54 protein-coding genes and 1 pseudogene (2 of these 55 cut by a window edge) are annotated in these 57422 nt (G+C 53.0%); 26 read left to right on the top strand and 29 right to left on the bottom strand.

What is annotated here, in order from left to right:
- From glyS to IB196_RS00835, 3 genes are all read right to left on the bottom strand, one after another.
- Positions 1–1290: the 5' portion of a glycine--tRNA ligase subunit beta gene (glyS, locus tag IB196_RS00845; protein ID WP_188231979.1), read on the bottom strand. It extends 840 nt beyond the left edge of the window; 1290 of the gene's 2130 nt are visible here — the first part of the coding sequence; it begins with the start codon at positions 1288–1290; the stop codon falls past the left edge of the window.
- Between the two features lie 9 nt (positions 1291–1299).
- On the bottom strand, positions 1300–2211 hold the full coding sequence (glyQ, locus tag IB196_RS00840; RefSeq protein WP_001168551.1) for a glycine--tRNA ligase subunit alpha: 912 nt from the start codon (positions 2209–2211) through the stop codon (positions 1300–1302).
- A gap of 95 nt (positions 2212–2306) precedes the next feature.
- Positions 2307–2615 (bottom strand): YsaB family lipoprotein, encoded by a 309-nt coding sequence (locus IB196_RS00835; protein WP_005133815.1) that lies wholly within the window; start codon positions 2613–2615, stop codon positions 2307–2309.
- 171 nt (positions 2616–2786) lie between these two features.
- On the opposite strand from IB196_RS00835, the gene IB196_RS00830 reads away from it, so the two are divergent.
- A complete protein-coding gene (locus tag IB196_RS00830; protein WP_040231778.1) occupies positions 2787–3782 on the top strand; it encodes an acyltransferase in 996 nt (331 codons plus the stop codon).
- Here the strand turns inward: IB196_RS00830 and yiaB are convergent.
- The 3 genes from yiaB to xylA all read right to left on the bottom strand — a co-directional run bounded on the left by yiaB (position 3779) and on the right by xylA (position 7149).
- Positions 3779–4132, bottom strand: a complete 354-nt coding sequence (yiaB, locus tag IB196_RS00825; protein ID WP_137378631.1) for an inner membrane protein YiaB — start codon at positions 4130–4132, stop codon at positions 3779–3781. The two genes, IB196_RS00830 and yiaB, sit on opposite strands and share 4 nt — an antisense overlap.
- Positions 4133–4299: 167 nt before the next feature.
- The gene (gene xylB / locus IB196_RS00820) at positions 4300–5754 is read right to left on the bottom strand and encodes a xylulokinase (protein ID WP_005120527.1); all 1455 of its coding nucleotides are present in this window, start codon (positions 5752–5754) and stop codon (positions 4300–4302) included.
- A gap of 72 nt (positions 5755–5826) precedes the next feature.
- Positions 5827–7149, bottom strand: coding sequence for a xylose isomerase (xylA, locus tag IB196_RS00815; RefSeq protein ID WP_005120526.1), 1323 nt, complete (start codon positions 7147–7149; stop codon positions 5827–5829).
- Positions 7150–7508: 359 nt separating this feature from the next.
- On the opposite strand from xylA, the gene xylR reads away from it, so the two are divergent.
- On the top strand, positions 7509–8687 hold the full coding sequence (xylR, locus tag IB196_RS00810) for a D-xylose utilization transcriptional activator XylR (protein ID WP_048213671.1): 1179 nt from the start codon (positions 7509–7511) through the stop codon (positions 8685–8687).
- A gap of 89 nt (positions 8688–8776) precedes the next feature.
- On the opposite strand, the gene IB196_RS00805 is transcribed toward xylR, so the two are convergent.
- On the bottom strand, positions 8777–9601 hold the full coding sequence (locus tag IB196_RS00805; protein WP_188231978.1) for a protein bax: 825 nt from the start codon (positions 9599–9601) through the stop codon (positions 8777–8779).
- A 316-nt stretch (positions 9602–9917) separates the two neighbouring features.
- On the opposite strand from IB196_RS00805, the gene malS reads away from it, so the two are divergent.
- Positions 9918–11948, top strand: a complete 2031-nt coding sequence (gene malS, locus IB196_RS00800; RefSeq protein WP_188231977.1) for an alpha-amylase — start codon at positions 9918–9920, stop codon at positions 11946–11948.
- A 176-nt stretch (positions 11949–12124) separates the two neighbouring features.
- Positions 12125–13375, top strand: coding sequence for a valine--pyruvate transaminase (avtA, locus tag IB196_RS00795; protein WP_005120517.1), 1251 nt, complete (start codon positions 12125–12127; stop codon positions 13373–13375).
- Positions 13376–13410: 35 nt separating this feature from the next.
- On the opposite strand, the gene IB196_RS00790 is transcribed toward avtA, so the two are convergent.
- Complete coding sequence (locus IB196_RS00790; protein ID WP_040231611.1) at positions 13411–13884, bottom strand: 4Fe-4S dicluster domain-containing protein; 474 nt, start codon at positions 13882–13884, stop codon at positions 13411–13413.
- 118 nt (positions 13885–14002) lie between these two features.
- Positions 14003–14818 (bottom strand): IclR family transcriptional regulator YiaJ, encoded by an 816-nt coding sequence (gene yiaJ, locus IB196_RS00785; protein ID WP_040231776.1) that lies wholly within the window; start codon positions 14816–14818, stop codon positions 14003–14005.
- A gap of 217 nt (positions 14819–15035) precedes the next feature.
- On the opposite strand from yiaJ, the gene yiaK reads away from it, so the two are divergent.
- The 8 genes from yiaK to araD all read left to right on the top strand — a co-directional run bounded on the left by yiaK (position 15036) and on the right by araD (position 22610).
- Positions 15036–16034: a 3-dehydro-L-gulonate 2-dehydrogenase gene (yiaK, locus tag IB196_RS00780; RefSeq protein ID WP_040231609.1), complete on the top strand. Its 999-nt coding sequence runs from the start codon at positions 15036–15038 to the stop codon at positions 16032–16034.
- An 11-nt stretch (positions 16035–16045) separates the two neighbouring features.
- Positions 16046–16510: a YhcH/YjgK/YiaL family protein gene (locus IB196_RS00775; protein WP_149691861.1), complete on the top strand. Its 465-nt coding sequence runs from the start codon at positions 16046–16048 to the stop codon at positions 16508–16510.
- Positions 16511–16522: 12 nt separating this feature from the next.
- Positions 16523–17455: a DUF4862 family protein gene (locus IB196_RS00770; RefSeq protein ID WP_149691862.1), complete on the top strand. Its 933-nt coding sequence runs from the start codon at positions 16523–16525 to the stop codon at positions 17453–17455.
- 31 nt (positions 17456–17486) lie between these two features.
- Positions 17487–18806, top strand: a complete 1320-nt coding sequence (locus IB196_RS00765) for an MFS transporter (RefSeq protein ID WP_188231976.1) — start codon at positions 17487–17489, stop codon at positions 18804–18806.
- 97 nt (positions 18807–18903) lie between these two features.
- Positions 18904–20406 (top strand): FGGY-family carbohydrate kinase, encoded by a 1503-nt coding sequence (locus tag IB196_RS00760; protein WP_188231975.1) that lies wholly within the window; start codon positions 18904–18906, stop codon positions 20404–20406.
- A complete protein-coding gene (ulaD, locus tag IB196_RS00755) occupies positions 20406–21068 on the top strand; it encodes a 3-keto-L-gulonate-6-phosphate decarboxylase UlaD (protein ID WP_149691913.1) in 663 nt (220 codons plus the stop codon). The genes IB196_RS00760 and ulaD overlap by 1 nt, the downstream gene beginning before the upstream one ends.
- Positions 21061–21921, top strand: a complete 861-nt coding sequence (locus IB196_RS00750; protein ID WP_040231605.1) for an L-ribulose-5-phosphate 3-epimerase — start codon at positions 21061–21063, stop codon at positions 21919–21921. Before ulaD ends, IB196_RS00750 begins: the two co-directional genes overlap by 8 nt.
- A complete protein-coding gene (gene araD, locus IB196_RS00745; protein ID WP_005120504.1) occupies positions 21915–22610 on the top strand; it encodes an L-ribulose-5-phosphate 4-epimerase in 696 nt (231 codons plus the stop codon). Before IB196_RS00750 ends, araD begins: the two co-directional genes overlap by 7 nt.
- A 4-nt stretch (positions 22611–22614) precedes the next feature.
- Here the strand turns inward: araD and IB196_RS00740 are convergent.
- Both IB196_RS00740 and IB196_RS00735 read right to left on the bottom strand, forming a co-directional pair.
- Positions 22615–22860 (bottom strand): annotated as a pseudogene (locus IB196_RS00740) (helix-turn-helix domain-containing protein); the annotation flags it as partial.
- A 214-nt stretch (positions 22861–23074) separates the two neighbouring features.
- Positions 23075–23815 (bottom strand): MipA/OmpV family protein, encoded by a 741-nt coding sequence (locus tag IB196_RS00735; protein WP_188231974.1) that lies wholly within the window; start codon positions 23813–23815, stop codon positions 23075–23077.
- A gap of 121 nt (positions 23816–23936) precedes the next feature.
- Here IB196_RS00735 and IB196_RS00730 point away from each other — a divergent pair, with 121 nt between their 5' ends.
- Entirely contained in the window at positions 23937–24890 is a 954-nt protein-coding gene (locus IB196_RS00730; RefSeq protein WP_005120500.1) for a LysR family transcriptional regulator, read from the top strand.
- A gap of 17 nt (positions 24891–24907) precedes the next feature.
- On the opposite strand, the gene IB196_RS00725 is transcribed toward IB196_RS00730, so the two are convergent.
- The 9 genes from IB196_RS00725 to IB196_RS00685 form a co-directional block, all read right to left on the bottom strand.
- Positions 24908–26044 carry an HlyD family secretion protein gene (locus IB196_RS00725; protein WP_005120499.1) on the bottom strand — a complete coding sequence of 379 codons (1137 nt, stop codon included), beginning with the start codon at positions 26042–26044 and terminating at the stop codon, positions 24908–24910.
- A gap of 5 nt (positions 26045–26049) precedes the next feature.
- Positions 26050–26373: a DUF3302 domain-containing protein gene (locus IB196_RS00720; protein ID WP_005120498.1), complete on the bottom strand. Its 324-nt coding sequence runs from the start codon at positions 26371–26373 to the stop codon at positions 26050–26052.
- A gap of 184 nt (positions 26374–26557) precedes the next feature.
- On the bottom strand, positions 26558–28096 hold the full coding sequence (aldB, locus tag IB196_RS00715) for an aldehyde dehydrogenase AldB (protein ID WP_003837670.1): 1539 nt from the start codon (positions 28094–28096) through the stop codon (positions 26558–26560).
- Between the two features lie 92 nt (positions 28097–28188).
- Positions 28189–29340 carry an L-threonine dehydrogenase gene (gene yiaY, locus IB196_RS00710; RefSeq protein ID WP_005120495.1) on the bottom strand — a complete coding sequence of 384 codons (1152 nt, stop codon included), beginning with the start codon at positions 29338–29340 and terminating at the stop codon, positions 28189–28191.
- A gap of 188 nt (positions 29341–29528) precedes the next feature.
- On the bottom strand, positions 29529–31373 hold the full coding sequence (selB, locus tag IB196_RS00705; protein ID WP_040231599.1) for a selenocysteine-specific translation elongation factor: 1845 nt from the start codon (positions 31371–31373) through the stop codon (positions 29529–29531).
- On the bottom strand, positions 31370–32761 hold the full coding sequence (selA, locus tag IB196_RS00700; RefSeq protein ID WP_188231973.1) for an L-seryl-tRNA(Sec) selenium transferase: 1392 nt from the start codon (positions 32759–32761) through the stop codon (positions 31370–31372). Before selA ends, selB begins: the two co-directional genes overlap by 4 nt.
- Positions 32762–32860: 99 nt before the next feature.
- Positions 32861–33469 carry a glutathione S-transferase gene (locus IB196_RS00695; RefSeq protein WP_188231972.1) on the bottom strand — a complete coding sequence of 203 codons (609 nt, stop codon included), beginning with the start codon at positions 33467–33469 and terminating at the stop codon, positions 32861–32863.
- A gap of 70 nt (positions 33470–33539) precedes the next feature.
- Entirely contained in the window at positions 33540–34676 is a 1137-nt protein-coding gene (locus IB196_RS00690; RefSeq protein ID WP_155021711.1) for an HlyD family secretion protein, read from the bottom strand.
- A 2-nt stretch (positions 34677–34678) separates the two neighbouring features.
- Positions 34679–35041, bottom strand: a complete 363-nt coding sequence (locus IB196_RS00685) for a DUF3302 domain-containing protein (RefSeq protein WP_040231593.1) — start codon at positions 35039–35041, stop codon at positions 34679–34681.
- A 533-nt stretch (positions 35042–35574) separates the two neighbouring features.
- Between IB196_RS00685 and mtlA the strand changes: the two genes are divergently transcribed.
- The 3 genes from mtlA (at position 35575) to mtlR (ending at position 39353) form a co-directional block, all read left to right on the top strand.
- Positions 35575–37488 carry a PTS mannitol transporter subunit IICBA gene (gene mtlA / locus IB196_RS00680; RefSeq protein ID WP_188231971.1) on the top strand — a complete coding sequence of 638 codons (1914 nt, stop codon included), beginning with the start codon at positions 35575–35577 and terminating at the stop codon, positions 37486–37488.
- Between the two features lie 129 nt (positions 37489–37617).
- Complete coding sequence (gene mtlD / locus IB196_RS00675; RefSeq protein ID WP_188231970.1) at positions 37618–38766, top strand: mannitol-1-phosphate 5-dehydrogenase; 1149 nt, start codon at positions 37618–37620, stop codon at positions 38764–38766.
- Entirely contained in the window at positions 38763–39353 is a 591-nt protein-coding gene (mtlR, locus tag IB196_RS00670; protein WP_005120486.1) for a mannitol operon repressor MtlR, read from the top strand. The genes mtlD and mtlR overlap by 4 nt, the downstream gene beginning before the upstream one ends.
- A gap of 12 nt (positions 39354–39365) precedes the next feature.
- Here the strand turns inward: mtlR and IB196_RS00665 are convergent, their stop codons facing one another.
- Positions 39366–39572 carry a hypothetical protein gene (locus IB196_RS00665; protein ID WP_005120484.1) on the bottom strand — a complete coding sequence of 69 codons (207 nt, stop codon included), beginning with the start codon at positions 39570–39572 and terminating at the stop codon, positions 39366–39368.
- 292 nt (positions 39573–39864) lie between these two features.
- Between IB196_RS00665 and IB196_RS00660 the strand changes: the two genes are divergently transcribed.
- The 6 genes from IB196_RS00660 to trmL all read left to right on the top strand — a co-directional run bounded on the left by IB196_RS00660 (position 39865) and on the right by trmL (position 46287).
- Complete coding sequence (locus IB196_RS00660; RefSeq protein ID WP_048213700.1) at positions 39865–40227, top strand: YibL family ribosome-associated protein; 363 nt, start codon at positions 39865–39867, stop codon at positions 40225–40227.
- A gap of 262 nt (positions 40228–40489) precedes the next feature.
- The gene (gene lldP, locus IB196_RS00655; protein WP_149691867.1) at positions 40490–42145 is read left to right on the top strand and encodes an L-lactate permease; all 1656 of its coding nucleotides are present in this window, start codon (positions 40490–40492) and stop codon (positions 42143–42145) included.
- Complete coding sequence (gene lldR, locus IB196_RS00650; protein ID WP_005120480.1) at positions 42142–42918, top strand: transcriptional regulator LldR; 777 nt, start codon at positions 42142–42144, stop codon at positions 42916–42918. The genes lldP and lldR overlap by 4 nt, the downstream gene beginning before the upstream one ends.
- On the top strand, positions 42915–44105 hold the full coding sequence (gene lldD / locus IB196_RS00645) for an FMN-dependent L-lactate dehydrogenase LldD (RefSeq protein ID WP_149691868.1): 1191 nt from the start codon (positions 42915–42917) through the stop codon (positions 44103–44105). The genes lldR and lldD overlap by 4 nt, the downstream gene beginning before the upstream one ends.
- Before the next feature lie 321 nt (positions 44106–44426).
- Positions 44427–45767, top strand: a complete 1341-nt coding sequence (locus IB196_RS00640) for an aromatic acid/H+ symport family MFS transporter (protein ID WP_188231969.1) — start codon at positions 44427–44429, stop codon at positions 45765–45767.
- A 46-nt stretch (positions 45768–45813) separates the two neighbouring features.
- A complete protein-coding gene (trmL, locus tag IB196_RS00635) occupies positions 45814–46287 on the top strand; it encodes a tRNA (uridine(34)/cytosine(34)/5-carboxymethylaminomethyluridine(34)-2'-O)-methyltransferase TrmL (RefSeq protein WP_149691870.1) in 474 nt (157 codons plus the stop codon).
- Between the two features lie 86 nt (positions 46288–46373).
- Here the strand turns inward: trmL and cysE are convergent, their stop codons facing one another.
- From cysE to IB196_RS00610, 5 genes are all read right to left on the bottom strand, one after another.
- Positions 46374–47195, bottom strand: coding sequence for a serine O-acetyltransferase (gene cysE / locus IB196_RS00630; RefSeq protein WP_003024160.1), 822 nt, complete (start codon positions 47193–47195; stop codon positions 46374–46376).
- 78 nt (positions 47196–47273) lie between these two features.
- Positions 47274–48293, bottom strand: a complete 1020-nt coding sequence (gene gpsA, locus IB196_RS00625; protein WP_003024157.1) for an NAD(P)H-dependent glycerol-3-phosphate dehydrogenase — start codon at positions 48291–48293, stop codon at positions 47274–47276.
- Positions 48293–48760, bottom strand: coding sequence for a protein-export chaperone SecB (secB, locus tag IB196_RS00620; RefSeq protein ID WP_003024155.1), 468 nt, complete (start codon positions 48758–48760; stop codon positions 48293–48295). The genes gpsA and secB overlap by 1 nt, the downstream gene beginning before the upstream one ends.
- A 47-nt stretch (positions 48761–48807) precedes the next feature.
- Positions 48808–49059 (bottom strand): glutaredoxin 3, encoded by a 252-nt coding sequence (gene grxC, locus IB196_RS00615; RefSeq protein ID WP_003024152.1) that lies wholly within the window; start codon positions 49057–49059, stop codon positions 48808–48810.
- 51 nt (positions 49060–49110) lie between these two features.
- Entirely contained in the window at positions 49111–49542 is a 432-nt protein-coding gene (locus tag IB196_RS00610) for a rhodanese-like domain-containing protein (protein ID WP_005120473.1), read from the bottom strand.
- A 250-nt stretch (positions 49543–49792) separates the two neighbouring features.
- Between IB196_RS00610 and gpmM the strand changes: the two genes are divergently transcribed.
- From gpmM to IB196_RS00595, 3 genes are read left to right on the top strand one after another with little or no spacing between them, the layout of a single operon-like run.
- Positions 49793–51337 carry a 2,3-bisphosphoglycerate-independent phosphoglycerate mutase gene (gene gpmM, locus IB196_RS00605; RefSeq protein ID WP_040231588.1) on the top strand — a complete coding sequence of 515 codons (1545 nt, stop codon included), beginning with the start codon at positions 49793–49795 and terminating at the stop codon, positions 51335–51337.
- Between the two features lie 33 nt (positions 51338–51370).
- A complete protein-coding gene (gene envC, locus IB196_RS00600) occupies positions 51371–52630 on the top strand; it encodes a murein hydrolase activator EnvC (protein WP_246803261.1) in 1260 nt (419 codons plus the stop codon).
- 3 nt (positions 52631–52633) lie between these two features.
- The gene (locus IB196_RS00595; protein WP_155021715.1) at positions 52634–53605 is read left to right on the top strand and encodes a divergent polysaccharide deacetylase family protein; all 972 of its coding nucleotides are present in this window, start codon (positions 52634–52636) and stop codon (positions 53603–53605) included.
- Here IB196_RS00595 and IB196_RS00590 read toward each other — a convergent pair.
- A complete protein-coding gene (locus IB196_RS00590) occupies positions 53592–54626 on the bottom strand; it encodes a glycosyltransferase (RefSeq protein ID WP_040231585.1) in 1035 nt (344 codons plus the stop codon). The two genes, IB196_RS00595 and IB196_RS00590, sit on opposite strands and share 14 nt — an antisense overlap.
- 247 nt (positions 54627–54873) lie before the next feature.
- Between IB196_RS00590 and rfaY the strand changes: the two genes are divergently transcribed.
- Entirely contained in the window at positions 54874–55560 is a 687-nt protein-coding gene (rfaY, locus tag IB196_RS00585; protein ID WP_005120465.1) for a lipopolysaccharide core heptose(II) kinase RfaY, read from the top strand.
- Between the two features lie 67 nt (positions 55561–55627).
- Here the strand turns inward: rfaY and tdh are convergent, their stop codons facing one another.
- Complete coding sequence (gene tdh, locus IB196_RS00580) at positions 55628–56653, bottom strand: L-threonine 3-dehydrogenase (RefSeq protein ID WP_005120462.1); 1026 nt, start codon at positions 56651–56653, stop codon at positions 55628–55630.
- Positions 56654–56662: 9 nt separating this feature from the next.
- On the bottom strand, positions 56663–57422 hold the 3' portion of the coding sequence (gene kbl, locus IB196_RS00575) for a glycine C-acetyltransferase (protein ID WP_005120460.1). It continues 437 nt past the right edge of the window; 760 of the gene's 1197 nt are visible here — the last part of the coding sequence; its start codon lies off the right edge, out of view; it ends in the stop codon at positions 56663–56665.

Genomic DNA, 57422 nt, shown 5'->3' with positions numbered 1-57422 from the left:
GCCCTGAGTGTCGGTGAACTCGAAGACCATGTTGGTCATCAGGTCGCACTTGGACAGCAGGCCAGCACGCGTTGCGTGGTTAACGTCAGCGCCAATTTGACCAGCAATCCAGCCCGCCAGCGCCTGGATACGGTCAGTCTTGTCGCGCAGCGTACCTAGTTGCTGTTGGAACAGCACGGTTTGCAGACGCGGCAGATTGTCTTCCAGACGTTTTTTACGGTCGGTATTGAAGAAGAATTCGGCATCCGCCAGACGCGGACGAACCACCTTCTCGTTACCGGAGATAATCTGGGTCGGATCTTTCGATTCGATGTTGGCAACGAAGATAAAGTTAGGCAGCAGTTTGCCGTCGTTTGCGTAAACCGGGAAGTACTTCTGGTCACCTTTCATGGTGTGTACCAGCGCTTCAGACGGAACCGCAAGGAATTTCTCTTCGAACTTCGCGGTCAGCACGACCGGCCATTCAACCAGCGAGGTGACCTCTTCCAGCAGGCTTTCGCTCAGATCGGCGTTGCCGCCAATTTTGCGTGCCGCCTCTTCAGCATCGGCTTTGATTTTCGCTTTACGCTCAGCGTAATCGGCAATCACTTTGCCGCGCTCACGCAGAATTTCCGGATACTGATCGGCAGAATCGATGGTGAATTCCGGTTCGCCCATAAAGCGATGGCCGCGGATCACGCGATCGGACTGGATACCCAGAATCGTTGCCGGAATGACTTTGTCGCCCAGCAGCAGGGTCACGGTGTGAACCGGACGCACGAAGTGAACGTCAGACGCGCCCCAGCGCATCAGTTTCGGGATCGGCAAATTTTTGAGAGCTTTTTCTACTATTGCAGGAAGTAACTCGCTAGCTTTCTTAGGCTCATTTTGGATTAGCGCATTAAGCTTTTCATCTTTTCCATCATAGGCTTTTGAAATGATTAAGCCATATTGGTCATTGATATCATCAATAGTAAACTTTTTATCAGAATCAATAAGTTGGGAGGTGAGCTTACCAACAAATGCTAGACCAGCTTTAGTTAAAAATCCCTCAGGTGAAAGCGCAATACGCGACGGCGGCCCCCAAAGCAAGTTTTCATCATTTAGCTGTTCTTCAGCTAATCCAGTAAATTTGCACGCTAAACGTCTCGGAGAGGCAAACCAAGCACAGTTATCAGGATCGTGAATAACAATTTTTTCTGCAATCAAGCCGGAAACTATATTAGTAAAGAATTCTTCTCCAAGTTTGCACAGTGCTTTTGGTGGCAGCTCTTCAGTGCCGATTTCCACCAGAAAAGTTTTCTCAGACATGGCCGCCTCTTATTTGTCTTTGTTGCACATTGGGAAGCCAAGGGCTTCACGGGAAGCGTAGTAAGCTTCTGCCACTGCTTTGGTCAGGGTGCGAATGCGCAGGATATAGCGCTGGCGCTCGGTGACGGAGATGGCTTTACGCGCATCCAGCAGGTTGAAGCTATGGGCGGCTTTCAGAATACGTTCATACGCAGGCAGCGGCAGCGGGTTTTCCAGCGCCAGCAGCTGCTGGGCTTCTTTTTCGTACTGCTCGAAGCAGGTGAACAGGAAGTCCACGTCGGCGTATTCGAAGTTGTAAGTGGATTGCTCCACTTCGTTCTGATGGAACACGTCGCCGTATGTGGTTTTACCCAGCGGGCCGTCGCTCCAGACCAGGTCGTAAACGCTGTCTACGCCCTGAATGTACATGGCCAGACGTTCCAGACCGTAGGTGATTTCCCCGGTTACTGGTTTACATTCCAGACCACCAACCTGCTGGAAGTAGGTGAACTGCGTCACTTCCATGCCGTTCAGCCACACTTCCCAACCCAGACCCCAGGCGCCCAGCGTCGGGTTTTCCCAGTTATCTTCCACGAAACGAATATCGTGAATGGTCGGGTCCATACCCAGCTCTTTCAGAGAACCCAGGTACAGCTCCTGAATGTTGTCCGGTGACGGCTTAATCACTACCTGGAACTGATAGTAGTGCTGTAAGCGGTTCGGGTTTTCGCCATAGCGGCCATCGGTCGGACGACGGGAAGGCTGCACATAAGCAGTCGCCATCGGTTCCGGCCCCAGCGCACGCAGGCAGGTCATTGGGTGAGATGTCCCCGCGCCGACTTCCATGTCCAATGGTTGAACAATGGTGCAGCCCTGGCGAGCCCAGTAATCCTGTAAGGTCAGGATCAAGCCCTGGAAGGTCCTGGTATCAAACTTTTGCATATTATTTCGTGCTGGATACGTGTGGATTTAAAGGAAGCGGTCAGTATACCCGCTGGCTGCAAGATATACAGTACGAAACGGGAAAAAGGGGGAACTTAGCGCATGGAAAGGTGCAAAAACTGCCCGTCTGCGTCAAATGAGCAGACAAAACTCTCTTTGCGGAAGGTAGAACCGCGCATCTCATAGCTACCCTGAAATTGCTCAAGACCGGTGATAGCAATTTTCTGGACGCCCGTATTATAAAGCTCCGATGCTTCACTTTTGCACAATGACTCCATATCCAGCGAACGCGTGGCAGTAATTTTGCCCTTTTGCGCTTTCTGCACGGGTGTTGACGATTGTGGATCGGCGCACCCCACCAGCAGCAGCGTGAGGATTGCTGGAAAGAAATACTTCATCATCATTTTATTACCGCCTGGTTTGCTGGTCAGTCTTATTATTAGTGTCTGGGAACGGATCCTATTGTGAGAATCTCCCCAGGCCATCACAAGCTTTAGCGTAATAACTCGGATTAATCCAGTGAGCGATGTCCGCAAATACTGGTCAGACTTTTTTTAATGAAAACAGAGGAACTGATGCAGCCCAAAATTTACTGGATTGATAATCTGCGCGGGATCGCCTGTTTAATGGTCGTGATGATCCACACCACGACCTGGTATATCACCAATGCGCAAAGCGTCAGCCCGGTAAATTGGGATCTGGCCAACGTGCTCAATTCCGCCTCTCGCGTCAGCGTCCCGCTGTTTTTTATGATCTCGGGTTATCTCTTTTTCGGCGAACGCAGCGCCAAACCGCGCCATTTCACGCGCATCGCGCTCTGCATTCTGTTTTACAGTAGCGTGGCGCTGGCCTACATCCTGCTGTTTACCTCGATCAACGCTGAGCTGTCGCTGAAGAACCTGCTGCAAAAGCCGGTGTTCTACCACCTATGGTTTTTCTTCGCTATTGCCGTTATCTACCTGGTATCCCCGCTTATTCAGGTGAAAAATGTCAGCGGAAAAATGCTGCTGGCATTGATGGTGGTGATAGGCGTGATTGCCAATCCCAATACCGTCTCGCAAAAAATTGGCGGCTTTGAGTGGCTTCCCATCAACCTGTACATCAGTGGCGATACGTTCTACTACATTCTGTACGGCATGCTGGGCCGGGCGATTGGTATGATGGACACGCAAAAGCGCTCACTCACCTGGCTCTGCGCAGCGTTGTGTCTCGTCGCCGTGTTTGTTATTTCCCGCGGGACGCTACATGAGCTCCAGTGGCGAGGCAATTTTGCCGATACCTGGTATCTCTACTGCGGACCAGCGGTGTTTATTTGTGCCGCCTCACTTCTGACGCTGATCAAAAACACGCTCAGCACGCGCACACTGCCGGTACTGGGCCTTATTTCCCGCCACTCATTAGGAATTTATGGCTTTCATGCGCTGATCATTCACGCGCTGCGCACCAACGGCATTGAGCTCAAAAACTGGCCACCGCTGGATATACTGTGGATTTTTAGCGCCACGCTGGCAGGAAGTTTACTGTTGTCCATATTGTTGCAGCGCATCGATACGCGCAGGCTGGTAAGTTAATCCCCCGTATTTTGCAGGCGCAACAATAAAATTTGCCCCCATAAACAAACAAAGAACGCCGCCGGGTAAAGCCCCTTTTCGAGGGGCGCTAATGGAGCGTTCCACACCCCCACCAGCAGCAATCCTACCGTGATAAGAGCCACCATCTGACATACAGAGACGAAGCGTTCGTCGTCCTGATCGAGATTTTCAGCACGCTGATAAACATATGTCACAAACATTCCCGTCATCAGCACGCCGAAAAAATAGCCTTTGCCACTCAGCAACGGGCATGCCCGCCATAAGCCAATAACATAAATCAGTGCGCCAGAAAGGAATAATATCCATAGCAACAGCCTTGTTGTCTTCATTGGGATCTCCTTATCCATCATGGATACAATATGAATAACCCGCTAAAGACAACACAGAAAAATGCCACTGCGCAGGACTTTCAGAATAAATTCATGTGCGTTAATTATTTATTGGATTGAAATATATATTTGATAAATCCCCTCTGTTTACCAGAGGGGATTTAGGGTCAGGACATCAGCGGTTGTAATTGCTGATAGATTCGGCGGAAGGTTTCTCGACGCTGTTGGTAAAGAGCATGACGCCCGGCGTCAGGATAATGCGCCTGCTCCAGCGTAAGCTGAGGCAACAGGTCAGATAATGGTCGTTGCGGATTGATGGCAATTTGCGCCAGGCGCGCCGCACCGAGTGCAGGGCCAACGTCACCGCCGGTACGGTAATCCAGCTGCAATCCGCTAATGTCAGACAGCATTTGACGCCAGTATTCACTGCGCGCCCCGCCGCCAATCAGCGTAATGCTGGCGGGCTGCACGCCACAGGCATGTACCACATCCATCCCATCAGCTAAGGCAAATCCCACACCTTCCAGTACCGCTCGCGCCAGTTCTGCCGGGCCATGCTGATGCGTCAGGCCAAAAAGGACGCCCTTCGCCTGCGGGTTATTGTGCGGCGTACGTTCACCTGAGAGATAGGGCAAGAACCAGACCGGTTCAGCCTGCTCATTTGCCTGCTGTGCGGCATCAATCAGCGCAGGTACGCTTGCCATCCCGGTTAATTTTGCCGCCCAGTCGAGACAGGATGCGGCGCTCAGCATCACTGACATCAGATGCCACCGTTCAGGCAGTGCGTGGCAGAAGCTGTGTACCGCACTTTCTGGTTTACTGAGAAAACCGTCGCTTACAGCAAAGTAGACACCGGACGTGCCCAATGACAGCATTGCCTGGCCTGCATTCATCATCCCTACGCCAACCGCACCCGCCGCGTTATCGCCACCACCCGCCACAACCGCAACCTCTGACATGCCCCAGGATTGCGCGACACCAGGCAACAGCGTTCCGGTAATCGCACTGCCCTCGTACAAGGTCGGCATATGTGCGCGAGTCAGTTGACACGCAGACAACATGACGTCACTCCAGTCACGTTTCGCGACATCCAGCCACATCGTACCTGCGGCATCCGACATATCGCTGGCAAACTCTCCGGTCATACGCAGACGCAGGTAATCCTTCGGCAGCAGGACTTTATCAACCTGGCCGAAAATGTCCGGTTCATGGCGCTGAACCCACAGCAATTTAGGGGCGGTAAAGCCAGGCATCATCAGATTGCCGGTAATCATACGAGATTGCGGCACCTGATTTTCCAGCATCACGCATTCTTCGGCGCAGCGACCGTCATTCCACAGGATTGCCGGACGCAAAACCTTCTGCTGCTTATCAAGCAGCGTCGCGCCGTGCATCTGCCCGGCAAGACCTAACGCCTTTACCTCGCAGAGTGAATGCTGCTGACCCAACGTTTTTACAGCACGATCCGTCGCCAGCCACCACTGTTCAGGATCCTGCTCCGACCATAATGGATGAGGCCGAGAGACGGTGAGTTTCTCCGTGTGCGAAGCGACCACATCGCCCTGCTCGTTGAGCAGGATGGCCTTTACGCCTGATGTACCAAGATCTATCCCGATATACATAGGGTATCGTTCCTTAAAGAAAGGCCCGGTAGCGAATCGCTATCCGGGCTTACGGACGTACTCAGCAGTCCATTATTTGTCGAACAAATAATGGTTTACCAGATTTTCCAACTGTTCCTGATGGCCGCTCTGATGCACCGGTGCCAGGTTATGTTGTTCAGCGTACTGCGCAATTTCCGTCAGCGTCATCTGACCTTTCAGAATTTGCTGGCCCAGCTCACCATTCCAACCGGCATAACGTTTTGCCACGCGCTGATCCAGGCCACCGTCTTCAATCATACGGGCCGCAATTTTCAGCGACAGCGCCATGGTATCCATCGCACCAATATGACCATAGAACAGATCGTATTTATCAGTACTCTGACGACGGACTTTGGCATCAAAGTTCAGGCCACCAGTGGTAAAACCGCCCGCTTTCAGGATTTCGTACATCACCAGCGCATTCTCTTCTACGCTGTTCGGGAATTGATCGGTATCCCAGCCCAGTTGTGCGTCGCCACGGTTCGCGTCGACGGAACCAAATAGCCCCAGAGCAATCGCCGTAGCGATTTCGTGGTGGAACGAATGGCCTGCCAGCGTGGCATGGTTGGCTTCAATATTCAGTTTGATCTCTTTTTCCAGACCGAACTGCTTCAGGAATCCGTAAACGGTCGCGGCATCGTAATCGTACTGGTGCTTGGTCGGTTCCTGCGGCTTCGGTTCGATCAGTAAGGTGCCCTGAAAACCTGTTTTGTGTTTATGCTCGACCACCAGTTGCATAAAGCGGCCAATCTGCTCACGTTCCTGACGCAGATCGGTATTCAGCAGTGTTTCATAACCTTCACGACCGCCCCACAGAACGTAGTTTTCGCCACCTAACTTATGCGTGGCATCCATAGCCGTAACCACCTGCGTGGCCGCCCAGCTGAAGACTTCCGGATCCGGGTTTGTTGCCGCACCCGCGCCGTAGCGTGGGTTGGTAAAGCAGTTTGCCGTTCCCCACAGCAGCTTCACGCCGCTCTGTTCCTGTTTTGCCGCCAGCACATCAACCATCTGCGCAAAGTTGTTTTTGTACTCTTTCAGTGACGCGCCTTCAGGCGAGACGTCAACATCATGGAAGCAGTAGTAAGGCACGTTCAGCTTGTGGAAGAACTCAAATGCCACATCCGCTTTGCGTTTCGCCAGCGCCAGTGCTTCACCCGGCTGCTGCCACGGACGATCGAAAGCGCCCATACCGAACATATCCGCGCCGTTCCAGCAGAAAGTGTGCCAGTAGCAGGCGGCAAAGCGCAGATGTTCTTCCATGCGCTTACCCAGCACAATTTCATCAGGGTTGTAATGGCGAAATGCGAGTGGGTTAGTGGATTTTGTACCTTCAAAACGAACGCGATCGAGTTGGTCAAAATAAGCCTGCATAATAAGCTCCATAATCAGGTAATACGGCAAGTAAACTGCGATACAGTCATACTGGAATTTCCTGATTTATTGCTCAATTACGTTATTTCACACCGCCATTAAGAGAATACCCAAATGTGCGCTGGCTCCCAAAAATGCACACTGAATAAGCAATTAAAAAAGCGATCGTGATCGGCTCTTCATCAATAAACAAAAAACCGTAATACACAGATAAGAAATGACAATTGTCTTCCTGGTCGGGGTGTGTGAATTTTGCGTAGCGTTACGCAAATAAGAAATTTGTCACGCTTCATCAAGTAGTCGCACCTGCGGTTTTGGTAGTATTGACAGGCCACGTTAACCTTTCAGGACAGGCTCTTATGTTTGATAAACGACACCGCATCACCCTATTATTTAATGCTAATAAAGCCTATGACCGTCAGGTGGTAGAGGGCGTAGGTGAATATTTACAGGCATCGCAATCCGAGTGGGATATATTCATTGAGGAAGATTTCCGTGCCCGTATTGATAATATCAAAGACTGGTTAGGCGACGGTGTTATTGCTGATTATGACGATGATGACATTGCGCAATTACTTGCCGATGTCGATGTTCCCATCATCGGCGTTGGGGGTTCCTACCATCTTGAAAGCGATTATCCACCCGTCCATTACATTGCGACCGATAACCATGCGCTGGTGGAAAGCGCTTTTTTGCATCTGAAAGAAAAAGGGGTCAACCGATTCGCATTTTATGGTCTGCCCTCTTCCAGCGGCAAGCGCTGGGCTGCCGAGCGTGAATATGCCTTTTGCCAGTTGGTCGCCAAAGAGAAGTACCGTGGCGTTGTCTATCAGGGGCTGGAAACCGCACCAGAAAACTGGCAACACGCGCAAAATCGACTGGCAGACTGGCTGCAAACTTTACCCCCGCAAACCGGTATTATCGCCGTGACTGATGCGCGTGCGCGGCATGTTCTGCAGGCCTGCGAGCATTTGCATATCCCGGTGCCGGAAAAACTGTGTGTTATTGGGATAGATAACGAAGAACTCACCCGCTACCTGTCCCGCGTCGCGCTGTCATCCGTTGCTCAGGGCGCACGACAGATGGGCTATCAGGCAGCAAAACTTCTGCACCGCTTACTGGCGAATGAAGAACTGCCGCTGCAACGCATTCTGGTGCCTCCGGTACGCGTCGTTAATCGTCGTTCAACCGACTATCGCTCACTGACCGATCCCGCTGTCATTCAGGCAATGCACTTTATCCGCAACCATGCCTGTAAAGGCATCAAAGTCGAGCAAGTGCTGGATGCTGTCGGGATTTCACGTTCGAATCTCGAGAAGCGCTTTAAAGACGAGGTCGGGGAGACCATCCACGCCGTGATTCATGCCGAAAAACTGGAAAAAGCGCGTAGCCTGTTGATCTCCACGACGCTCGCGATAAACGAAATATCACAAATGTGCGGCTACCCGTCGTTGCAGTATTTCTATTCCGTTTTCAAAAAAGAATACGACACGACGCCAAAAGAGTACCGTGACATGAACAGTGAGGTATTGCTGTAGGGGGAATTGGCCGGATGGCGGTTTCGCCTAATCCGGCCTACAGAGCGGCTCACAGGCCTGATAAGCGTCGCGCCATCAGGCCTGTGGAATTACATATGCGCGGCAATTAAACGCTGGTTATCCTGATACATGGCGAACAGATAGTTGTTGTAGCTCTGTCCTTTCGTGGAATAACCCTTCAACTTATGGATCATCGCGGTGGCGGTGACTTCCTGATCGGCCTTTCGCAGCTGCACGCGTGACTTACGGAAAGAAGAGTAAGCCGGATGCGTGTTCAGGTTAATGACATAGGCATTCACCGACTCTTTTACCGATTCAAACTGTGAGTAGCCTTTCACCTTACCGGGTGCATTGTTGCAGCGGCCTTTGACACATTTCATGCCAAACAGGTTGTTATTGCTACGCGCCAGTTTCGATGTGCCCCAACCGCTTTCAGCCGCAGCCATAGTCGCCACCATACTGGTAGGAATGATGTCTACGCGCTCAAGCAGCGTATTCCATGGAATTTTACGCGTGTTACCAGACCAGCTCACCTTGTAGCGTTTCGCGATATCTTTCATACGCGTACGCTCAGTTGGTGACCAGCGATTCTGGTACTGCTTTGAGAGCAGCCAGTTACGGTCCGCCGTAATGGCAGCATTTTGACTGGTAATATAAGGCATAACCGTCCGGAGAAACGCTTTTTTCCTTGGTGTTCCGGAAGGGTATTTTCGCAAATCAGGAAGTGAACTACTCTTTGCACTATTGCGAGAATACTCTTGTTTACTGCTTACCTGTGTATTACTTGCCTTGATTACCTGGGGCTTATGATTCGTTGTCGCCGTGTGTGTCTTTGCCAGCACCTCACCCGAAAATGCAACGGTGAGTAACATAAGAATCATTGCCCCATATCGTCGAATGGGAGTCAATATCATTAGGTCTCCTGGTCGGATTTAAACATTCCAACACCTTATATTTTTCACAAAAATGAGAGATGAATCTCAAATCATATCAAAAATAGCCGTCAAGAGCACCCAAAGGAATAGTCCAATTCTGAAACTATGTCACGTACAAACCGTTCCGGGTGCGGTTAATTCGAAGAAAATGTGGAGGTTATCGCAAAACCAGGTCGTTTTTTGCGCGCGATCGCTCACCCTCATCTCTCATCCGGGCAGAATCGACGCTAAGGATGAGTTTCCGCTCTGATTTCACTGGCAAACTGGCGTAAATCGCAGCATCAAGGACAGCATTATGAAACTTGCCGCCGTTGCGCTGGTATTACTGCCCGGCATTGCCATCGCCTCATCATGGACTTCTCAGGAATTTCCTACCTTCGAAGCGGAAGGTACGGGTAAATTCGTCAGCCATGCAGCGTTGACGAAGGGTACTCGCCCTTTGACCCTGAATTTTGACCAACAGTGCTGGCAGCCTACAAATGCCATTAAACTCAATCAGATGCTGTCGCTAAAACCCTGTGAAGGCACACCGCCACAGTGGCGTTTATTTAAAGACGGCGATTACACATTGGAAGTCGATACCCGCTCCGGTACACCGACGCTAATGCTGTCAGTAAAAAACGAGGCTGATCCCGTCACCGCCCAAATCCGCCAGTGCCCAAAATGGGATGGCTCGCCGCTGACGCTGGATGTGAGCCAGACATTCCCGGAAGGCGCCGTGGTACGCGATTACTATAGCCAGCAAACGGCAACGGTGAAAAACGGGTCGATTACCTTACAGCCCGCCGCAACCAGTAACGGGCTGTTGCTGCTGGAACGGGCAGAAACCGATGCCCCCGCCGCCTTCGACTGGCATAACGCCACGGTATATTTCGTCCTGACGGACCGCTTTGAAAACGGCGATCCGACTAATGATCACAGCTATGGACGTCGCAATGACGGTATGCAGGAAATTGGTACCTTTCACGGAGGAGATTTACGCGGGCTGACCAACAAACTCGACTACCTGCAACAATTGGGCGTCAACGCCTTGTGGATCAGCGCGCCGTTTGAACAAATCCACGGCTGGGTTGGCGGTGGTACTAAAGGCGATTTTCCCCACTACGCCTATCACGGTTACTACACCCAGGACTGGACCACGCTCGACGCCAATATGGGTAACGAGGCCGACCTGCGCGCGCTGGTTGATGGCGCACACCAGCGCGGCATCCGTGTCCTGTTTGATGTGGTGATGAACCATACCGGCTACGCCACGTTGGCAGATATGCAGGAGTATCAGTTTGGGGCGTTGTACTTATCGGGCGATGAGCTGAAAAAAACGCTCGGGGAACGCTGGACGGACTGGAAGCCCGCTGCCGGGCAGAGCTGGCACAGTTTTAATGATTACATCAACTTCAGCGATAAATCCGGCTGGGAAAAATGGTGGGGGAAAAACTGGATCCGCACCGATATTGGCGATTACGACAATCCTGGCTTTGATGACCTGACCATGTCGCTGGCGTTCCTGCCCGATCTGAAAACCGAATCCACCACACCTTCCGGGCTGCCAAACTTTTATCAGCACAAGCCGGATACGCACGCCAAAGCCATTGCCGGTTACACGCCCCGGGATTATCTGACGCACTGGCTCAGTCAGTGGGTCCGTGATTACGGGATTGACGGTTTTCGGGTCGATACCGCCAAACACGTCGAACTTGCTGCCTGGCAGCAGCTAAAAACACAGGCCAGCGCGGCGTTAGTCGAATGGAAGAAAGCCAACCCGGACAAAGCGCTGGATGATAAACCCTTCTGGATGACCGGCGAAGCCTGGGGTCACGGCGTAATGCAAAGCGATTATTACCGTCACGGCTTCGACGCGATGATCAATTTCGACTATCAGGAGCAGGCGGCAAGGGTCGTCGATTGTCTGGCAAATATGGATCTCACCTGGCAACAAATGGCGGAGAAACTGCAGGACTTCAACGTCCTGAGCTATCTCTCCTCGCACGATACGCGTTTGTTCCGCGAAGGTGGAGACAAAGCCGCCGAGTTGTTGTTGCTGGCACCTGGTGCGGTACAACTTTTTTACGGTGACGAGTCGGCACGACCTTTCGGCCCAACCGGTTCAGACCCGTTACAGGGTACACGCTCGCAGATGAACTGGCAGGATGTGACCGGGAAATCTGCCGCCAGTGTCACGCACTGGCAGCGTATTAGCCAGTTCAGGGCTCGTCATCCCGCAATCGGAGCGGGTAAACAAACCACGCTGTCATTAAAACAGGGATACGGATTTATCCGCGAACACGGCGACGATAAAGTCATGGTCGTGTGGGCCGGTCAACCCTGAACCCAACAGGCTTCTCATGCCCAACGGCGCGGGAAGCCAGATTCAATATAAAAAACTATCCAGAAAAAAATCTGCAGCACAAAACATCAATTCGGCTCTGTAGGCCTGATTTGCACCCCGCCATAGGTAGCGCTATGGTTAGCCACTTTAATACTGAGTTCGACAGACCACCTGCTATGACATTCTCACTTTTTGGCGACAAATTTACCCGCCATTCAGGCATCACACGCCTGATGGAGGACCTCAACGACGGTTTACGCACCCCAGGCGCCATCATGCTCGGCGGCGGTAATCCGGCACAAATTCCAGAGATGCAAAATTACTTTCAATCTCTGCTGGCAGATATGCTGGAAAACGGCAAAGCCACTGATGCGCTTTGTAATTATGACGGTCCACAAGGTAAAACCGAGCTACTGTCTGAGTTGGCGAAACTACTACGTGAGAAGTTGGGTTGGGATATAGAGCCACAAAATATTGCACTGACAAATGGTAGTCAAAGCGCGTTTTTCTACTTATTCAATCTGTTCGCCGGACGCCGCGCTGACGGAACAACACAAAAAGTGTTATTCCCATTAGCCCCGGAATACATTGGCTATGCCGATTCCGGACTGGAAGAAGATCTTTTCGTCTCCGCACGTCCGAACATCGAACTGTTACCGGAAGGTCAGTTTAAGTATCACGTTGATTTTGAACACCTGCACATCGGTGAAGAGACGGGCATGATCTGCGTGTCACGTCCGACCAACCCGACAGGCAACGTGATCACCGATGAAGAGCTGATGAAGCTGGACCGGCTGGCCAACCAGCATGGGATCCCGTTGGTGATTGATAATGCCTATGGCGTACCGTTCCCCGGCATCATCTTTAGCGAAGCACGCCCGTTGTGGAACCCTAACATTGTGCTGTGCATGAGCCTTTCGAAGCTGGGTCTGCCCGGTTCACGCTGCGGCATCATTATCGCCAATGAAAAAATCATCACCGCCATTACCAATATGAACGGCATCATCAGCCTTGCACCTGGCGGAATGGGCCCGGCAATCATGTGTGAAATGATTAAGCGTAACGACCTGCTACGTCTGTCCGAGACGGTGATCAAACCGTTTTATTACCAGCGCGTTCAGGAGACAATTGCGATCATTCGCCGCTATTTATCTGAAGATCGCTGCCTGATCCATAAACCAGAGGGCGCGATTTTCCTGTGGCTGTGGTTCAAAGATTTGCCCATCACGACTGAACTACTGTATCAGCGCCTGAAAGCGCGCGGCGTACTGATGGTTCCCGGTGACTACTTCTTCCCAGGGCTGGATAAACCCTGGCCGCATACCCATCAGTGCATGCGCATGAACTACGTGCCAGAGCCGGAGAAAATCGAAGCGGGAGTGAAGATTTTGGCTGAAGAGATCGAACGCGCCTGGCTGGAAGGCTGATGATAAACCCGACCCTACCACGGGTCGGGCTCATTTCACAGCGGCTGGGAACGTAGACGCTGTTTCTGGACGCTGACCGCATCTATACACTGCAACGCGCTGGTCGGGCAGGCTTCGACACACGCGGGTCCCGCCTCACGGTGCCAGCACAAATCACATTTTATCGCCTGCACCCGCGACGAGCGGGCGACGACATTCATTGCCCCAAACGGGCAAGCCAGCATACAGCTTTTACAGCCAATACAACGCGCCTGTTCAACGAAGATATGCCCATGTTCACGACGAATAGCATACGTTGGGCACACGTTAGCGCAGGGAGCATCTTCGCATTGATGACAAGCGACCGCCGTCGTAAAAGCGTCATCTTTGATCACGCGGATCCGCGGAGTAAACGCAGTGGAAGAGACCGATGCGCAGTCCTGGTTTTGCTGATGCGCGACGACACAGGCCACCTCGCAGGTGCGACACCCAATACATTTTGCCGCATCCGCCATAATAAACGCGTTCATTGCCCCCCTCCATCTGCGTGAAAACCACAGAGTGCCAGAGAGGTTGCCCCTGTCGCTTTGATCGGACAGGGGAAATGGTTAAATTTTGTCAGGTGACTGAACGACGCCAGGCATACGCCTAATCGCGAACGCTAAAGCCCAGCTCATTGGAAATGGCCTGCGCGGTTTCCCGCAGCGGCTTGAGTAAATTCTTTTCTCCGACCTGCTTCAGGCGCGAGGTAGAGAGTGAAATCGATACCGAGTACGGCACCCGCCCATGAATATCAAACACCGGCACGGCAATGCAGGAAACGCCCAGCTCGTTCTCTTCCCGATCCATTGCCATGCTGCTTTCGCGGATCTGCGCCAGCTCATCGTACATGGCCGGTAAACCAGTAATCGTATTGCGGGTCAGCGGCTGAATCAGATCCTGATGGCTCTGCCAGTAAGATTCCACATAGTCCGGATGACCAAATGCCATATAAATTTTGCCCATCGCCGAGCAATACAGCGGCATATGCTGACCGATATAAGCGCGGGTACGCAGCATGCCCGTCGTCGGCTCCAGCTTATAAATCAAAATCGCATGGTCGTCTTCACGACTGGAGAAGTTGATGGTTTCACCGGTGGCGATATTCAGCGCTTCAAGGTGCGGCGCAGCAACATGGATGATGTTCAGTGACGACAACGCCTTCTGACCCACGGCAATAAATTTGGTGGTCAGGCGATAACTCCCTGCCGCTGGCGCGGGGGTGACATACCCACAGGATTGCAGCCCTTGCAGCAGTCGATGCACGGTACTTTTGTTCAGCCCTGCCAGTTCAGACAAATGCGCCAACGGGCAACCATTCGGATAGTTGCTCAAAATCTCAATCAACATCAAACCACGGAACAGGCTCTGACTTCCGGCTGGCCTCTCTTTGTCTTGCGTCATCTCACTCTCTTTTGTGCCCATCATTTCCGCTCCCCTTTTCGTCGCGCTCTGATGGTAGCGCAAAGTGTGTTTCAGTTCACGATCTGAACCGAAAAAATACAACCATTTGATTTTAATGATTTTAAAAAACATGGCACCCCGTTGATCTGTCAAAATTTGATCGCTATATTTGAAATCAGATTTCGCATAGTGAAATTTAGAGATAAAAAAGCGATCAAATTTAAACAAGGAAACAGGAATGAAAGTCACTTTTGAGCAGTTGAAAGAAGCGTTCAATCGGGTTCTGCTGGCACGCGGTATCGCCGCTGAAACCGCCGATGCCTGTGCCGAAATGTTTGCCCGTACCACCGAGTCCGGTGTGTATTCGCACGGCGTCAACCGTTTTCCCCGTTTCATTCAGCAACTGGATAACGGTGACATCATTCCTGAGGCCAAACCGCAGCGCATTACCAGCCTGGGGGCAATTGAGCAGTGGGATGCCCAACGTTCGATCGGCAATTTGACGGCGAAAAAGATGATGGATCGTGCCATTGAACTGGCCTCCGATCACGGTATTGGCCTGGTCGCGCTGCGTAACGCCAACCACTGGATGCGCGGCGGCAGCTATGGCTGGCAAGCGGCGGAGAAAGGCTACATCGGTATCTGCTGGACCAACTCCATTGCCGTGATGCCTGCATGGGGTTCTAAAGAGTGCTGCATCGGCACTAACCCGCTGATTGTTGCCATCCCCTCCACGCCGATCACCATGGTCGATATGTCGATGTCGATGTTCTCCTACGGCATGCTGGAAGTTAACCGTCTGGCGGGCCGTGAACTGCCGGTGGACGGCGGGTTCGACGATAAAGGTAATCTCACCAGAGAACCTGGCGTTATCGAGAAAAATCGCCGTATCTTGCCAATGGGTTACTGGAAAGGTTCAGGTCTGTCGATTGTGCTGGATATGATCGCCACCCTGCTTTCAGACGGTTCTTCCGTGGCTGAGGTCACCCAGGACAACAGCGATGAATATGGCGTTTCACAGATTTTCATCGCCATTGAAGTAGACAAGCTGATCGACGGCGCCACCCGCGACGCCAAACTGCAGCGCATTATGGATTTCATCACCGCCGCTGAACGCGCAGATGAAAACACGCCTGTCCGCCTGCCGGGCCACGAGTTTACCAAGCTGCTGGAAGAAAACCGCCGCAACGGTATCACCGTTGATGACAGCGTCTGGGCCAAAATTCAGGCGTTGTAAGGAGTCAGAGTATGATCTTTGGACATATCGTTCAGCCTAACCCGTGTCGTTTACCCGCGGCGATTGAAAGGGCGCTCGACTTTCTGCGTAGCACAGACTTCCGCAAACTGGAACCGGGCGTGGTGGAAATTGACGGTAAAAATATCTTCGCGCAGATTATCGATTTAACCACGCGTGATGTTGCCGAAAATCGCCCGGAAGTGCATCGCCGCTACCTGGATATTCAGTTTCTGGCCTGGGGTGAAGAAAAAATCGGTATCGCGATTGATACCGGGAATAACCCAATCAGCGAATCGTTATTAGAACAGCGCGATATTATTTTTTATCACGCCAGCGAACATGAATCATTCATCGAAATGGTTCCGGGAAGCTACGCCATATTTTTCCCGCAGGATGTTCACCGCCCTGCATGTCATAAAACTGTCGCCACGGCGATCCGCAAAATAGTTGTGAAGGTTGCTATTTCAGTTTTATAAAAGGAGCACAACATGAGCGTTAATAATGCCGGTTATATTATCGGTGCGTACCCCTGTGCACCCTCATTTCACCAAAAGAGTGAAGAGGAAGAGAAGGAATTCTGGCGGCTGCTCGCCGATACCCCGGATATTCGCGGTCTGGAGCAGCCCTGCCTTGAACATCTTCACCCGTTAGGCGACGAATGGTTATTGCGTCATACGCCGGGCGACTGGCAAATCGTGGTCACCGCCATTATGGAAACCATGCGCCGTCGCGGCGCAAACAGCGCTTTTGGGCTGGCTTCCAGCGACGAAGAACAGCGTACAGCCTGCGTAGCGTATTACCGTCATCTGCAGCAGAAAATCAACCATATCAATGCAATCCACGCCGGAAAAGTGATTGCGCTGGAGTTGCATGCCGCACCCAATGCCAGCAATCCAAATGTTGCGCAGGCCACCGACGCGTTTGCCCGTTCGCTGAAAGAGATTACCTCCTGGGACTGGTCCTGCGATCTGTTGCTGGAACATTGCGATGCCATGACCGGCATTGCGCCACGCAAAGGCTTTCTGCCGTTAGACAATGTGCTGGAGGTCATTGCCGGGTATGACATCAGCGTGTGCATTAACTGGGCGCGATCGGCCATTGAAGGACAGAACCCCGCTCTGGCGCTGACCCACACACAGCAGGCCAAACGGGCTGGAAAACTGGGCGCGTTGATGTTCTCCGGCACCACAATAACGGGAGACTACGGCGAGTGGCAGGACTTACATGCCCCATTTGCCCCGTTCTGCCCACAAAGCCTGATGACCACCGACCATGCCCGCGAATTATTCGCCTGCGCAGAAGCCGAACCATTGCAATTTGCCGGTATAAAATTGCTGGAAATAAACGCCAATGCAGATGTGAACCATCGCGTAGCAATATTGCGCGACGGCATTGCGACATTAAATAAAACAAAATTATAAAAATAGCACATTACTCTACGAGAATATTAATATGAACATGACCTCTCGCCCTACACTCAAAGATATACCCCGTCAGCGCTGGCTGCGGATTATTCCACCTATTTTAATCGCCTGTATTATTTCTTATATGGACCGCGTCAATATCGCCTTCGCGATGCCGGGCGGTATGGATGCCGAATTAGGTATTTCCGCCACCATGGCAGGACTGGCGGGCGGTATTTTCTTTATCGGTTATCTGTTTTTACAGGTTCCCGGTGGAAAAATTGCCGTTCACGGCAGCGGCAAGAAATTTATCGGCTGGTCGCTGGTTGCCTGGGCGGTGATTTCCGTCCTCACGGGGTTAATCACTAATCAGTACCAACTGCTGGTTCTGCGCTTTTTACTCGGCGTTGCCGAAGGCGGCATGCTGCCGGTGGTGCTGACGATGATCAGTAACTGGTTCCCCGACGCCGAGCGTGGTCGCGCCAATGCGATCGTGATTATGTTTGTGCCGATTGCCGGGATCATTACCGCCCCGCTCTCAGGCTGGATAATCACCGTTCTCGACTGGCGCTGGCTGTTCATTATTGAAGGTTTGCTTTCCGTCGTTGTACTGGTGTTGTGGGCCTATACCGTTTACGACCGTCCACAGGAGGCGCGCTGGATCTCTGAGGCCGAGAAAAATTATCTGGTCGAAACGCTGGCCGCCGAACAAAAAGCCATTGCCGGAACCGAAGTCAAAAATGCCTCTCTGGGCGCGGTGCTTTCCGATAAAACCATGTGGCAGCTCATCACGCTGAACTTCTTCTATCAGACCGGGATTTACGGTTACACCCTGTGGCTGCCGACCATCCTCAAAGAGTTGACGCACAGCAGCATGGGACAGGTCGGTATGCTCGCCATTCTGCCGTACGTCGGGGCCATTGCCGGGATGTTCCTGTTCTCTTCTCTTTCTGACCGCACCGGCAAACGCAAGCTGTTCGTCTGCCTGCCATTGATTGGCTTTGCCCTGTGCATGTTCCTCTCCGTGGCGCTGAAAAATAACGTCTGGCTGGCTTATGCCGCGCTGGTCGGCTGCGGCTTCTTCCTGCAATCGGCAGCGGGCGTGTTCTGGACCATTCCGGCACGTTTATTCAGTGCGGAAATGGCCGGTGGCGCACGCGGGGTCATCAACGCGCTGGGTAACCTCGGTGGCTTCTGCGGTCCTTACGCGGTCGGCGTACTCATCACCCTGTATAGCAAAGATGCGGGAGTTTACTGCCTGGCTATCTCACTGGCTCTGGCCGCGCTGATGGCGCTGCTGCTGCCAGCCAAATGCGACGCCGGTGCCGCTCCGCTAAAGACACTGAATCCACATAAACGTACAGCGTAAAACAATGCCCGGTGGCGCTTCGCTTACCGGGCCCACAAGCTGCAACCGTCCCAGGCCGGATAAGCGCAGCGCCATCCGGCAAAAATGAGATAACAAGATGAGTGAGAAAGAGACCTTCTGGCTGGGCATTGATTGTGGTGGTACGTATCTGAAAGCCGGGTTGTATGACGCCAAAGGTCATGAGCATGGTATTAACCGGCAATCGTTGCAGACCGCATCGCCATTGCCCGGTTACGCCGAACGCGATATGCACCAGCTGTGGCAACAGTGTGTAGCCACGATCGCCGGGCTGTTAGCACGCACCGGCGTCTGCGGCGATCAAATCAAAGGTGTCGGTATTTCCGCTCAGGGCAAAGGCCTGTTCCTTCTCGATAAGCAGGATAAACCGCTGGGCAATGCCATCCTCTCTTCCGACCGCCGGGCGATGGAAATCGTCCAGCGCTGGCAGCAGGATGGAATTCCCGAGCAGCTCTACCCGGTCACCCGCCAGACGTTATGGACCGGGCACCCGGCATCATTGCTGCGCTGGGTGAAAGAGAATCAACCCCAACGTTACGCGCAAATTGGCTGCATCATGATGGGCCATGACTATCTGCGCTGGTGCTTAACCGGCGTCAAAGGCTGCGAAGAAAGCAATATCTCCGAGTCGAACCTCTACAACATGACTTCGGGTCAGTACGACTCGCGCCTGACCCAGTGGCTGGGCATCAGTGAGATCGACAATGCGCTGCCGCCGATTGTCGGCTCAGCAGAAATATGCGGGGAAATCACCGCTCAGACAGCCGCCATAACCGGTCTGGCGGCGGGCACGCCCGTCGTCGGCGGACTGTTTGATGTGGTTTCCACCGCACTCTGCGCCGGTATCGAAGATGAATACACCCTCAACGCGGTGATGGGTACCTGGGCCGTCACCAGCGGGATCGCTCACGGCCTGCGCGACCACGAGGCCCATCCCTATGTCTATGGGCGCTATGTCAACGACGGGCAGTACATTGTTCACGAAGCCAGTCCGACCTCTTCCGGCAATCTGGAATGGTTTACCGCCCAGTGGGGCGAACTCTCTTTTGCTGAGATCAATCAGGCCGTTGCCAGCTTACCGAAAGCCGGTAGCGAGCTTTTCTTCCTGCCCTTTTTGTACGGCAGCAACGCCGGGCTGGAGATGACCAGCGGCTTTTATGGCATGCAGGCGATACACACTCGCGCCCACTTATTGCAGGCCATCTACGAAGGCGTGGTTTTCAGCCACATGACCCACCTCAACCGCATGCGCGAACGCTTTACGAAGGCACATACCCTGCGCGTCACCGGCGGCCCGGCGCACTCCGACATCTGGATGCAGATGCTGGCAGACGTCAGCGGTTTACGTATCGAATTGCCGCAGATTGAAGAGACCGGTTGCTTTGGCGCTGCGCTCGCCGCCCGCGTCGGCACCGGCGTTTATTCCAACTTCAGCGACGCCCAGCGCAGCCTACAGCACCCGGTGCGCACGCTATTGCCGGACACCGCCGCGCAGGCGAGCTACCAGCGTAAATACCGCCAATATCTGGATTTAATTACCGCACTACAGGGCTACCACGCCCACATTAAGGAGCACGAATGATGAGTCGACCATTACTACAACTGGCGCTCGACCACACCAGCCTTGAAGCCGCACAACGCGACGTCGCTCTGCTACACGAAAGCGTCGATATCGTTGAGGCGGGGACGATTCTCTGCTTAACCGAAGGGCTGCGCGCCGTGAAAGCCCTGCGCGCTCAGTGCCCGAATAAAATCATCGTCGCCGACTGGAAAGTGGCCGATGCGGGCGAAACCCTCGCGCAGCAAGCCTTTGGCGCAGGTGCCAACTGGATGACCATCATCTGCGCTGCGCCGCTGGCAACGGTAGAGAAAGGTCATGGCATCGCGCAGTCCTGCGGCGGCGAAATTCAGATGGAGCTGTTCGGTAACTGGACGCTGGATGATGCCCGCGACTGGTATCGCGTTGGCGTTCGCCAGGCGATTTACCATCGCGGGCGCGATGCTCAGGCCAGCGGACAACAGTGGGGAGAAGCGGATCTGGCGCGCATGAAGGCGCTTTCCGATATCGGCCTGGAACTGTCGATTACCGGTGGGATCACCCCCGCCGATCTGCCGTTGTTCCGCGATATTAACGTGAAAGCCTTTATTGCCGGGCGTGCGCTGGCGGGAGCGCAAAACCCAGCGCAGGTTGCTGGCGAATTCCATGCGCAAATCGACGCTATCTGGGGAACACAGCATGCGTAATCATCCATTAGGTATCTATGAGAAAGCACTCGCCAAAGACCTCAGCTGGCCAGAACGGCTGGTGCTGGCAAAAAGCTGCGGTTTTGATTTTGTCGAAATGTCGGTGGATGAAACCGATGAGCGCCTGTCACGTCTCGACTGGAGCGCAACACAGCGCGCATCGTTAGTCAGCGCGATACTGGAAACAGGCGTGGCGATCCCGTCAATGTGCCTGTCAGCCCACCGTCGTTTTCCCTTTGGCAGCCGCGATGAAACCGTGCGTGAGCGGGCGCGAGAAATAATGAGCAAAGCCATTCGCCTGGCGCGTGATTTAGGTATTCGCACCATTCAACTCGCAGGTTACGACGTCTATTACGAAGAACATGACGCAGGCACGCAGCAGCGCTTTGCCGAAGGACTGGCATGGGCAGTGGAGCAGGCCGCCGCCGCGCAGGTGATGCTGGCGGTAGAAATCATGGATACCGCGTTTATGAACTCGATCAGCAAGTGGAAAAAGTGGGACCAGATGTTGTCCTCGCCGTGGTTCACCGTCTATCCGGACGTCGGTAACCTCAGCGCCTGGGGGAATGACGTCACGGCCGAATTGACGCTGGGTATTGACCGCATCGCTGCTATCCACCTGAAAGACACGTTGCCGGTAACCGAAACCCATCCGGGCCAGTTTCGCGATGTGCCGTTTGGCGAAGGGTGCGTGGACTTTGTTGGCATCTTCAAAACGCTGCATCAGCTGAACTATCGCGGGTCGTTTCTGATTGAAATGTGGACTGAAAAAGCGAAAGAGCCGGTACTGGAAATTATCCAGGCACGGCGCTGGATAGAAGCACGCATGCAGGAAGGAGGATTTCCATGTTAGAACAACTGAGAGCCGAGGTGCTGGCGGCCAACCTGGCGCTCCCGGCACATGGTTTAGTGACCTTTACCTGGGGCAACGTCAGCGCAGTGGATGAAACACGTAAACTGATGGTGATTAAGCCATCCGGCGTGGAATATGAGGTGATGACTGCCGACGATATGGTGGTGGTGGATATTGCCAGCGGCAACGTGGTGGAAGGCAGTAAAAAACCGTCGTCCGACACGCCAACCCATCTGGCGCTGTACCGTCGTTATCCACAGATCGGCGGGATCGTCCATACCCATTCTCGCCACGCGACGATCTGGTCGCAGGCGGGTCTGGATCTCCCGGCATGGGGCACCACCCATGCCGATTATTTCTATGGTTCTATTCCATGTACGCGTCTGATGACCACTGAAGAGATCAACGGCGAATATGAATATCAAACCGGAGAGGTGATCATTCAGACCTTCGAGCAGCGCGATCTCAATCCACTGCAGGTTCCGGCGGTATTGGTGCACTCCCACGGACCGTTCGCCTGGGGTAAAAACGCGGCAGACGCGGTGCATAACGCCGTGGTGCTCGAAGAGTGCGCCTACATGGGGCTGTTCTCTCGCCAGTTGGCCCCGCAGTTGCCGGATATGCAGTCTGAGCTGCTGGATAAACATTATCTGCGCAAACACGGGGCGAATGCGTATTACGGGCAATAACGGGTCAGGCGCTATTGATATGTTCTTTGCAATAGCGCCGTTTCCACGCCGCGGGCGTCAGGCTGGTGTGTTTGCGGAAGATTTTGCGAAACTAGCCCACGTCATTAAACCCACATTTCATCGCCACTTCGGTAAGCGACAACAAATCACTGATCAACAGTTTTTCTGCCGCTCTCACCCGCTGGCGATGCAACGCTTCGATTAACGTCAGCCGGAAAGCGCCACGAAAAACACGCTGTAAATCAAAATGTACGTGGGTAATAGCATGGAAGTTCCCTTGAGAACAGGACGCTCAAATTACGCATTAGCGGCGATTATCCGTGGCATGAGCAGGTAAAAATCACCATCGACTCAGCCGAGCCTGGCAGGAAGGCGTGAAGCAAAGTAGCGCCGACGCTTCGCGCTTTATCCGGCCTGGCGTACTGAAAAGATTGCCCTCCTCCCTGAGGACAAACGGGTGAGAATCAGAAACGCCAGCTCACCCCTGACAGGAAAGTGAAGCTGTCGTCGCGATCGACCATCGGGCTATTTTTAATATCATCCGGTAGCACGCTATAGTTGGCGCTGGCCAGCAACGTCAGGTTAGCGGTTAACAGATATTTCGCGGTCAGCGCAACATAGGGTGTCCAGCTGTCCCCTGGGGAATAACTTGATAACCCGCTACGGCGGGATTCATTGCCAGAGATGCCGTAATAATATTCGTTAAAGTTTTCGTCATAGTAGAGCACGCCAACCGCCGGGGTTAACATCAGTTTGCCCATCGGCATTTGACGGAACAGAGACATTTCTCCAACCCAGCCGTTGCTGTTATCCAGAACATCTGCAGCTGCGGATACTTTTAAGCTGCCCCATTGTTCATGATGATACCAGGCAGCGCCGACCATTGCGGTACTGTCACGCTTATCGAGCTGTTTCATCGCATGATCGTCGTTATCGGCAGGGTCAAATTGAAGCGGCATCCAGGACGCAGTTACGCTAAATTCATTGCTTTTACTTTTTGACAATATATACCCTAAGGTTGTTTGTCTAAAATAAAAAGATTCACTTTCATAACTGACCAGCGGTGCGGCATGAACATTATCATTATATCCGCGATAAGGTGATTCGTTATATACAGCCCCAGCGCCAAGAGAAAATTCTGCGGCTGATGCACTCGCCATAAAAGAAAAAGCAATTAGCGCCACAACATTGCGTTTAGTTAACATGCCAACTTTCCATTTCGAAATAAGCTACAAAGCGCGTGCATAATAATGCTTACAATTTCATCGATGCAACATTCATATTTATATAGTAATATATAAAATCATATATATATTGGGCTTTGCGATGAATAAATTACAACTCAAACACCGGGAATTGAAGATTATCTCGGTAATCGCTGCCAGTGAAAACATCAGCCACGCAGCGACTATCCTCGGCATTGCGCAAGCCAACGTCAGTAAATATCTTGCTGACTTTGAATCAAAAGTAGGGTTAAAGGTTTTCGACAGAACCACCCGACAACTCACCCTTACTCCGTTTGGCACGGCACTGCTTCCCTATATCAATGACATGCTGGACAGGAACAACCAACTTAATAATTTCATAGCTGATTATAAGCATGAAAAACGTGGTCGTGTCACGGTATATGCTCCAACGGGCATCATTGCTTATTTATCGCAACATGTGATCGCAAAAATTCAGGATATCGGCGATATTAGTCTCTCGCTAAAAACATCTAATCTGGAACGTAAAGCCTTTTATGAAGGAGTCGAATTTCCTGATGACTGTGATGTTTTAATTACCTATGCACATCCAAAAGATGAATCTTTGGTCGCCAGTTTTATTACCAAATATGTGGTTACCGCTTTCGCCAGTAATCAATACCTGGCCCAACATCCCATCAGCACTCCTGAAGAACTTGAGCATCACTCCTGTATTCTGATTGATTCCATGATGATTGATGATGCCAACATTTGGCGATTCTCTTCCTCCGATGGCAAACAAATGCATGACTATCGCGTAACGGGTAATTATGTTTGCGACAATACGCAATCTGCGCTGTCGTTGGCGCGAAACCATCTGGGCATTGTGTTTGCGCCAAATGAAAGTGTAAAAGCCGATATCCAATCTGGGCTGCTGAAGCCGTGCTTTTCTGAACAGCATGAATGGTGGCTGGATCTGGTGGCTATTTTCCGCAAACGTGAATATCAGCCCTGGCGAGTGCAGTACATACTGGATGAAATGTTAAATGAGATTCGCCAGCAGCTTACTCAGGCGCGATATCTGCAGCCTGAGTAAACGAGACCTGGGGATATTTAGTGGTCAAGATACAGATAATGTACCCAACTGGTCATTCGCAACAAGACTTTGCGCATGACGGACACATGTTCGAAGTGGTCTGAATAAACGGCGACCTGCGCGTAAATCCCATCAGGTAACGCGCTAACCTCCGCATTATCATTCAGCTCAATCGTGGCGATCACCCCTTCCGAACCGGGCGTGGAATTTAAAGATTGCAGCGCCCCATTCGACTGGTATGTACCACCCGGCACAGCCGGACTAATCGCAGCCAGTTTACCGCGAAATACCTTACCCGGCAGCGCGTTAAATACCACTTCAGCTTCATCGCCAGGTTCCAGACGCAGCAGCGAGTTTTGACGGAACTGGGCGATAATTTGCCGTTTTTGATCCGGGATAAACACCATCACCGGACGCATAGGCAGCGCGGCGGCATAGGTTCCCGGGCGCATCAGCACCTGCGTAACATAGCCATCGCTGGGCGCGCGAACCACGGTCTGGTCCAGGTTGAACTCCGCTTCGGCTAACTGCGCTTTCAGACTGGCAATTTGCGAATTCTCGCCCAGTATCAGGCTGTCTAACTGGCTCTGTATTTGCTGCTGCTCCGCGACAGAGGATTTCACCGATGCTTCCTGCGCCAGATAGTTTTGCCGCGCCGCATCGATATCGTGTTCAGAAAAAGGATTCACCTTCGCCTGACTCCCCTGCGCATAACGCTGGTAATCTTTCGCCAGCTTGTCACGGGTAGCCTTTGCCCGCTGCGTGTTAGCTTTCATTTCGTCCAGCCGCGCCACCAGCGCCTGCTCTTTGTGTTGTGCGGTGACAATATCGGCTTTCAGGCGATCAACCCGCGCCTGATAACGCCCCGGATTAAGTTTAAATAGCACCTCGCCTTTGTTGATCAGCGTATTCTTCTTATCCGTCACTTCCGTCACGACCCCCGTCACCTGCGGTACTACGGGAATAGAAATGACCGCCTTTTGCGCCTTAAAGGTATACGGATGGTTATAATTCATCAGTAATATCAGTCCGCACACAATAAATATACCGCCCAATGCTGCTGTCGGTACTGTCCATTTATTGACAGGTATTTTAAAAATTTTAAATATTGACCATGCACACGCCACATAGGTCAAAACGATCAGTAAATCCATCAATATTACTCCGCCGGATAGGTCTTAACCTCACCCAGTTTCTTTTCCAGATCGGCTACCCGTTCCTGCAGTTGAATAAGAGAAGAGTCCGCACTCTGCATACCCCAGCCGCGCTCCGGGCGATACAGTGTTGCCCAGATCCACAAAAAGGGCCAAATAACATGTAAGGTAAACAAACTCACCCAACCCGCGACATGTATTGCGTCGGCATGAGGATGATTACGTTTTTTTGCAATCAGATAGGGAATATCATGCAGAATAATAACCCCATAAAAAATGACCAGGAATACAAAAACAAGCACTCCTAATGCAAAATAATCAAGAAACATATTTGCCTCAGAGATTGAAATAACAAATAAGAACTCTATTTAGATTAACAAATAGATTGAATGATAGTAGATGAGTATGTATATGGAATGCAATTATCTTATTTATATAACGACATATGGGTTTATATATAACTGCAGAATAAAGATATGCCCGGCGCAAAACCGGGCAATAAGTGACGAGAAATTAAAACAGTCCCAGAGGTTTATCCGAGTAGCTCACCAGCAGGCACTTGGTTTGCTGATAATGCTCAAGCATCATCTTATGCGTCTCGCGTCCGATGCCCGATTGCTTATAGCCGCCGAACGCCGCATGTGCCGGGTAAGCATGGTAGCAGTTGGTCCATACGCGCCCCGCCTGAATCCCACGGCCCATCTTGTACGCCAGATTTCCGTTACGGCTCCAGACGCCAGCGCCCAGTCCGTATTGAGTGTCATTGGCGATTTCCAGCGCCTCTTCCATGGTTTTAAAGGTCGTGACGGCCAACACCGGTCCGAAGATCTCTTCCTGGAAAACCCGCATGTTGTTCTTGCCAAACAGAATGGTCGGTTCGAGGTAGTAACCCTCTTTTAACTCGCCATCCAGCTGCTTGCGCCGCCCGCCGGTGAGAACATCCGCCCCTTCTTTCTTACCAATATCGATGTAATTCAGAATGGTTTCCAGTTGACCATGCGACACCTGCGCGCCCATCTGCGTCACGCTGTCTAACGGGTTACCGCTACGAATACTCTCCACGCGACGAATGGCTCTTTCCATAAAACGTTCGTAAATGGATTCCTGTACCAGCGCACGGCTCGGACAGGTACACACTTCGCCCTGGTTGAAGGCAAACAACGCAAAACCTTCCAGCGCTTTGTCAAAAAATGCATCTTCTTCATCCATCACGTCAGCGAAGAAGATATTGGGTGATTTCCCACCCAGCTCCAGCGTCACAGGGATAATGTTCTGCGTGGCGTACTGCATGATCTGCTGCCCAACTTCCGTTGAGCCGGTAAACGCCACTTTCGCAATGCGTTTAGACGTCGCCAGATACTCACCAATTTCCCCACCTGCGCCATTTACCACATTCACCACGCCTGGCGGGAGCAGATCGCCGATAACTTCCATCAGCAGCAGTACGGACAGCGGCGTCAGGCGCGCAGGTTTAAGCACCACGCAGTTACCCGCCGCCAGCGCAGGCGCCATCTTCCAACTGGCCATCAGCAGGGGGAAGTTCCACGGAATAATTTGTCCTACCACACCAAGAGGCTCATGGAAGTGATAAGCCACGGTCTCGCTATCAACTTCGCTTATTCCCCCTTCCTGCGCACGAATACAGGAAGCGAAATAGCGAAAATGATCAATCGCCAGCGGCACGTCTGCCGCGCTGGTTTCACGGATGGGTTTACCGTTATCCCAGGTTTCTGCCGTCGCCAGCAGTTCCAGGTTTTGCTCCATACGGTCGGCGATTTTGAACAGAATCGCCGCCCTGTCCTGCACGGATGTCTGCGCCCACTTGTCTTTTACTTTGTGCGCGGCATCCAGTGCCAGATCGATATCTTTTTTGCCGGAAGAGGCCACTTCGCACAGTAATTGCCCGGTTACCGGCGTCAGGTTTTGGTAATACTCGCCGTCCACCGGAGCGACCCAGTCACCGCCGATAAAGTTATCGTATCGGGCTTTTAACTTCAGAGGATAACCATACTCGCCGGGATAAATACGCGTTGAAGGGGGGTTGTTGGTCATGACCGTCTCCTTGCTGTAGGGGTACTACAAGGGTAGACGGGGCTGGCGAATTATTCGCCAGCCATTTACTGCTTTACGACAGGTATCACGAATTACATGGCAGCGCGATAAATCGCCATGATTTCTTCATGAGTCGCCTGAATCGGGTTAGTGAAACCGCAGGCATCTTTCAGGGCATTGGTCGCCAGTACGGCAATATCCTCGTCCTTCACGTTCAGCTCACGCAGACCGGCCGGAATATTCACTTTCTGCGCCAGCTCGCGGATCGCCGTGATGCAGGCTTCCGCCCCTTGCTCTGCGCTCAAACCCGCAACGTTCACGCCCATTGCCGCCGCGCAATCGCGCAGGCGGGCAGCAGCAACTTTACTATTAAATACCTGTACATGCGGCAGCAGTACGGCATTACATACGCCGTGCGGCAGATCGTAGAAGCCACCCAACTGGTGCGCCATGGCGTGTACGTAACCCAGAGAGGCGTTGTTAAAGGCCATGCCCGCGAGGAACTGCGCATAGGCCATGGCTTCGCGCGCCTGAGCATTGCTGCCCTCTTCAACGGCGACCGGCAGGTTTTGCGCAATCATGGTGACCGCTTTCAGCGCACACGCATCGGTAATCGGCGTGGCAGCAATCGACACGTAGGCTTCAATCGCGTGGGTCAACGCATCCATACCGGTTGCCGCCGTCAGCGACTTCGGCATGCCGACCATCAGCGAGGAGTCATTAACCGACAGCAGCGGTGTAACGTGCTTATCGACAATCGCCATTTTAATGTGGCGTACTTCATCAGTAATGATGCAGAAACGGGTCATCTCTGATGCCGTGCCCGCGGTGGTGTTAATGGCGATCATCGGCAACTGCGGTTTTGCAGAACGGTCTACGCCTTCGTAATCGCGAATATCGCCGCCGTTAGCCGCCACCAGCGCAATGCCTTTCGCACAATCGTGTGGGGAACCGCCGCCAAGGGAAATTACGCTATCACAGTCGTGTTCTTTCAACATTTGCAGACCTGCGGCAACGTTGCTGGTTGTCGGATTAGGATGCGTACCATCGTAAATTACGCTGAAAATATCACGTTCCTGCAGCGCTTTTTGAATTTCACTCGCCATACCTAATTTCGCCAGCATGGCATCCGTGACAATTAACGTACGACGAAAACCATATTCCGCCATTGTATTCATTGCGTCTTTTAATGAACCAGCGCCAATTACATTCACGGAAGGAATAAAAAATGTTGAAGCAGCCATTGTACGATCCTTAATTACTCAAAAGAGGCAGGAAGCATACGAGTGATAATCCCAACAAAATATGATCGTGGTTGTTATTTTAATAACATTAGAAATTAAAAAGCACATTAGGTTCATAATCTAATGTGCTTATTTCAATCAATATCTATTTTGTATTAATTCATTTATTTTCTGAATTAATTGTTTCATTACTTTTCGGGAAACAGTAATGCATCGCGTAATAAATGATCATTTCCCCGACGACGCGTAAAACCAATACGGTCAAAATATTCCAGAATCTGAATAGCCAATTTACGCCCAACGTTAAGCCTGTCGCGGAAATCGGCAGCGCAGGTCGATCCTCGCTCCTGATCCAGTTCGCGGATCATATTGGCAAAGGCCACAATCCGATCGTTACGGTAATAGCGATCTTTAACGATCGCGGTGATGATGCCTTGCTGCGCCGCTTGCCGTAACGCCATACGCATTATCTGCTCATCCGTACCGGTCTGTTTTGCCAGATCGCGTACCCACCATGGCTCATCGCCAAAAAGCGGTTCTGCTTTTTGCCAGATAGCCTGCTGCTCATCGCTAAAACCGGCCTTATGATCGGGCAAATGCAGCCAGCCATGATGACTATGGATGACGCCGCTCTCACGCATCTTTTCAATCAGCAGCAGAACCAGTGCTTCGTCTTCCATTGGTAACGCCATCCGGCGCAGGCGTTCGCGCCCGGGCCCTGGCTCATCACGGTGCTGGTCGTGGTAAGTCGCCAGCGTATCAAGGATTTTGCGCTGCCAGAGAGCGGCAACGGTGGCATTCAACAGACTGTATCCCGCCTGAATAAAGCCATGCTGCTCAATCAACGGACGCATGCCGTTACCGTTGAGCTGACGCGCCCAGGCGAAGTCAGGAATATTCACCGCTCCGCGCGTCAGATGCAGCGCCAGGGCGTCGCCGTCATTTTGCGCCTTCTCCAGCGCCGCCAGCCATTGTAAATACTCCGGCTTACGCTTCCCGCGACGCGGCGGATTGAGCGTTACCACGCGCGCACCGGCCAGCGTCGTGCGAGCCGAAATATCACGCAGCACCAGACGGTCGTTATCGGCGAGCCACAGTGGTGTATCAAACACCAGCTCCGCCAGCGTCCCTTCGAGCAGGGAAATACGCCCGGTGACGTGGCTGGCCGCGTGGTGAATATGCAGAGGTTGCCACTGCATCAGCGGTGCAGCGTGTTCTAAAGAGACAATGACGCGTGAGAAGGCCTCCGGCGGCGCATCAGCAAGCAGCCAGTCACCGCGGTTAAGGTCTTCTTTTTGCGCATCACCGGCAATATTCAGGGCAATACGTTGTCCCGCCTGTGCGCGATCGGTGGCGTGATTTTGCGCATGCAGGCTACGTACGCGCATCGGTTTGTTGACGCCCGTGAGCCACAACGTATCACCGACATTCACTTCACCGCTGAGCGCCGTCCCGGTCACCACCAGTCCCGCGCCTTTGACCGTAAAAGCCCGGTCAATCGCAAGGCGAAAGCTGCGATCGCGGGCATGCTCACGCGACGTTAATTGCAGCAAATGTTCGCGCAGTTCTTCGATTCCACGGCCTTCACTGGCGGCCGTCACAAACAGAACCGCATCGGCGAAACCATAGTTCTCAAGCGTAGTGTGCACCTCAGCACGCACCGCGTTGATGCGAGCTTCATCCACGCGATCGGCTTTGGTGAGCGCCACGGTGATCTGCGGATTGCCCGTCAACTGCAGAATTTGCAAATGCTCACGCGTTTGCGCCATCACGCCGTCATCACACGCCACCACCAGCAGCGCGTGATCGATACCGCCGACACCCGCCAGCATGTTGGAAAGAAACTTTTCGTGTCCGGGAACATCGATAAATCCCAGTATCCGCCCGTCCGGCTGCGGCCAGTAGGCATAGCCGAGATCGATGGTCATGCCGCGCTTTTTTTCTTCCGGCAGACGGTCGGCGTTCACGCCGGTAATCGCCTGTAATAACGTTGTTTTTCCGTGGTCAACGTGTCCGGCGGTTGCAATAATCATTTCAGCATCATCTCCATAAACCGGGTCTCGTCTTCAAGGCAGCGCAGGTCCAGCCACATGCGGCCATCATAAATCCGGCCAATGATCGGCACGGGCAGCGCACGCCAGCGGGCGGCCAGGGCTTCGAGGCGGCTACCGCGCCCATCATGGGGGGTAAAGGTTAATGCCGCGCTGGGCAGTCTATCAACCGGTAGCGAACCGCTGCCAATTTGCGACAGGCAAGGCATGACGTTCAGGGCGAATTCGTCGCCGTAATGCTCAGCAAGCTGTGCCTGTAATTGTTGTGCCTGCGCGTGTACAGCCTCTTGCGAACGGGTGAGCTGGCGTAGCGTCGGCAACTTCTGCGCCAGCGCTTCCGGGTGCAGGTAGAGCCGCAGCGTCGCTTCCAGCGCAGCCAATGTCATTTTATCAGCCCGTAATGCGCGTTTCAGCGGATGGCTCTGTAAGCGAGCGATCATCTCTTTTTTACCGACGATTATCCCGGCCTGCGGCCCGCCCAGCAGTTTATCCCCAGAGAAGCTCACCAGGCTGACGCCAGCGGCAATCAGCTGTTGCGGCATCGGCTCCTGCGGTAATCCATACTGGCTGAGATCGACCAGCGAGCCGCTGCCGAGATCCGCCACCACTGGCACATCCAACGCCTTGCCAATAGCGGCCAGCTCAGCCTCATCCACCGAGCTGGTAAAGCCTTCAATGCTGTAATTACTGGTATGGACTTTCATCAGCAGAGCGGTATTTTCATTCACCGCCTGACGGTAATCTTTCGCATGGGTCCGGTTGGTAGTACCTACCTCACGCAGAACACATCCGGCCTGGCACATCACGTCCGGAATACGAAACGCGCCGCCAATTTCCACCAGCTCACCGCGCGAAACGACCACCTCTTTGCCGTTAGCCGTAGCGGCCAGCATCAATAAAACCGCTGCCGCATTGTTATTGACGATACAGGCATCCTCCGCCCCCGTCAGACGGCAGAGTAAATCCGCCAGCGCCCGATCCCGATGTCCACGCCCGGCGTCAGTCAGGCTGTATTCCAGCGTCACCGGCGTACGCATTGCTTGCACCACCGCCTCGATCGCTTCTTCGGCCTGCGACGCGCGCCCAAGATTGGTATGCAGCACCGTTCCGGTCAGGTTAATCACCGGACGCAGCGCGCTCTGCGATTCTCGTTCCAGCCGGGCACTGGCTTCTTGCGCCCAGTCCTCACACCATGCCGGGAGCGCGTGCGTGTCGCGAATCGCTTCTCTGGCTTCGTCGAGCATATGACGCAGCAGGTCAACCACCCGGGTATGACCGTGAGACTCACGTAAGGCTGGGAAGGCGCTATCGCGCAATAAACGATCGATAGCGGGAAGCTGGCTGTAGAGTGAACGCATGTCGGTTGTCATGAAAGGGCCTGGCTGTTGGTGGCCCTCTCCACCGTGGAGAGGGCTATCGATATAGGAAGGATTGTACCGTGACTTTGCTCAGGCGGACATACATACACATCAAGCCTTTGGCGGTTCTGTGCGGGCAAAACTTTCGCGTTGAAAAAGCGTTTCCACCAGTTTGACCAGACGCGGGCGGTCAACACACCAGCCGGGCGCGACCCGACGGAAATTGAGATAACCGACGGCGCAGGCAATCGCAATGGTAGCCAGGTTAACCGTATCCGTTTTCAGCGTACCGTCCGCCAGATAGCCTTCCAGCATATCCAGGCTACGGGTTATCTTCCCCCGCTGGCGTAACAATTCAGTTTCTGACTGCTGCGCGGCGGGGCGAGCCTGCTCGAGCACCGAGACTAAACCCGCATCCATAATACCGTCGGCCAGCGCTTCCAGTTGACGAACTTTGAGTGCCGCCATCGGTTCGCACGGCAGCATAGCTGGCGCAATATCCAGCAGCTCGATGTATTCTGCGATAATTGGAGAGTCGAACCAGTACTCGCCCTCATCGGTGACCAGCGCGGGCACTTTCCCTAGCGGGTTATAGCGCGCCACGCCGCTATCCGCGTTATAGGGGAGTTCATTCACAAATTCAAAGGTGATGCCCTTTTCCAGTAACAGAATAGAAATCTTACGCACAAAAGGGCTGGTATAGCTGCCAATGAGTTTCATGCCGGGTCCTTTTTGCCAACAAAAATATCAGTATGGCTCAGGTCGCCGTAAATGGCAGGTGATGACGATCTCAATGATCCAAATAAAGATAATGCATCCAGCTGGTCATGCGCAGCAGCACTTTACGCATCACTGAAACGTGAGCGAAATGGTCGGAATAGACCGCCACCTGGGCATAGATACCGTCCGGCAGCGCATCCACATCGGCATTAGGATCCAACTCAATCGTGGCCAGCACGCCATCGGTTCCCGGGGTCACCGTCAGAGACTGCAATGCTCCCTGGGCCTGATAAGAACCGCCCGGTACAACCGGCAGAATGCTGGTGAGCTTGCCGGGGAATACCTGGCCTGGCAGCGCGTTGAAGACCACTTCCGCTTCATCACCCGGTTTAAGACGCAGCAACGAGTTCTGGCGGAATTGCGCCACGATTTGCCGTTTTTGTTCCGGAATAAACACCATCACCGGGCGCAGAGGCAGCGCGGCGGCGTAGGTTCCGGGCCGAATAAGCACCTGCGTAACATAGCCGTTGCTGGGGGCTCGGACGATAGTCTGCTCAAGATTGTATTTGGCTTCAGCGAGCTGAGCGCGCAGGGAGGCAACCTGAGATTGCTCCCCGTTGACCATACTGTCTAACTGACTCTGAATCTGCGTCTGTTCGGCAACGGAACCTTTTACCAGCGCATCCTGTGCCAGATAGTTCTGCCGCGCGTTGTCGATATCGCTTTCAGAGAAGGGATTAACCTTCGCCTGGCTGCCCTTCAAATAGCGTTGATAATCTTTATACAGACGATCGCGTTCCGCGGAAACGCGGGTAGTATTGGCGACAGCTTCAGAAAGTTGGGCTTTCAGATTGTCGATGTTGTGCGTGGCGGTAACAAGATCAGCCTGCAGTCGGTCCACTCGCGCCTGATAACGCACGGGATCGAGTTTAAATAACACCTCGCCTTTTTTAATTAGCTGATTATTTTTATCTGTCACCTCACTCACAATTCCCGTGACCTGCGGGGTTACAGGAATTGAAATAACCGCCTTTTGCGCCGTAAAGGTATACGGATGGTTATAGTTCATTAATAAGATGAGTCCCGCCACAATAAACACCCCACCTAATGCGGCGGTGGCAAGCGTCCATTGGTTTACCGGAATACGGAATATTTTAAAGATGGCCCAGGCAAATGCCACGTAAGTCAGGACAATCAACAAATCCATGATCAAATCTCCGGAAAGGTGGAGTTATCGTCTTTTTTCTCCCCATCCAGTCTTTTTTCCAACTGGGTTATGCGCGTAGCCAGCGCGGCAATGTCAGGGTCAGGTTCCTTCCCGGTCGGCGTAATGTGTGACTGCATCCCCCAGCCTCGTTCTGGCTGATAGAGCGTGGCCCAGATCCACAGGAACGGCCAGATGACGTGCAGCGTAAATAAGCTCACCCAACCCGCAGTATGGATGGCATCGGCATGGGGATGGTTGCGCTTCTTAGCCATGTTATAGGGAATATCATGGATGGCGATGATTCCGTAAAACAGAACCAGAAAAACGAAGATCAGCACACCTAACGCGAAATAGTTTAGAAACATACCCGCCTCGTATTCACGCTAATCAGAGCTTTCAATTGCAGGCAGCCGAAAGGAGTCATGACTGGTAATTTGAACATAATTGCAGTTAGTCATTTCCGCCATACCACCAGGGTATAAATTTGCAGGTTAACGGCTCGCGGGGTAGCAACAAGAAATGGGGGATGAAACAGAATCCGCGCCAGATCACATCAGGAGAAATCCCGACAAATATTTATTGCGAAGTAGATCACAAATACTCAACAAACAGCCAAAGCAAAAACGTGAACAACTTCACATTTAAGTACCTTTTTCAGCCCACTCTCGCGTAATGATGTTTTTTTATACCGGGATTTTGTGATCAAAATCACATTAAGTAATACCGTAAACCCTATATTTACGTGATATTGATCACACTAAAAGTCATCGACTGGACAGTTGAACGATTCAGTGCCAGATTTCGCAGTATCTACAGGGTCCGGCTACCTCCTGCCGCTACATTAACAAACCTCGGGCTTTCAGCCTGCGCGATAGCAAACATAAGAAGGGGTGTTTTTATGTCATCCGATATTAAGATCAAGGTGCAAAGCTTTGGTCGATTCCTCAGCAACATGGTGATGCCAAATATCGGCGCGTTTATCGCGTGGGGTATTATCACCGCATTATTCATTCCGACAGGGTGGTTGCCAAACGAAACGCTGGCGAAGCTGGTCGGCCCAATGATCACCTATCTGCTGCCGCTGTTGATCGGTTATACCGGTGGTAAGCTGGTTGGCGGCGAGCGTGGCGGCGTGGTCGGTGCTATCACCACCATGGGCGTTATCGTCGGCGCCGATATGCCGATGTTCCTCGGCGCGATGATCGCAGGTCCGCTGGGCGGCTGGGCTATCAAACATTTCGACGGCTGGGTAGACGGTAAGATCAAGTCCGGTTTTGAGATGCTGGTGAATAACTTCTCCGCTGGCATCATCGGGATGATCCTCGCGATTCTGGCATTCCTTGGCATTGGCCCATTGGTTGAAGCACTTTCCAAAATCTTGGCGGCAGGCGTTAACTTCATGGTTGTCCATGACATGCTGCCGCTGGCGTCTATCTTCGTTGAACCGGCGAAAATCCTGTTCCTCAACAACGCCATCAACCACGGTATTTTCTCACCGCTGGGTATTCAGCAGTCCCATGAGATGGGCAAATCCATCTTCTTCCTGATTGAAGCTAACCCGGGTCCGGGTATGGGCGTCCTGCTGGCATACATGTTCTTCGGTCGCGGCAGCGCTAAACAGTCTGCAGGCGGCGCGGCTATCATCCACTTCCTGGGTGGTATCCACGAAATTTACTTCCCGTACGTGCTGATGAACCCGCGTCTGATCCTGGCCGTCATCCTCGGCGGTATGACTGGCGTATTTACCCTGACTATCCTGAACGGCGGCCTGGTTTCTCCGGCCTCTCCGGGTTCTATTCTGGCCGTACTGGCAATGACGCCGAAGGGTGCTTACTTCGCCAACATCGCGGCAATTTGTGCGGCAATGGCGGTCTCCTTTGTGGTCTCGGCCATTCTGCTGAAAACCAGCAAAGTGAAAGAAGAAGATGACATTGAAGCCGCAACCCGTCGTATGAACGACATGAAAGCGGAATCCAAAGGCGCATCTCCGCTGGCGGCGGGCGACGTGACCAACGACCTGAGCCATGTGCGTAAAATCATTGTTGCCTGCGATGCCGGCATGGGTTCCAGCGCCATGGGTGCGGGCGTACTGCGTAAGAAAGTGCAGGATGCAGGGCTGTCGCAGATTTCCGTCACTAACAGCGCAATTAACAATCTGCCGCCGGATGTGGATCTGGTCATTACCCACCGTGACCTGACCGAACGCGCGATGCGCCAGGTTCCGCAGGCACAGCACATTTCGCTGACCAACTTCCTCGACAGCGGTCTGTACTCCAACCTGACCGAACGCCTGGTCGCTGCACAGCGCCACAACGTGAACGAAGAGAAAGTCCGCGATCACCTGCAAGACAGCTTTGAAGAGGGTGATACCCATCTGTTCAAACTGGGTGCGGAGAATATCTTCCTGGGCCGTAAAGCCACCAACAAAGAAGAAGCGATTCGCTTTGCCGGTGAGCAACTGGTGAAAGGCGGCTATGTTGAGCCAGAATACGTCGAGGCGATGCTGGACCGCGAAAAACTGACCCCGACTTACCTCGGCGAGTCTATCGCTGTACCGCACGGTACGGTTGAAGCCAAAGACCGCGTGCTGAAAACCGGCGTGGTATTCTGCCAGTATCCGGAAGGTGTACGTTTCGGTGAAGAAGAAGACGATATCGCCCGCCTGGTCATTGGTATCGCTGCGCGTAACAACGAGCACATCCAGGTGATCACCAGTCTGACCAACGCGCTGGATGACGAATCCGTGATCGAACGTCTGGCTCATACCACCAGCGTAGATGAAGTTCTGGAACTGCTGGCTGGTCGTAAGTAAGTCACATTGCCCGGTGGCGCTCATGCTTACCGGGCCTACGGTTCCCTCTCTCATACGGGAGAGGGTTAGGTTGAGGGAAAAGCCTCACCCCAGCCCTCTTGGGTAAAAACATTAATGAAGGTTAATACTATGAAAGCATTACATTTTGGCGCAGGTAATATCGGTCGTGGCTTTATCGGCAAACTGCTGGCGGACGCGGGGATACAGCTGACGTTCGCGGATGTAAATCAGGTCGTGCTCGATGCCCTGAATGCCCGTCATAGCTATCAGGTTCATGTGGTCGGTGAAAACGAGCAGGTTGATACCGTTTCCGGCGTCAACGCCGTGAGCAGCATCGGCGATGATGTCGTTGAACTGATTGCCCACGTAGATTTAGTCACCACCGCCGTCGGTCCGGTCGTGCTTGAGCGTATCGCTCCGGCCATCGCCAAAGGGCTGGTTAAACGCAAAGCGCAGGGTATCGTGACTCCGCTGAACATCATCGCCTGTGAAAACATGGTGCGCGGCACGACCCAGTTGAAAGGCCACGTAATGAACGCGCTGGCAGATGAAGACAAAGCCTGGGTTGAAGAACATGTTGGCTTCGTCGATTCCGCCGTAGACCGCATCGTTCCCCCTTCCGCTTCTGCGACCAACGACCCGCTGGAAGTCACCGTCGAAACCTTCAGTGAGTGGATTGTCGACAAAACGCAATTCAAAGGCGAACTGCCAAACATCCCGGGAATGGAATTAACTGATAACCTGATGGCATTTGTCGAACGTAAACTCTTCACGCTGAACACCGGGCATGCTATAACCGCGTACCTCGGAAAATTGACCGGTCATCAGACCATCCGTGACGCGATTCTCGACGAGAAAATCCGTGCAGTGGTAAAAGGTGCGATGGAAGAGAGCGGCGCGGTACTGATCAAACGCTATGGCTTTGATGCGGCAAAACATGCAGCATATATTCAGAAAATCCTCGGTCGCTTTGAAAACCCGTATCTGAAAGATGACGTTGAGCGCGTTGGCCGTCAGCCACTGCGTAAACTGAGCGCGGGCGACCGTCTGATTAAACCGCTACTGGGCACGCTGGAGTACGGCCTGCCGCACGCGAATCTGGTCACCGGTATTGCAGCAGCGATGCACTATCGCAGTGAAGAAGATCCGCAGGCACAGGAGCTGGCCACGCTGATTGACGAAAAAGGTCCGCAGGCCGCGCTGGCGCAGGTTTCCGGTCTGGATGCCAATAGTGATGTGGTGGCGGAGGCGGTTAACGCATATAACGCGACCAAATGATTGAGAATGTGGCGCAGGTCAGCCTGCGCCCAAATGACAGATTGTCAGATATGCAGGCAATAATGGAACAAACGCAGGCCTTTGAAAATCGTGTGCTTGAGCGTCTGAATGCTGGCAAAACCGTACGCAGCTTCCTCATCACCGCCGTAGAACTGCTCACCGAGGCGGTGAATATCCTTGTGCTTCAGGTATTTCGCAAAGATGACTATGCGGTAAAATATGCCGTAGAACCGTTGCTCGACGGTGACGGTCCGCTGGGCGATCTTTCCGTTCGTCTCAAACTCATCTATGGTCTGGGCGTACTCAGCCGCCCGGAATATGAAGATGCGGAACTGCTGATGGCGCTGCGGGAAGAGTTAAACCATGACGGCAATGAATACGCGTTCACCGACGACGAGATTCTTGGCCCGTTTGGCGAACTTCACTGCGTGACGGCACTCCCGCCGCCACCGCAGTTTGATACCTCAGACTCAGGTTTGCACGCTATGCAGATCCAGCGCTACCAGCAGATGGTGCGCTCCACGATGGTACTTTCCCTGACCGAGCTGATTTCTAAAATCAGCTTAAAAAAAGCCTTTCAAAAATAAGACCCTGCAGGCTTACTTCTCTTCCTGCTGCGGTCGATACAGTTGCCGATAGTACGCCAGACGTTGCAGATACAGCTGCGCGTTCTCCTGTGGTATTTCAGAAGGGACTACGTCGCGCGGCGGTGTTTTATTCAGATATTCGCGAAAAGCCTGGCTGGAAGCCATAAAATCGACGGTCTTATCAATCAGAACCGAAACGTTATCACCTATTTTCGCCATAATCTTCCCTCCTCCATGTATTAACCGCGCTCAGCCTGTGCGGTTGCTCTTTTAAGTTTAGGATCGGTTGGGCGATTATATTAAGGAAAACGTGCTTCGCTATAAACCCGCCAATAAAAAGCGCCATGCCCAATCTTATCGCTTAAAGTCCCTTATTAATCAAAACAGTAGCATTACCATTAGCTTAATAATACTTGCGGTATTTGATTATTTATCTTCGATGAGTTGTGAATAATCCCGCTCTGCGCGCATACTATAGGATATTCATCCTATTTTTATCAGAAGCTATCCTATGAAAGAAGTCGAAAAAAACGAAATTAAACGCCTGAGCGATCGTCTTGACGCTATCCGCCACCAACAGGCTGACCTGTCCCTGGTTGAAGCCGCCGACAAATATGCCGAGCTGGAGCAAGAGAAAGAAACTCTGGAAACTGAGATCGCACGACTGCGTGAAGTACACGGCCAAAAGCTGAGTAAAGAAGCACAGAAGCTCAGCAAACTCCCGTTCCGCCGTGCCATCACCAAAAAAGAACAGGCCGACATGGGCAAGCTGAAGAAGAGCGTGCGCGGCCTGATCGTCGTCCACCCGATGACCGAGCTTGGCCGTGAAATGGGCCTGAAAGAGATGACGGGCTTCGCGAAAAGCGAGTTCTAATCTGCCACCGGGCAACACTCGCTTGCCCGGTCCTTCTCTTCCCCTCGCAATTGGCCCTACCAATTTCAGTCAGATCCTACCAGCACCTCACATTTCATTAAAATGTGCGTACAATACCGTTGCCAATAAATAACATTTGATTAACCATTCATTGTCATTACCCCTACACAACAATATTGGCAGGGCCACTTTTACACATAGTGTGACGAAGAGATGAGCACAGACTCATTGCATTATGTCAGCGGCCCCCAGGAGACCTGCAATGAATCTCTGGCAACAAAACTACGACCCGGCCGGTAACATCTGGCTTTCAAGCCTGATTGCCTCGCTACCTATTCTGTTCTTTTTCTTCGCGCTGATTAAGCTCAAGCTGAAAGGCTATATTGCGGCATCGTGGACGGTGGTCATTGCCCTGTCGGTCGCCTTATTGTTCTACAAAATGCCGGTCGATCACGCGCTGGCATCCGTGGTGTACGGTTTCTTCTATGGTCTGTGGCCGATTGCCTGGATCATTATTGCGGCGGTATTCGTCTATAAAATCTCGGTCAAGACCGGGCAGTTCGACATTATCCGTTCGTCGATTCTCTCCATCACCCCTGACCAGCGTCTGCAAATGATCATCGTGGGCTTCTGTTTTGGGGCGTTTCTGGAAGGTGCCGCTGGTTTTGGTGCGCCCGTCGCGATTACCGCTGCGCTGCTGGTTGGCCTCGGCTTTAACCCGCTGTATGCAGCAGGTTTGTGCCTGATCGTAAACACCGCGCCAGTCGCTTTTGGGGCAATGGGCATTCCGATTCTGGTTGCCGGTCAGGTCACCGGGCTGGACAGTTTTGAAATCGGCCAGATGGTGGGCCGCCAGTTGCCGTTCCTGACGATTATCGTACTGTTCTGGATCATGGCGATTATGGACGGCTGGCGCGGCGTGAAAGAGACCTGGCCTGCGGTGATGGTCGCTGGCGGCTCGTTTGCTATCGCGCAGTACCTCAGCTCTAACTTTATCGGGCCGGAACTGCCGGACATCATCTCTTCTCTGGTTTCTCTGGTCTGCCTGACGCTGTTCCTGAAACGCTGGCAGCCGGTGCGCATCTTCCGCTTTGGCGACATGGGCGCTTCCCAGGTCGATCAGACGCTGGCTCGCACCCGTTATACCGTTGGACAGGTGATCCGCGCCTGGTCGCCATTCCTGTTCCTGACGGCAACGGTCACGCTGTGGAGCATCCCGCCGTTTAAAGCGCTGTTTGCCCCTGGCGGCGCGATGTACCACTGGGTGGTCAATATTCCGGTTCCGTTCCTCGACAAACTGGTAGCCCGCATGCCGCCGGTGGTACACGAAGCCACAGCCTACGCGGCGGTGTACAAGTTCGACTGGTTCTCGGCAACCGGTACCGCCATTCTGTTTGCCGCGCTGCTGTCTATCGTCTGGCTGAAAATGAAGCCGTCTGCCGCTCTGCAAACCTTTGGCAGCACGCTAAAAGAGCTGGCGCTGCCCATCTATTCCATCGGAATGGTGCTGGCATTCGCGTTTATCTCTAACTACTCCGGTCTTTCATCAACCCTGGCATTGGCTCTGGCGCACACCGGTAACGCCTTTACCTTCTTCTCGCCGTTCCTCGGCTGGCTGGGGGTATTCCTGACCGGTTCAGACACCTCATCAAACGCACTGTTCGCAGCCCTGCAGGCAACGGCAGCTCAGCAGATTGGCGTCTCCGATGTCCTGCTGGTTGCGGCGAATACCACCGGCGGCGTGACCGGTAAGATGATCTCCCCGCAGTCAATCGCCATCGCCTGTGCGGCCGTGGGGCTGGTGGGTAAAGAATCTGACCTGTTCCGCTTTACCGTGAAACACAGCCTGATTTTCACCTGTATGGTCGGTGTGATTACCACGCTGCAGGCCTATGTCTTAACCTGGATGATTCCATGATTGTGATGCCCAGACGCCTGTCAGACGAGGTCGCATCTCGTGTGCGGGCGCTGATTGAAGAACAACAGCTGGAGGCGGGCATGAAATTGCCCGCCGAGCGCCAGCTGGCCGTACAGCTCGGCGTATCCCGTAACTCACTGCGCGAGGCGTTAGCCAAGCTGGTAAGTGAAGGTGTGCTGATTAGCCGTCGTGGCGGCGGGACGTTTATCCGCTGGCAGCATGAAGCGTGGTCCGAACAAAACATTGTTCAGCCACTGAAAAGTCTGATGGCGGACGACCCTGATTACAGCTTCGATATTCTCGAAGCCCGCCACGCCATTGAGGCCAGCACTGCCTGGCACGCCGCCATGCGCGCCACAGCCGCCGACAAAGAGAAAATCAGGCTCTGTTTCGAGGCCACACAAAGTGAAGATCCGGATCTCGCTTCACAAGCAGACGTTCGCTTTCACCTTGCCATCGCTGAAGCCTCACACAACGTGGTGCTGCTACAGACCATGCGTGGTTTCTTCGACGTATTGCAGTCTTCGGTAAAACAGAGTCGCCAGCGTATGTACCTGGTGCCACCGGTGTTTTCACAGCTCACAGAACAACACCTTGCTGTGCTGGACGCGATTGTCTCCGGAGACGCCGATGGCGCGCGGAAGGCGATGATGGCGCACCTCAGTTTTGTCCATACCACCATTAAACGCTTTGATGAAGACCAGGCCCGCCAGGCGCGTATCACCCGTCTGCCCGGTGACCATAATGAAATTAGCAGGGAGAACAACACATGATTATTTCAGCAGCCAGCGATTATCGCGCCGCAGCCCAGCGCATTCTGCCCCCTTTCCTGTTCCACTACATTGACGGTGGCGCGTACGCGGAGCATACCCTGCGCCGTAACGTGGAAGATTTATCAGAGGTGGCACTCCGCCAGCGCGTGCTGAAGAACATGTCAGATCTCAGTCTGGAAACCACCCTGTTTAACGAAAAACTGTCGATGCCGGTGGCCCTCGCGCCTGTCGGTTTATGCGGCATGTATGCACGCCGGGGCGAAGTTCAGGCCGCCGCCGCCGCTGATGCTAAAGGCATTCCGTTTACGCTTTCGACGGTATCCGTCTGCCCAATTGAAGAAGTCGCCCCGACCATCAAGCGTCCAATGTGGTTCCAGCTGTATGTCCTGCGCGATCGCGGCTTTATGCGTAACGCCCTGGAGCGTGCCAAAGCGGCAGGCTGCTCCACGCTGGTCTTTACTGTCGATATGCCCACGCCAGGCGCCCGCTACCGTGATGCCCATTCCGGTATGAGTGGTCCAAATGCGGCACTGCGCCGCTACTGGCAGGCAGTCACCCATCCACAATGGGCATGGGACGTTGGCCTGAACGGTCGCCCGCATGATTTAGGCAATATCTCGACCTATCTTGGCAAACCCACCGGCCTTGAGGATTACATCGGTTGGCTGGCGAATAACTTCGATCCGTCTATTTCCTGGAAAGACCTCGAGTGGATCCGTGAATTCTGGGATGGTCCGATGGTGATCAAAGGGATCCTCGATCCAGAAGATGCCCGAGACGCCGTGCGCTTTGGCGCCGACGGGATTGTGGTGTCAAACCACGGTGGGCGCCAGTTAGATGGCGTGCTTTCTTCCGCCCGCGCGCTGCCCGCCATTGCCGACGCGGTAAAAGGCGATATTGCGATTCTGGCCGACAGCGGGATCCGCAACGGCCTGGACGTGGTGCGCATGATTGCACTGGGTGCGGATAGCGTGCTGCTGGGCCGTGCTTATCTGTACGCGCTGGCAACCCACGGTCAGGCCGGTGTGGCGAATCTGCTGAACCTGATCGAGAAAGAGATGAAGGTGGCGATGACACTGACCGGTGCGAAAACCATTAGCGAAATCAACCGCGACTCGCTGGTACAGGAACTGGGCAAGAGCCTGCCTGCCGCATTGGCTCCTCTGGTTCAGGGTAGCGCAGCGTAACAATCCCCCCGTAACCCCCCTTTTTCTCAATGGTCGGCCTGTTTTCAGCCCGACCATTTTTTATTCGAAAAATAACGATCGGTTAACATTTACAACCAATATATTTGACAATTATTTTTCCACCTGCCAAATGTATATACAAGCTAATACAACAGCATTTTATACATGTACCCTAAATAATTCGAGCTGCAGGAAGGCGGCGACGCAGCGAATCTCAGGAGCGTACATAAGTACGTGACTGGGGTGAGCGAGTAAAGCCAACGCACATGCAGCTTGAAGTATGACGGGTAGATAACAACCATCATAACGGGCGAGGGTGACATGGCTTATTCCGGAAAAGTGAATATCCAGCAGGCGATAGATGACAGTCGTTTTTCACAGTTTCACTGGGTCATTATTGTCCTGGGCTTTCTGGTTTTAGCCATTGACGGCTTCGATACGGCGGCGATGGGCTATATTGCGCCCACGCTCTCAGCCGACTGGGGCATCAAAAAGCAGGATCTTGGACCGGTGTTAAGCGCCGCGCTACTGGGCCTCTCATTTGGCGCCCTGCTGGCGGGACCGATTTCCGATCGTATGGGCCGTAAACGCGTGCTGGTCTTTTCCTGTCTGTTCTTTGGCCTCGCCAGTCTGGGTACAGCGTATGCCGAGACGCTGAATATGCTCACATTTTGGCGCTTTCTCACCGGGCTGGGTCTTGGCGCAGCAATGCCCAATGCCATCACCCTGGTCTCAGAATTTGCCCCTAAACGTTGCCGTTCAATGGCGATTAACACCATGTACTGTGGTTTTCCGCTCGGCGCGGCAGGCGGCGGAGTGATCTCTTCCTGGCTGATTCCCAACTACGGCTGGCACAGCGTCCTGCTCGCCGGTGCAATCGCCCCGCTGGCGCTGACCGTACTGTTGGTGCTGTTCCTGCCGGAGTCGGTTAAGTATCTGGTTCATCGGGGTAAAGGGGTTGCACAGGTTAAACGCATTGCTCAACGCTTTATGTCGGGGAGTCTGGAACAGGTCACCCAGTTTTACCTGGAAGAAGATCGGGTGGCGGTCAAAAAAGGCAGCGTAGCGCAGCTATTCAGTATGCCCTGGCTGCCGGGTACGCTGATGCTGTGGATGACCTACTTTATGGGGTTGGTTATCTATTACGTACTGCTCAGCTGGATGCCTACGCTGATGCTGGGAATGGGCTATCCGCTGGCTGAATCCGCCTGGCTGACGTCACTGTTTACCTTCGGCGGTACTGCGGGGATCCTGCTGGCCGGTTGGTTAATGGATCGCTGGGAAGCACATAAAGTGGTGTCACTCGGCTTTATTCTGACGATGCTGTTTGCCCTCGCTCTCGGGTTTGAACATAACCATATCATCCTGTTCGGCGCACTGATCTTCCTGATGGGGATTACCATGAACGGCGCGCAGTCCGGACTGCAGACGCTGGCCGCCACGTTTTACCCCACTCATTGCCGCGCAACCGGCATTGCCTGGATGCAAGGTGTGGGCCGCTTTGGCGGCGTCGCCGGCACCATGACCAGCGCCCAACTGCTGTCCATGCAATGGCAGGCTGATAGCATACTGATGTTCCTCAGCGTTCCGGCGCTGGTCGCCGCTGCCGCGATGATTTACAAGCTGCAACGCTATAAACCCCAGTCGCTGACCGTCGCATAGTACCCGCTCTTTCTGTTATTCTGCCCCCCGCTATTAAGGGGGCAGTATGCTTAACATCGTATTATTTGAACCAGAAATCCCGCCAAATACCGGCAATATTATCCGTCTTTGCGCCAATACCGGCTTTCGTCTGCATATTATTGAGCCAATGGGCTTTGCCTGGGACGACAAGCGGCTGCGTCGCGCGGGGCTGGATTACCACGAATTTACCGCCGTGCTGCGCCACCCTGATTACACCGCCTTTGCGGCCGCAGAAAATCCGCAACGTCTGTTTGCCCTGACCACCAAAGGTACGCCAGCGCATAGCGCGGTAAGCTATCAGGACGGGGATTATCTGATGTTTGGCCCGGAAACACGCGGTCTGCCTGCCAGCATTCTCGACGCGTTGCCTGCCGAACAAAAAATTCGTATTCCGATGATGCCGGACAGCCGCAGCATGAACCTGTCTAACGCGGTGTCAGTAGTGGTGTATGAGGCCTGGCGCCAGCTAGGTTATCCTGGCGCGGTATTGCGTAGTTGATTTTTGTCGGATGGCGGCTGACGCCTTATCCGACCTACGGGGTTTGTAGGCCCGGTAAGCACTGCGCCACCGGGCATAGCTCGAAATCAGATGCCATCGCCGTATTCGAAAGTATGATGTATCCCGTTGAAATGCTGATCCATATCCATAGATGGCTTATCGCTGTCAGGCTTGCCGACGATGCGCGCCGGAACGCCTGCGGCGGTTGTATGCGGGGGTACCGGCTGTAAAACGACGGAACCTGCGCCAATCTTCGCGCCACGCCCGACTTCAATGTTGCCGAGAATTTTTGCTCCCGCGCCAATCATCACGCCTTCACGAATTTTCGGATGACGGTCGCCGCCTGCTTTACCGGTCCCGCCAAGCGTGACGGATTGCAGAATAGAGACGTCGTTTTCAATTACCGCCGTTTCGCCCACTACAATACCTGTAGCGTGGTCGAGCATAATACCGCGACCAATTTTTGCCGCCGGATGGATGTCCACCTGGAAGGTAACAGAGACCTGATTTTGCAGGAAGATCGCCAATGCCTGACGCCCCTGATGCCATAGCCAGTGGCCGATGCGGTAGGCCTGAAGCGCGTGAAAGCCCTTCAGATAAAGAAGTGGGGTGGAATATTTATCGACGGCCGGGTCACGCGTGCGTACCGCCTGAATATCGCAAGCCGCCGAGGCAATCATTTCAGGATCGGCCGCGTAGGCCTCTTCCACGACTTCGCGAATCGCAATAGCAGGCATGATCGGAGAAGCGAGTTTATTCGCCAGCATATAGCTCAGCGCACTGCCGAGGTTTTCATGCTTGAGCAGCGTTGCGTGGTAAAAACTGGCCAGCATTGGCTCACATTCCGCCAGTGCCCGGGCTTCCGCTTTAATGTTTTTCCAGACGATATCCAGTTCTTCACACGGCATTGCGTACTCCAGAAGGTAGCAAAACGACCAACCCGTTCTACGCGGGTCGGGTCGTTAGATTGAAACGGTTCCTTACGGCTAGTGGCTGCTTCGCTCGTCCTTGCGCGCACGACCTAATAACGTCAATGCTGCCTCGCGCGCATTTTTTCCGCAATACAATACTTGATAAATTTCCTCGGTTATTGGCATCTCGACACCAAAACGGTGCGCCAATTCACGAACTTCTTTCGTATTGCGGTAGCCTTCAACCACCTGGCCAATCTTGTCCTGCGCACCCTGCACGTCCATACCCTGGCCGAGCATCATGCCAAAACGACGGTTACGCGACTGGTTGTCGGTACAGGTCAGCACCAGATCGCCTAAACCCGCCATCCCCATAAAGGTGGCAGGATCGGCACCCAGCGCCGCGCCAAGGCGAGACATTTCGGTCAGTCCGCGAGTGATCAATGCGGTTCGCGCATTCGCGCCGAAGCCGATGCCGTCAGACATCCCCGCGCCAATCGCAATGACGTTTTTCACCGCGCCGCCAAGCTGCACGCCAATGAAATCCGGGTTGCTGTAGACGCGGAAGCTTTTGCCGCAGTGCAGCAACTGCTGGAGATCGTCAGCAAAGGCGTCGTCCGTCGAGGCCAGAGAAATCGCCGTCGGCATGCCCGCCGCCAGCTCTTTGGCGAACGTCGGACCGGAGATAACCGCCAGCGGGATAGAATCACCCAGCGCTTCGCGCGCGACGTCCTGCAGCAGACGCCCCGTTTCCGCTTCCAGACCTTTTGTCGCCCAGACCAGCCGCGCGTCAGGACGCATCAGCGGTTTGATGTTACGCAGCACTTCGCCAAAGACGTGGCTCGGTACCACCACCAGAATATTACGACTGGCGGCCAGCGCAGTGGCTAAATCACTTTCCAGGCGCAGCGTTTCGGGAAAAGGCACATCAGGGAGGAATGCGACGTTGCAGCGATCGTGCTCAAGGGTCGCGATATGTTTCGGATCATGACCCCACAGGACAACCTGATGGCCATTTCTTGCCAGGGTGATGGCAAGAGCGGTGCCGTACGAGCCGGCACCAATCACAGTCATTGAAGCATTACTTTGGTTCATCAGGCATCCTGATGTTCTTCAGTACCTTCGCCAGCCTGCTGCTGTAAATAGTTCATGAACAGCGCATCAAAGTTGACCGGCGCAAGGTTCAGTTGCGGGAATGTACCGCGTGAAACCAGGCTGGTGATGCATTCGCGGGCATACGGGAACAGAATGTTCGGGCAGTATGCGCCAAGGCAATGCGCCATCTGAGTCCCTTCAATACCACTGATGGAGAAAATACCGCCCTGCTGAACTTCGCACAGAAACGCCGTTTCTTCACCCAGAGAAGCCGTTACGGTGACACGCAGCACTACTTCATACACATCATCTGCCAGTTGGGTAGATGCGGTATCTAGATCCAGTTTAACCTCTGGCTGCCAATCTTTCTGGAAAACATGCGGTGCATTTGGCGCTTCGAAAGACACATCCTTGGTATAAATACGTTGGATCTGGAAAGCCATTTCAGTGTTATTTTGTTCTGACATGTTGAGAAAACCCTTTAGTGTTGTCCTTTAAATACTATCCGTACGCCTTAACGCAGCAGGGGATCCAGTCCACCACGCGCATCCAACGCATACAAGTCGTCACAACCACCAATGTGCTGTGCATCAATAAAAATCTGCGGAACCGTTGTACGGCCACTGCGTTTGATCATCTCTTCACGCTTCACGGCATCGCCGTCAATCGGAAGTTCCTGGAAACTCACGCCCTTGCTGTTCAACAGCGCTTTTGCGCGATGGCAAAACGGGCAGGTTGCTTTGGTATAGATCTCAATATTGGCCATGCCTTATCTCCAGTGTTCTTTTGCCCTGCAGGATAAAAGACGACGGGTAAATTACTTGCCGCGAACCAGTGGCAGATTCTCACCACTCCAGCCCGCTACGCCGTCTTTCAGTACAGATACCTGCTCAAAACCGGCTTTAATCAGCGCAGTTGCTGAATCCTGGCACTGCATACCAGAGCCATCAACCACAATAACAGGTTTGTTTTTGTGTTTTTCCAGCTCACCAAAGTTGTTGGCTTTGATTTCGCTCGGCAGCAGGTTAGTGGAGCCTGCGATATGGCCTTTGCGGAAGTCGTCGCGCTGACGTAAATCGACGATAACGGCGTCTTCTTTATTGATGAGACGTGTAGCTTCGCCGCGCGTAATCACCTTCACTTTTGAGGTCAGGCTTTTAAACGTGGTAAACAATACAGCCGCCAGTAACGCAATCCAGGCGATACTCAAGACAGGGTGGCGACTAACAAATTGCATAATTTCTTGCATGGGGGGTAACAACTCCCGACTCAGTGATTAAAAAAAACCAGGAAAGGAGTATACCTGCGCGTTGGCGCAAATACAGCCAGAGCGTGCATTGGATTGCATTTTTGCGGGGCGCTACGGAAAAAAAAATGTAAATCAGTGTTCCCCCTGGCACGCGATCCCCCATTATTTGATCTTCGGGGGCTACTTTATCGATTCAGCTGTAGTAAAATTATGCAATTATTTTTTATCTATTGAGTGTGAGGTTGTCGCAATGTCGGTTTCTAAAAAACCTATGGTACTGGTGATTCTGGATGGCTATGGCTATCGTGAAGACAGCCAGGATAACGCCATCTTTAATGCCAAAACCCCGGTAATGGATGCGCTGTGGGCAAAACGTCCGCATACCCTGATTGATGCGTCTGGTCTGGAAGTCGGCCTGCCCGATCGCCAGATGGGCAACTCCGAAGTGGGTCACGTCAACCTGGGCGCGGGCCGCATCGTGTATCAGGACCTGACCCGTCTGGACGTTGAAATCAAAGAACGTACTTTCTTCGCTAACCCGGTGCTGACCGATGCGGTCGACCAGGCAAAAAATAGCGGCAAAGCGGTACACATCATGGGTCTGCTCTCTGCTGGCGGCGTTCACAGCCACGAAGATCACATCATGGCGATGGTAGAAATGGCCGCTGAACGCGGTGCTGAGAAAATCTATCTGCACGCTTTCCTTGATGGCCGTGATACCCCGCCGCGCAGCGCTGAACATTCACTGCAGAAATTCGAAGAGAAATTTGCCGCGCTGGGCAAAGGCCGCGTGGCGTCCATCATCGGCCGTTACTACGCCATGGACCGCGACAACCGTTGGGATCGCGTGGAACAGGCTTATGACCTGATGACGCTGGCAAAAGGCGAGTTCCAGTTCGCTACGGCGGTTGAAGGTCTGCAGGCCGCTTATGCCCGTGACGAAAACGACGAATTCGTTAAAGCCACCGTGATCCGTGCTGAAGGCCAGGCTGAAGCCGCTATGGAAGACGGCGATACGCTGATTTTCATGAACTTCCGTGCTGACCGTGCGCGTGAAATCACCCGTGCGTTTGTTAACGCTGACTTCGACGGCTTCGCCCGTAAGAAAGTCGTTAACCTCAACTTTGTGATGCTGACCGAATATGCGGCCGACATCAAAACTGCGGTTGCTTACCCACCAGCATCTCTGGCCAACACCCTTGGCGAGTGGATGGCGAAGAACGACAAAACGCAGTTGCGTATTTCCGAAACCGAAAAATATGCACACGTAACCTTTTTCTTTAACGGCGGCGTAGAAGAGCCGTTCAAAGGCGAAGACCGTATTCTGATCAACTCACCGAAAGTCGCAACCTACGATCTGCAGCCGGAAATGAGCTCTGCTGAACTGACCGAAAAACTGGTTGCTGCGATTGAGAGCGGGAAGTACGACACCATCATCTGTAACTACCCGAACGGCGACATGGTTGGTCACACCGGGGTGATGGAGGCAGCGGTTAAAGCGGTTGAAGCGCTGGATCACTGCGTTGAGCAGGTGGCTAAAGCGGTTGAATCCGTTGGCGGCCAGCTGCTGATCACCGCGGACCACGGTAACGCAGAGCAAATGCGCGATCCGTCCACCGGTCAGGCGCATACCGCGCATACCAACCTGCCGGTTCCACTGATTTATGTTGGTGGCAAAAACGTCAAAGCAGTCGAAGGCGGTAAACTTTCTGATATCGCCCCGACGATGCTGACGCTGATGGGTATGGAAATCCCGCAAGAGATGACTGGTAAGCCGCTGTTCATCGTGGAATAATCCCTCCCCATGAGGGGAAAGGCGATTAATACCATCACTCGGGCCGTGAAACCGCGTAAGTTTTCAGTCAGGCCCTTGTTCTACGCCAGCGCGCTTAGCGCTGGCGTATTGCTGTGCGCCTTTTCCGCCCACGCGGACGAACGCGACCAGCTCAAATCTATTCAGGCCGATATCGCGGCAAAAGAACGCGCGGTACGCCAACAACAACAACAACGCGCCACCCTCCTCGCACAACTTAAAGCTCAGGAACAAGCCATCGCCGTTGCCGCAAGGCAGCTGCGCGAAACGCAAAACTCACTGGCACAGCTGAACGCGCAAATCGCAGAGATGAACGCCGCGCTCGCGAAGCTGGAAAAGCAACGAGCAGCGCAAGAGCGCAGTCTGGCAGCCCAGTTAGACGCCGCGTTTCGCCAGGGTGAACACACCGGTATTCAGCTCATCCTTAGCGGTGAAGAAAGCCAGCGCGGGCAACGCCTGCAGGCCTATTTCGGCTATCTGAACCAGGCGCGCCAGGAGACTATCGCACAGCTGAAGCAAACCCGCGAAGAGGTCGATTCGCAGAAAGCCGAGCTGGAAGATAAACAGAGCGAACAACAGACGCTGCTGTACGAACAGCGCGCTCAGCAGGCTAAGCTGGAGCAGGCGCGTAATGAACGCCAGAAGACGCTCGCGAGTCTGGAGTCGTCGATTCAACAAGGTCAGCAGCAGCTGGGCGAAATGCGCGCCAACGAATCACGCCTGCGCAATAGCATTGCTCGCGCCGAAGCCGCCGCAAAAGCCCGCGCAGAGCGTGAAGCGCGTGAGGCGCAGGCCGTACGTGATAAGCAGCAGGAAGCATCACGCAAAGGTTCAACCTACAAGCCAACCGAAAGCGAAAAATCACTGATGTCGCGTACCGGTGGTTTAGGTTCGCCGCGCGGCCAGGCGTTCTGGCCCGTTCGTGGTCCAACGCTACATCGCTATGGCGAGCAGCTGCAAGGTGAGCTACGTTGGAAAGGGATGGTTATTGGTGCCTCCGAAGGTACCGAAGTTAAAGCCATCGCCGATGGTCGCGTCATTCTGGCGGACTGGCTGCAGGGCTATGGACTGGTCGTCGTGGTTGAACACGGTAAAGGCGATATGAGCCTGTACGGTTACAACCAAAGCGCATTGGTCAGCGTGGGTACACAGGTTCGCGCCGGGCAGCCAATTGCACTTGTGGGTAGCAGCGGCGGTCAGGGCAGGCCGGCACTCTATTTCGAAATTCGTCGCCAGGGTCAGGCGGTCAATCCACAGCCGTGGTTGGGAAGATAAGTTTTGCCTCAGTTTCGTCGTACTTTGCTCTCACTCGCCAGCCTGCTGGCATTCGCAACACCTGTTTTCGCCGGCAAACTTGCTATCGTCATTGATGATTTCGGTTATCGTCCGCAAACAGAAAACCAGGTGCTGGCAATGCCTTCCACTGTCTCTGTTGCCGTCCTGCCAAACGCGCCACATGCACGTGAAATGGCGACTAAAGCGCATAACAGTGGACATGAAGTGTTAATCCATCTGCCGATGGCTCCGCTGAGCAAGCAACCGCTGGAGAAAGACACGTTACGCCCGGAGATGAGCAGCGAAGAAATTGAACGGATTATTCGCGACGCGGTAAGCAAAGTGCCGTATGCAGTGGGACTGAACAACCACATGGGTAGTGCGATGACGTCCAGCCTGTTCGGCATGCAGAAGGTGATGCAAGCTCTGGAGCGCTACGACCTCTACTTCCTCGACAGTATGACCATCGGCAACAGCCAGGCCATGCGCGCGGCGGCAGGAACCGGGGTGAAGGTCATCAAACGCAAAGTCTTCCTCGACGATACACAAAACGAAGCGGATATTCGCCGTCAGTTTAATCGTGCCGTCGAACTTGCGCGTCGTAACGGGTCAGCGATTGCCATCGGGCACCCCCACCCTTCTACGGTACGCGTATTGCAGCAGATGCTGTATAGCCTGCCAGCCGATATTACGCTGGTTCGTCCGAGCAACCTGCTTAATGAGCCGCAGATCGATACCTCCAGACCTAACCTCACTCCACCGAGAAACGGTACGCCAGATGCGCCGCGTAATCCTTTCCGTGGGGTGAAACTGTGCAAACCGAAACAACCTCTGGAGCCGGTTTACGCCAACCGATTCTTTAGCGTGCTAGAGGAAAGCATCACACAAAGCACGCTGGTGCAATATATGAGACTGCAGTGGCAGGGCTGGGGGAACACATCCTCACCCAGCACAATGAACGCTAACGCAGATTAAGCGCTTTTCGGGCAATACGCGAAGGCGATGATGTTTTATCGCGCCATTTCCATAGACGGAATGACCATAGCAGCGCCTGGTACAATACTTTGGCACTGCGTACGTTAGTTATCATGCGCTTATACATACCAGAGACAAAAATCTCTGCGATCATGCGCTGACGAATATGCACATCCTGTTCTTTACGGACTGCATGGCATACGCGCAATGCTTCATAGGTGACTTGCTGATGAAATTCCGGATAAATAGTAATCCGATCGGCATATTTACGGTTCAACCTATCCAATAACCGCGTAATTTTAATATAATGCCGCTGGTAGTTGAGATTTTTTAAACCTTGTCGTTTAAGACGGCTGATTGATTGATCATGTAAGAAGTATTTATATAAAGATTGCTCGGTATATCGCACGCGTACAGCGTTAAACATAAACTCCGTCGTCCAGACAATATCCTGGTGATGTAACCCCGGAATAAATGTTATTTTATTTCTCTCAATAACATCCCGGCGATAAATTCCCATCCAGACCACATGTGTCCAGCGGCGTGAAGCCAACGCCATACGTAACCAGTCAGGGCCGGTCAACACCCCCGTAGACCGAAGACGATCCGTCGGTATTGATTGCCAGGTCTGTCCCGTTTCAAGAATGCACCAGTCGGAATTACACTGTGCTAAATCCAGGTCATCCTGAATTGCCATGGTCATCAGGGTTTCGTACATATTGGGATAAACCAGGTCATCGGCATCGACAAATGCAACGTAATCCCCTTTGGCCGCTTCCAGGCCACGGTTACGCGCTACGGATGCCCCTGCGTTAGCCTGATGCAACAACCGTACGTGGGGATAGTTGTCCGCATAATGTTGCGCAATATCAACAGAATTATCCGTTGAACCATCATTCACAATGATGATCTCTAGCGCAGTCCATGTCTGTGCGATCAAAGATTCCATGCAATCCCGAAAACTATCACCCACGTTATACAACGGAATAATAACACTCAACATATTTGTGCAGTTTCTCATCAGCTAACCCAGGTTTGTCATTACACTGATGACTTTTACTACGGTTTCATTAAGGAATTATTAAGGTTAGAATGTATTTATGGGCAGAAACGCTGCAGTGAAAGTGTCTGGTTTGAGAAAGATGCCCTGCTACGCCTGCGTTCAGCAGGTTGATGAGAGCTCAGATCGTCTACATATCGGGGTACACAACCTGTATACTCTATCCCTATGAATTAATGTACTCTACAGGCTGATATTGAGGGAAAAGATGGCCATCAGTAAGACACACGAAAAAGGTTATACGGTCTATTGCAAAGAGACCAGAAAAGACCTTAAGTCACTGATGAATAAATACATCAAAAAAGAAATCAGTGGCAAACCGCTGAGCAGTGGTAACGCATTACGCAGCGTGGAGTTGGTCGAGTACAACTCGCAGAAATTTATCATCAAAAACGACCGTGAAGTTGATCCACGATTTGAGAAAAAATTACAGAACTTTACCTCCGGCCCTTTCTATTCCCGGCTGATCAGGAAGCTGGACAGGCTCCCGCCGGAAATGCGCATCTGTACTGCCGATCTCTACTATGCTGCTGAGAAAACACGTTTTCGCCAGTGCCATGATGTTTATACTATTCATGAATATATTGAAGGTGATCCTTTAAGAGAAATTAACCAGCAGAATGCTGACGAGGTAAAGCAATGCGTGCTGCGTCTTCACAAGGCCGGACTGGCATCAAATGATATTCACCCTGGGAATTTCATTCGCACGCCTACGGGTGAGTTAAGGATTATTGACCTGTCCTGTAAGGGAAATATGAAGGTCTGTCAGGCAAATGACATTCTGGCATTACAACGAAAATATAATATTAATGTTAAAGGCAGAGGGTTAATTTATAAACTCATCCTGCTTAAAGAAAATATAAGAGCGTTATCCAGAAAGATCCGCGGAAAATAAAATCTATGGTTTATACGGCCAGATAGCGATATCTGGCCGTAATTAACATTGAATGCACGCTGCGCATTCAATCCCAGCTCAGGATCACTTTCCCGGACTGGCCTGAACGCATGGCATCAAAGCCCTGCTGGAACTCATCAATAGAGAATCTATGGGTGATGATCGGCGACAGATCAAGGCCGGACTGGATCAGTGCAGCCATCTTGTACCAGGTTTCAAACATTTCGCGACCATAGATACCTTTAATAAACAGACCTTTAAAGATAACTTTCGTCCAGTCTATCGACATGTCTGATGGCGGGATCCCCAGCATGGCAATACGGCCACCGTGATTCATGGTGTCCAGCATGGTACGGAACGCTGGCGGCGCACCAGACATTTCCAGACCCACATCGAATCCTTCGGTCATCCCCAGTTCGGCCATCACGTCGGTCAGGTTCTCTTTCGAGACGTTGACTGCGCGGGTAATACCCATTTTACGTGCCAGCTCCAGACGATACTCATTAACATCTGTAATCACTACGTGGCGTGCACCAACGTGCTTCGCTACCGCGGCAGCCATAATGCCAATCGGCCCCGCACCGGAAACCAGCACATCCTCGCCAACCAGATCAAACGACAACGCCGTGTGTACCGCGTTACCAAATGGATCGAAGATAGACGCCAGGTCGTCGGAGATGTTGTCCGGAATTTTAAAGGCGTTAAACGCAGGGATCACCAGATATTGTGCAAAACAGCCAGGACGGTTTACGCCGACACCAGTCGTATTGCGGCACAAGTGAGTACGACCACCGCGGCAGTTACGGCAATGTCCGCAAGTGATATGGCCTTCACCAGAAACGCGATCGCCGATTTTGAAGCCTTTAACTTCCTGGCCGATACCAACAACTTCACCGACATATTCATGCCCTACAACCATTGGAACCGGGATGGTTTTTTGCGACCATTCATCCCAGTTATAAATGTGAACGTCAGTCCCGCAGATGGCTGTTTTACGGATTTTAATCAGCAAATCGTTATGGCCGACTTCCGGTTCAGGAACGTCGGTCATCCAAATGCCTTCTTCCGCTTTCAGTTTGGATAACGCTTTCATTTCACATCCTCAGGCAATTACGCCCAGTTGTTTACCAATGCGTGTGAACGCGTCGACTGCACGCGTAATCTGCTCAGGGGTATGTGCCGCTGACATCTGGGTACGAATACGCGCCTGGCCTTTTGGAACCACTGGATAAAAGAATCCAGTTACGTAAATCCCCTCTTTTTGCAGTTCGCGGGCAAACGCCTGCGCAACAACCGCATCACCCAGCATTACCGGAATAATCGCGTGATCGGCTCCTGCCAGCGTGAAGCCTGCGGCGGACATTTGCTCACGGAATTGACGCGCATTCGCCCACAGACGATCGCGCAGGTCGCTACCCGCCTCAACCATCTCCAGCACCTTAATGGAAGCAGCAACAATTGCCGGAGCCAGTGAATTAGAGAACAAATACGGACGGGAACGTTGACGCAGCCACTCAACAACTTCTTTACGTGCCGCAGTGTAACCACCTGATGCGCCGCCGAGTGCTTTGCCCAGCGTGCCGGTGATGATGTCCACACGGCCCATCACGTCACAATACTCATGAGAGCCACGGCCGTTCTCACCCACAAAGCCTACCGCGTGGGAATCATCTACCATCACCAGCGCATCATATTTGTCTGCCAGATCGCATACGCCTCTCAGGTTAGCGATGACGCCATCCATAGAGAACACGCCATCGGTGGCGATCAATACATGGCGGGCGCCTGCCTCACGCGCTTCTTTCAGACGCGCTTCCAGTTCCTGCATATCGTTGTTGGCGTAGCGGAAACGCTTCGCTTTG

Origin of the sequence: Citrobacter sp. C6_1, from assembly GCF_014596835.2 — a bacterium.
Taxonomy (GTDB): Bacteria; Pseudomonadota; Gammaproteobacteria; order Enterobacterales; family Enterobacteriaceae; genus Citrobacter; species Citrobacter pasteurii.
The sequence above is the reverse complement of the archived record's forward strand: the minus strand, read 5'-3'. Positions and strand labels throughout refer to the sequence as shown.

Excerpts from the sequence above, each read along its gene's own strand:
- xylB (WP_005120527.1), bottom strand. The coding sequence starts at position 5,754 with ATGTATATCGGGATAGATCTTGGTACATCAGGCGTAAAGGCCATCCTG.
- IB196_RS00660 (WP_048213700.1), top strand. The coding sequence starts at position 39,865 with ATGAAAGAAGTCGAAAAAAACGAAATTAAACGCCTGAGCGATCGTCTT.
- mtlA (WP_188231971.1), top strand. The coding sequence starts at position 35,575 with ATGTCATCCGATATTAAGATCAAGGTGCAAAGCTTTGGTCGATTCCTC.
- IB196_RS00590 (WP_040231585.1), bottom strand. The coding sequence starts at position 54,626 with ATGAGAAACTGCACAAATATGTTGAGTGTTATTATTCCGTTGTATAAC.
- IB196_RS00770 (WP_149691862.1), top strand. The coding sequence starts at position 16,523 with ATGAGCGTTAATAATGCCGGTTATATTATCGGTGCGTACCCCTGTGCA.
- yiaB (WP_137378631.1), bottom strand. The coding sequence starts at position 4,132 with ATGAAGACAACAAGGCTGTTGCTATGGATATTATTCCTTTCTGGCGCA.
- yiaK (WP_040231609.1), top strand. The coding sequence starts at position 15,036 with ATGAAAGTCACTTTTGAGCAGTTGAAAGAAGCGTTCAATCGGGTTCTG.
- grxC (WP_003024152.1), bottom strand. The coding sequence starts at position 49,059 with ATGGCCAATATTGAGATCTATACCAAAGCAACCTGCCCGTTTTGCCAT.
- avtA (WP_005120517.1), top strand. The coding sequence starts at position 12,125 with ATGACATTCTCACTTTTTGGCGACAAATTTACCCGCCATTCAGGCATC.
- IB196_RS00610 (WP_005120473.1), bottom strand. The coding sequence starts at position 49,542 with ATGCAAGAAATTATGCAATTTGTTAGTCGCCACCCTGTCTTGAGTATC.
- aldB (WP_003837670.1), bottom strand. The coding sequence starts at position 28,096 with ATGACCAACAACCCCCCTTCAACGCGTATTTATCCCGGCGAGTATGGT.
- araD (WP_005120504.1), top strand. The coding sequence starts at position 21,915 with ATGTTAGAACAACTGAGAGCCGAGGTGCTGGCGGCCAACCTGGCGCTC.
- yiaJ (WP_040231776.1), bottom strand. The coding sequence starts at position 14,818 with ATGGGCACAAAAGAGAGTGAGATGACGCAAGACAAAGAGAGGCCAGCC.
- xylR (WP_048213671.1), top strand. The coding sequence starts at position 7,509 with ATGTTTGATAAACGACACCGCATCACCCTATTATTTAATGCTAATAAA.
- glyQ (WP_001168551.1), bottom strand. The coding sequence starts at position 2,211 with ATGCAAAAGTTTGATACCAGGACCTTCCAGGGCTTGATCCTGACCTTA.
- IB196_RS00720 (WP_005120498.1), bottom strand. The coding sequence starts at position 26,373 with ATGTTTCTTGATTATTTTGCATTAGGAGTGCTTGTTTTTGTATTCCTG.
- lldR (WP_005120480.1), top strand. The coding sequence starts at position 42,142 with ATGATTGTGATGCCCAGACGCCTGTCAGACGAGGTCGCATCTCGTGTG.
- IB196_RS00760 (WP_188231975.1), top strand. The coding sequence starts at position 18,904 with ATGAGTGAGAAAGAGACCTTCTGGCTGGGCATTGATTGTGGTGGTACG.
- IB196_RS00665 (WP_005120484.1), bottom strand. The coding sequence starts at position 39,572 with ATGGCGAAAATAGGTGATAACGTTTCGGTTCTGATTGATAAGACCGTC.
- IB196_RS00685 (WP_040231593.1), bottom strand. The coding sequence starts at position 35,041 with ATGTTTCTAAACTATTTCGCGTTAGGTGTGCTGATCTTCGTTTTTCTG.
- IB196_RS00750 (WP_040231605.1), top strand. The coding sequence starts at position 21,061 with ATGCGTAATCATCCATTAGGTATCTATGAGAAAGCACTCGCCAAAGAC.
- mtlD (WP_188231970.1), top strand. The coding sequence starts at position 37,618 with ATGAAAGCATTACATTTTGGCGCAGGTAATATCGGTCGTGGCTTTATC.
- IB196_RS00805 (WP_188231978.1), bottom strand. The coding sequence starts at position 9,601 with ATGATATTGACTCCCATTCGACGATATGGGGCAATGATTCTTATGTTA.
- rfaY (WP_005120465.1), top strand. The coding sequence starts at position 54,874 with ATGGCCATCAGTAAGACACACGAAAAAGGTTATACGGTCTATTGCAAA.
- ulaD (WP_149691913.1), top strand. The coding sequence starts at position 20,406 with ATGAGTCGACCATTACTACAACTGGCGCTCGACCACACCAGCCTTGAA.
- lldD (WP_149691868.1), top strand. The coding sequence starts at position 42,915 with ATGATTATTTCAGCAGCCAGCGATTATCGCGCCGCAGCCCAGCGCATT.
- IB196_RS00835 (WP_005133815.1), bottom strand. The coding sequence starts at position 2,615 with ATGATGATGAAGTATTTCTTTCCAGCAATCCTCACGCTGCTGCTGGTG.
- mtlR (WP_005120486.1), top strand. The coding sequence starts at position 38,763 with ATGATTGAGAATGTGGCGCAGGTCAGCCTGCGCCCAAATGACAGATTG.
- yiaY (WP_005120495.1), bottom strand. The coding sequence starts at position 29,340 with ATGGCTGCTTCAACATTTTTTATTCCTTCCGTGAATGTAATTGGCGCT.
- IB196_RS00725 (WP_005120499.1), bottom strand. The coding sequence starts at position 26,044 with ATGGATTTACTGATCGTTTTGACCTATGTGGCGTGTGCATGGTCAATA.
- malS (WP_188231977.1), top strand. The coding sequence starts at position 9,918 with ATGAAACTTGCCGCCGTTGCGCTGGTATTACTGCCCGGCATTGCCATC.
- IB196_RS00775 (WP_149691861.1), top strand. The coding sequence starts at position 16,046 with ATGATCTTTGGACATATCGTTCAGCCTAACCCGTGTCGTTTACCCGCG.
- cysE (WP_003024160.1), bottom strand. The coding sequence starts at position 47,195 with ATGCCGTGTGAAGAACTGGATATCGTCTGGAAAAACATTAAAGCGGAA.
- gpmM (WP_040231588.1), top strand. The coding sequence starts at position 49,793 with ATGTCGGTTTCTAAAAAACCTATGGTACTGGTGATTCTGGATGGCTAT.
- IB196_RS00695 (WP_188231972.1), bottom strand. The coding sequence starts at position 33,469 with ATGAAACTCATTGGCAGCTATACCAGCCCTTTTGTGCGTAAGATTTCT.
- xylA (WP_005120526.1), bottom strand. The coding sequence starts at position 7,149 with ATGCAGGCTTATTTTGACCAACTCGATCGCGTTCGTTTTGAAGGTACA.
- secB (WP_003024155.1), bottom strand. The coding sequence starts at position 48,760 with ATGTCAGAACAAAATAACACTGAAATGGCTTTCCAGATCCAACGTATT.
- IB196_RS00735 (WP_188231974.1), bottom strand. The coding sequence starts at position 23,815 with ATGTTAACTAAACGCAATGTTGTGGCGCTAATTGCTTTTTCTTTTATG.
- IB196_RS00730 (WP_005120500.1), top strand. The coding sequence starts at position 23,937 with ATGAATAAATTACAACTCAAACACCGGGAATTGAAGATTATCTCGGTA.
- lldP (WP_149691867.1), top strand. The coding sequence starts at position 40,490 with ATGAATCTCTGGCAACAAAACTACGACCCGGCCGGTAACATCTGGCTT.
- IB196_RS00690 (WP_155021711.1), bottom strand. The coding sequence starts at position 34,676 with ATGGATTTGTTGATTGTCCTGACTTACGTGGCATTTGCCTGGGCCATC.
- IB196_RS00640 (WP_188231969.1), top strand. The coding sequence starts at position 44,427 with ATGGCTTATTCCGGAAAAGTGAATATCCAGCAGGCGATAGATGACAGT.
- selA (WP_188231973.1), bottom strand. The coding sequence starts at position 32,761 with ATGACAACCGACATGCGTTCACTCTACAGCCAGCTTCCCGCTATCGAT.
- IB196_RS00830 (WP_040231778.1), top strand. The coding sequence starts at position 2,787 with ATGCAGCCCAAAATTTACTGGATTGATAATCTGCGCGGGATCGCCTGT.
- IB196_RS00765 (WP_188231976.1), top strand. The coding sequence starts at position 17,487 with ATGAACATGACCTCTCGCCCTACACTCAAAGATATACCCCGTCAGCGC.
- gpsA (WP_003024157.1), bottom strand. The coding sequence starts at position 48,293 with ATGAACCAAAGTAATGCTTCAATGACTGTGATTGGTGCCGGCTCGTAC.
- trmL (WP_149691870.1), top strand. The coding sequence starts at position 45,814 with ATGCTTAACATCGTATTATTTGAACCAGAAATCCCGCCAAATACCGGC.
- IB196_RS00790 (WP_040231611.1), bottom strand. The coding sequence starts at position 13,884 with ATGAACGCGTTTATTATGGCGGATGCGGCAAAATGTATTGGGTGTCGC.
- tdh (WP_005120462.1), bottom strand. The coding sequence starts at position 56,653 with ATGAAAGCGTTATCCAAACTGAAAGCGGAAGAAGGCATTTGGATGACC.
- selB (WP_040231599.1), bottom strand. The coding sequence starts at position 31,373 with ATGATTATTGCAACCGCCGGACACGTTGACCACGGAAAAACAACGTTA.